Origin of the sequence: Rhizobium sp. 42MFCr.1 (assembly GCF_000377185.1) — a bacterium.
Taxonomy (GTDB): Bacteria; Pseudomonadota; Alphaproteobacteria; order Rhizobiales; family Rhizobiaceae; genus Rhizobium; species Rhizobium altiplani.
On record NZ_KB897827.1, the window covers coordinates 55,378 to 111,608 of the forward strand.

General features: G+C 60.2%; 55 protein-coding genes and 1 pseudogene (2 of these 56 only partly in view). 18 read left to right on the top strand and 38 right to left on the bottom strand.

Annotated elements, in window-relative coordinates; all coding sequences use genetic code 11:
* The 3 genes in view from C934_RS0112230 to gatB are tightly spaced (at most 14 nt apart) and all read right to left on the bottom strand, a layout consistent with a single transcriptional unit that may run on beyond the window.
* Window positions 1-302, bottom strand: the 5' portion of a protein-coding gene (locus tag C934_RS0112230; RefSeq protein WP_018857006.1) for a GNAT family N-acetyltransferase. Its footprint begins 160 nt before the window's first position; the window shows 302 of its 462 coding nt (coding positions 1-302); the start codon lies at window positions 300-302; its stop codon lies off the left edge, out of view.
* A 14-nt stretch (window positions 303-316) separates the two neighbouring features.
* Complete coding sequence (locus C934_RS0112235) at window positions 317-820, bottom strand: GNAT family N-acetyltransferase (RefSeq protein ID WP_018857007.1); 504 nt, start codon at window positions 818-820, stop codon at window positions 317-319.
* A gap of 4 nt (window positions 821-824) precedes the next feature.
* Entirely contained in the window at window positions 825-2,327 is a 1,503-nt protein-coding gene (gatB, locus tag C934_RS0112240) for an Asp-tRNA(Asn)/Glu-tRNA(Gln) amidotransferase subunit GatB (protein WP_018857008.1), read from the bottom strand.
* Window positions 2,328-2,466: 139 nt separating this feature from the next.
* Between gatB and C934_RS0112245 the strand changes: the two genes are divergently transcribed.
* On the top strand, window positions 2,467-2,781 hold the full coding sequence (locus C934_RS0112245; protein ID WP_018857009.1) for a DUF1294 domain-containing protein: 315 nt from the start codon (window positions 2,467-2,469) through the stop codon (window positions 2,779-2,781).
* On the opposite strand, the gene C934_RS0112250 is transcribed toward C934_RS0112245, so the two are convergent.
* Window positions 2,773-3,279, bottom strand: a complete 507-nt coding sequence (locus tag C934_RS0112250; protein WP_026371764.1) for a GNAT family N-acetyltransferase — start codon at window positions 3,277-3,279, stop codon at window positions 2,773-2,775. The two genes, C934_RS0112245 and C934_RS0112250, sit on opposite strands and share 9 nt — an antisense overlap.
* A gap of 293 nt (window positions 3,280-3,572) precedes the next feature.
* On the opposite strand from C934_RS0112250, the gene C934_RS0112255 reads away from it, so the two are divergent.
* Window positions 3,573-3,830 carry a YjhX family toxin gene (locus C934_RS0112255; protein WP_007792755.1) on the top strand — a complete coding sequence of 86 codons (258 nt, stop codon included), beginning with the start codon at window positions 3,573-3,575 and terminating at the stop codon, window positions 3,828-3,830.
* A 37-nt stretch (window positions 3,831-3,867) separates the two neighbouring features.
* Here C934_RS0112255 and C934_RS0112260 read toward each other — a convergent pair whose 3' ends face one another.
* From C934_RS0112260 to C934_RS0112275, 4 genes are all read right to left on the bottom strand, one after another.
* Window positions 3,868-4,143: a hypothetical protein gene (locus tag C934_RS0112260; RefSeq protein ID WP_018857011.1), complete on the bottom strand. Its 276-nt coding sequence runs from the start codon at window positions 4,141-4,143 to the stop codon at window positions 3,868-3,870.
* 123 nt (window positions 4,144-4,266) lie between these two features.
* Window positions 4,267-5,748: an Asp-tRNA(Asn)/Glu-tRNA(Gln) amidotransferase subunit GatA gene (gene gatA / locus C934_RS0112265; protein ID WP_018857012.1), complete on the bottom strand. Its 1,482-nt coding sequence runs from the start codon at window positions 5,746-5,748 to the stop codon at window positions 4,267-4,269.
* Window positions 5,749-5,802: 54 nt separating this feature from the next.
* Window positions 5,803-6,090 carry an Asp-tRNA(Asn)/Glu-tRNA(Gln) amidotransferase subunit GatC gene (gene gatC / locus C934_RS0112270; RefSeq protein ID WP_018857013.1) on the bottom strand — a complete coding sequence of 96 codons (288 nt, stop codon included), beginning with the start codon at window positions 6,088-6,090 and terminating at the stop codon, window positions 5,803-5,805.
* Between the two features lie 124 nt (window positions 6,091-6,214).
* A complete protein-coding gene (locus C934_RS0112275; RefSeq protein ID WP_018857014.1) occupies window positions 6,215-6,919 on the bottom strand; it encodes a metal-dependent hydrolase in 705 nt (234 codons plus the stop codon).
* A 115-nt stretch (window positions 6,920-7,034) separates the two neighbouring features.
* Between C934_RS0112275 and ruvX the strand changes: the two genes are divergently transcribed.
* Window positions 7,035-7,529: a Holliday junction resolvase RuvX gene (gene ruvX / locus C934_RS0112280; protein WP_018857015.1), complete on the top strand. Its 495-nt coding sequence runs from the start codon at window positions 7,035-7,037 to the stop codon at window positions 7,527-7,529.
* Here the strand turns inward: ruvX and C934_RS0112285 are convergent.
* From C934_RS0112285 to C934_RS0112305, 5 genes are all read right to left on the bottom strand, one after another.
* Complete coding sequence (locus C934_RS0112285) at window positions 7,466-7,798, bottom strand: DUF6105 family protein (RefSeq protein WP_018857016.1); 333 nt, start codon at window positions 7,796-7,798, stop codon at window positions 7,466-7,468. The genes ruvX and C934_RS0112285 overlap by 64 nt on opposite strands.
* Complete coding sequence (locus C934_RS35135) at window positions 7,795-7,968, bottom strand: hypothetical protein (RefSeq protein WP_018857017.1); 174 nt, start codon at window positions 7,966-7,968, stop codon at window positions 7,795-7,797. The genes C934_RS0112285 and C934_RS35135 overlap by 4 nt, the downstream gene beginning before the upstream one ends.
* A 122-nt stretch (window positions 7,969-8,090) precedes the next feature.
* Window positions 8,091-8,753, bottom strand: a complete 663-nt coding sequence (locus C934_RS0112295; protein WP_018857018.1) for a TetR/AcrR family transcriptional regulator — start codon at window positions 8,751-8,753, stop codon at window positions 8,091-8,093.
* A 150-nt stretch (window positions 8,754-8,903) separates the two neighbouring features.
* Complete coding sequence (locus C934_RS0112300; RefSeq protein WP_018857019.1) at window positions 8,904-9,521, bottom strand: GNAT family N-acetyltransferase; 618 nt, start codon at window positions 9,519-9,521, stop codon at window positions 8,904-8,906.
* Window positions 9,521-11,170, bottom strand: coding sequence for an acyl-CoA dehydrogenase family protein (locus tag C934_RS0112305; protein ID WP_018857020.1), 1,650 nt, complete (start codon window positions 11,168-11,170; stop codon window positions 9,521-9,523). The genes C934_RS0112300 and C934_RS0112305 overlap by 1 nt, the downstream gene beginning before the upstream one ends.
* 180 nt (window positions 11,171-11,350) lie before the next feature.
* On the opposite strand from C934_RS0112305, the gene C934_RS0112310 reads away from it, so the two are divergent.
* The 4 genes and pseudogenes from C934_RS0112310 (at window position 11,351) to dprA (ending at window position 15,344) form a co-directional block, all read left to right on the top strand.
* Window positions 11,351-12,307, top strand: coding sequence for an aspartate carbamoyltransferase catalytic subunit (locus tag C934_RS0112310; RefSeq protein ID WP_018857021.1), 957 nt, complete (start codon window positions 11,351-11,353; stop codon window positions 12,305-12,307).
* Window positions 12,304-13,593 (top strand): dihydroorotase, encoded by a 1,290-nt coding sequence (locus C934_RS0112315; protein WP_018857022.1) that lies wholly within the window; start codon window positions 12,304-12,306, stop codon window positions 13,591-13,593. Before C934_RS0112310 ends, C934_RS0112315 begins: the two co-directional genes overlap by 4 nt.
* Before the next feature lie 20 nt (window positions 13,594-13,613).
* On the top strand, window positions 13,614-14,234 hold the full coding sequence (gene plsY / locus C934_RS0112320) for a glycerol-3-phosphate 1-O-acyltransferase PlsY (protein ID WP_018857023.1): 621 nt from the start codon (window positions 13,614-13,616) through the stop codon (window positions 14,232-14,234).
* A 1-nt stretch (window position 14,235) separates the two neighbouring features.
* Window positions 14,236-15,344 (top strand): annotated as a pseudogene (gene dprA / locus C934_RS31920) (DNA-processing protein DprA).
* Window positions 15,345-15,349: 5 nt separating this feature from the next.
* On the opposite strand, the gene C934_RS0112330 reads toward dprA, so the two are convergent.
* Window positions 15,350-15,529 (bottom strand): hypothetical protein, encoded by a 180-nt coding sequence (locus C934_RS0112330; protein ID WP_018857024.1) that lies wholly within the window; start codon window positions 15,527-15,529, stop codon window positions 15,350-15,352.
* Between the two features lie 258 nt (window positions 15,530-15,787).
* Here C934_RS0112330 and topA point away from each other — a divergent pair, with 258 nt between their 5' ends.
* The 5 genes from topA (at window position 15,788) to rpmG (ending at window position 23,000) form a co-directional block, all read left to right on the top strand.
* The gene (gene topA, locus C934_RS0112335) at window positions 15,788-18,439 is read left to right on the top strand and encodes a type I DNA topoisomerase (RefSeq protein WP_018857025.1); all 2,652 of its coding nucleotides are present in this window, start codon (window positions 15,788-15,790) and stop codon (window positions 18,437-18,439) included.
* Window positions 18,436-20,808 carry a ribonuclease R gene (gene rnr, locus C934_RS0112340; RefSeq protein WP_026371765.1) on the top strand — a complete coding sequence of 791 codons (2,373 nt, stop codon included), beginning with the start codon at window positions 18,436-18,438 and terminating at the stop codon, window positions 20,806-20,808. Before topA ends, rnr begins: the two co-directional genes overlap by 4 nt.
* A gap of 31 nt (window positions 20,809-20,839) precedes the next feature.
* Window positions 20,840-21,295, top strand: coding sequence for a DUF983 domain-containing protein (locus C934_RS0112345; RefSeq protein WP_018857027.1), 456 nt, complete (start codon window positions 20,840-20,842; stop codon window positions 21,293-21,295).
* A 256-nt stretch (window positions 21,296-21,551) separates the two neighbouring features.
* On the top strand, window positions 21,552-22,739 hold the full coding sequence (locus tag C934_RS0112350) for an MFS transporter (protein ID WP_018857028.1): 1,188 nt from the start codon (window positions 21,552-21,554) through the stop codon (window positions 22,737-22,739).
* 93 nt (window positions 22,740-22,832) lie between these two features.
* On the top strand, window positions 22,833-23,000 hold the full coding sequence (gene rpmG / locus C934_RS0112355; RefSeq protein ID WP_003587245.1) for a 50S ribosomal protein L33: 168 nt from the start codon (window positions 22,833-22,835) through the stop codon (window positions 22,998-23,000).
* A gap of 706 nt (window positions 23,001-23,706) precedes the next feature.
* Here the strand turns inward: rpmG and C934_RS0112360 are convergent.
* Complete coding sequence (locus tag C934_RS0112360) at window positions 23,707-25,077, bottom strand: PleD family two-component system response regulator (RefSeq protein ID WP_018857029.1); 1,371 nt, start codon at window positions 25,075-25,077, stop codon at window positions 23,707-23,709.
* Between the two features lie 18 nt (window positions 25,078-25,095).
* Complete coding sequence (locus C934_RS0112365; protein WP_007531841.1) at window positions 25,096-25,467, bottom strand: response regulator; 372 nt, start codon at window positions 25,465-25,467, stop codon at window positions 25,096-25,098.
* Between the two features lie 132 nt (window positions 25,468-25,599).
* Here C934_RS0112365 and C934_RS0112370 point away from each other — a divergent pair, with 132 nt between their 5' ends.
* On the top strand, window positions 25,600-25,908 hold the full coding sequence (locus C934_RS0112370) for a DUF3572 domain-containing protein (RefSeq protein WP_018857030.1): 309 nt from the start codon (window positions 25,600-25,602) through the stop codon (window positions 25,906-25,908).
* A 2-nt stretch (window positions 25,909-25,910) separates the two neighbouring features.
* Window positions 25,911-26,582, top strand: coding sequence for a hypothetical protein (locus C934_RS0112375; protein WP_018857031.1), 672 nt, complete (start codon window positions 25,911-25,913; stop codon window positions 26,580-26,582).
* Here C934_RS0112375 and C934_RS0112380 read toward each other — a convergent pair.
* Window positions 26,557-27,144, bottom strand: a complete 588-nt coding sequence (locus C934_RS0112380) for a GNAT family N-acetyltransferase (RefSeq protein ID WP_018857032.1) — start codon at window positions 27,142-27,144, stop codon at window positions 26,557-26,559. The genes C934_RS0112375 and C934_RS0112380 overlap by 26 nt on opposite strands.
* Before the next feature lie 75 nt (window positions 27,145-27,219).
* Here C934_RS0112380 and C934_RS0112385 point away from each other — a divergent pair, with 75 nt between their 5' ends.
* Together C934_RS0112385 and C934_RS0112390 are read left to right on the top strand one after the other, a co-directional pair.
* Window positions 27,220-28,509: a DNA polymerase IV gene (locus tag C934_RS0112385; RefSeq protein WP_026371766.1), complete on the top strand. Its 1,290-nt coding sequence runs from the start codon at window positions 27,220-27,222 to the stop codon at window positions 28,507-28,509.
* A 94-nt stretch (window positions 28,510-28,603) separates the two neighbouring features.
* Window positions 28,604-29,839 (top strand): L,D-transpeptidase family protein, encoded by a 1,236-nt coding sequence (locus C934_RS0112390; protein WP_018857034.1) that lies wholly within the window; start codon window positions 28,604-28,606, stop codon window positions 29,837-29,839.
* A 2-nt stretch (window positions 29,840-29,841) separates the two neighbouring features.
* On the opposite strand, the gene dnaE is transcribed toward C934_RS0112390, so the two are convergent.
* A complete protein-coding gene (gene dnaE / locus C934_RS0112395) occupies window positions 29,842-33,342 on the bottom strand; it encodes a DNA polymerase III subunit alpha (RefSeq protein ID WP_018857035.1) in 3,501 nt (1,166 codons plus the stop codon).
* Window positions 33,343-33,645: 303 nt separating this feature from the next.
* On the opposite strand from dnaE, the gene C934_RS0112405 reads away from it, so the two are divergent.
* Both C934_RS0112405 and C934_RS0112410 read left to right on the top strand, forming a co-directional pair.
* Complete coding sequence (locus tag C934_RS0112405; RefSeq protein ID WP_018857037.1) at window positions 33,646-34,230, top strand: hypothetical protein; 585 nt, start codon at window positions 33,646-33,648, stop codon at window positions 34,228-34,230.
* Window positions 34,231-34,298: 68 nt separating this feature from the next.
* Entirely contained in the window at window positions 34,299-34,763 is a 465-nt protein-coding gene (locus tag C934_RS0112410; protein ID WP_018857038.1) for a DUF5680 domain-containing protein, read from the top strand.
* Here C934_RS0112410 and C934_RS0112415 read toward each other — a convergent pair whose 3' ends face one another.
* The 20 genes from C934_RS0112415 to C934_RS0112510 all read right to left on the bottom strand — a co-directional run.
* On the bottom strand, window positions 34,764-35,447 hold the full coding sequence (locus tag C934_RS0112415; RefSeq protein ID WP_018857039.1) for an ABC transporter ATP-binding protein: 684 nt from the start codon (window positions 35,445-35,447) through the stop codon (window positions 34,764-34,766). It lies immediately after the preceding gene.
* A gap of 14 nt (window positions 35,448-35,461) precedes the next feature.
* The gene (locus C934_RS0112420) at window positions 35,462-36,769 is read right to left on the bottom strand and encodes a lipoprotein-releasing ABC transporter permease subunit (RefSeq protein ID WP_018857040.1); all 1,308 of its coding nucleotides are present in this window, start codon (window positions 36,767-36,769) and stop codon (window positions 35,462-35,464) included.
* 16 nt (window positions 36,770-36,785) lie between these two features.
* Window positions 36,786-38,108 (bottom strand): proline--tRNA ligase, encoded by a 1,323-nt coding sequence (gene proS / locus C934_RS0112425; protein WP_018857041.1) that lies wholly within the window; start codon window positions 38,106-38,108, stop codon window positions 36,786-36,788.
* A gap of 575 nt (window positions 38,109-38,683) precedes the next feature.
* Window positions 38,684-38,965: a DUF1467 family protein gene (locus tag C934_RS0112430; RefSeq protein ID WP_018857042.1), complete on the bottom strand. Its 282-nt coding sequence runs from the start codon at window positions 38,963-38,965 to the stop codon at window positions 38,684-38,686.
* 124 nt (window positions 38,966-39,089) lie between these two features.
* The gene (gene mce / locus C934_RS0112435; RefSeq protein ID WP_018857043.1) at window positions 39,090-39,494 is read right to left on the bottom strand and encodes a methylmalonyl-CoA epimerase; all 405 of its coding nucleotides are present in this window, start codon (window positions 39,492-39,494) and stop codon (window positions 39,090-39,092) included.
* A 3-nt stretch (window positions 39,495-39,497) separates the two neighbouring features.
* The gene (locus C934_RS0112440; RefSeq protein WP_018857044.1) at window positions 39,498-41,168 is read right to left on the bottom strand and encodes a ribonuclease J; all 1,671 of its coding nucleotides are present in this window, start codon (window positions 41,166-41,168) and stop codon (window positions 39,498-39,500) included.
* 17 nt (window positions 41,169-41,185) lie between these two features.
* Window positions 41,186-41,950 carry a biotin--[acetyl-CoA-carboxylase] ligase gene (locus C934_RS0112445; protein ID WP_018857045.1) on the bottom strand — a complete coding sequence of 255 codons (765 nt, stop codon included), beginning with the start codon at window positions 41,948-41,950 and terminating at the stop codon, window positions 41,186-41,188.
* Window positions 41,950-43,395 carry an NADH-quinone oxidoreductase subunit NuoN gene (nuoN, locus tag C934_RS0112450; RefSeq protein ID WP_018857046.1) on the bottom strand — a complete coding sequence of 482 codons (1,446 nt, stop codon included), beginning with the start codon at window positions 43,393-43,395 and terminating at the stop codon, window positions 41,950-41,952. The genes C934_RS0112445 and nuoN overlap by 1 nt, the downstream gene beginning before the upstream one ends.
* 18 nt (window positions 43,396-43,413) lie before the next feature.
* Window positions 43,414-44,925 (bottom strand): NADH-quinone oxidoreductase subunit M, encoded by a 1,512-nt coding sequence (locus C934_RS0112455; protein WP_018857047.1) that lies wholly within the window; start codon window positions 44,923-44,925, stop codon window positions 43,414-43,416.
* The gene (gene nuoL / locus C934_RS0112460) at window positions 44,925-46,925 is read right to left on the bottom strand and encodes an NADH-quinone oxidoreductase subunit L (protein WP_018857048.1); all 2,001 of its coding nucleotides are present in this window, start codon (window positions 46,923-46,925) and stop codon (window positions 44,925-44,927) included. The genes C934_RS0112455 and nuoL overlap by 1 nt, the downstream gene beginning before the upstream one ends.
* Before the next feature lie 7 nt (window positions 46,926-46,932).
* Window positions 46,933-47,241, bottom strand: coding sequence for an NADH-quinone oxidoreductase subunit NuoK (gene nuoK, locus C934_RS0112465; RefSeq protein ID WP_007531803.1), 309 nt, complete (start codon window positions 47,239-47,241; stop codon window positions 46,933-46,935).
* Between the two features lie 29 nt (window positions 47,242-47,270).
* The gene (locus C934_RS0112470) at window positions 47,271-47,885 is read right to left on the bottom strand and encodes an NADH-quinone oxidoreductase subunit J (protein WP_018857049.1); all 615 of its coding nucleotides are present in this window, start codon (window positions 47,883-47,885) and stop codon (window positions 47,271-47,273) included.
* Window positions 47,886-48,026: 141 nt separating this feature from the next.
* Window positions 48,027-48,518, bottom strand: coding sequence for an NADH-quinone oxidoreductase subunit NuoI (gene nuoI / locus C934_RS0112475; RefSeq protein WP_007789671.1), 492 nt, complete (start codon window positions 48,516-48,518; stop codon window positions 48,027-48,029).
* 40 nt (window positions 48,519-48,558) lie between these two features.
* Entirely contained in the window at window positions 48,559-49,602 is a 1,044-nt protein-coding gene (gene nuoH, locus C934_RS0112480) for an NADH-quinone oxidoreductase subunit NuoH (protein ID WP_018857050.1), read from the bottom strand.
* A gap of 12 nt (window positions 49,603-49,614) precedes the next feature.
* On the bottom strand, window positions 49,615-51,696 hold the full coding sequence (gene nuoG / locus C934_RS0112485; RefSeq protein ID WP_018857051.1) for an NADH-quinone oxidoreductase subunit NuoG: 2,082 nt from the start codon (window positions 51,694-51,696) through the stop codon (window positions 49,615-49,617).
* A gap of 219 nt (window positions 51,697-51,915) precedes the next feature.
* Window positions 51,916-52,539, bottom strand: coding sequence for a 5' DNA nuclease (locus C934_RS0112490; protein WP_018857052.1), 624 nt, complete (start codon window positions 52,537-52,539; stop codon window positions 51,916-51,918).
* 4 nt (window positions 52,540-52,543) lie between these two features.
* Window positions 52,544-53,848 carry an NADH-quinone oxidoreductase subunit NuoF gene (gene nuoF / locus C934_RS0112495; protein ID WP_018857053.1) on the bottom strand — a complete coding sequence of 435 codons (1,305 nt, stop codon included), beginning with the start codon at window positions 53,846-53,848 and terminating at the stop codon, window positions 52,544-52,546.
* Between the two features lie 10 nt (window positions 53,849-53,858).
* A complete protein-coding gene (locus C934_RS0112500; RefSeq protein ID WP_018857054.1) occupies window positions 53,859-54,995 on the bottom strand; it encodes an NADH-quinone oxidoreductase subunit E in 1,137 nt (378 codons plus the stop codon).
* Window positions 54,996-55,011: 16 nt separating this feature from the next.
* Window positions 55,012-55,284: a hypothetical protein gene (locus C934_RS0112505; protein ID WP_018857055.1), complete on the bottom strand. Its 273-nt coding sequence runs from the start codon at window positions 55,282-55,284 to the stop codon at window positions 55,012-55,014.
* A protein-coding gene (locus C934_RS0112510) for an NADH-quinone oxidoreductase subunit D (RefSeq protein ID WP_025659947.1) crosses the window boundary here: on the bottom strand, window positions 55,284-56,231 show its 3' portion. 243 nt of this gene lie beyond the right edge of the window; 948 of the gene's 1,191 nt are visible here — the last part of the coding sequence; the start codon falls outside the window, past its right edge; the stop codon is at window positions 55,284-55,286. Before C934_RS0112510 ends, C934_RS0112505 begins: the two co-directional genes overlap by 1 nt.

The following is a 56,231-nucleotide window of genomic DNA, read 5'->3' on the forward strand; positions in this document are numbered from 1 at the left end:
ATGCCCTGGCCACGCATGTCACCCCGCGTCTGCACCGCCTCAATGATCATCGACGAGGAGCCACGACCGATCAGCGACGTCACGACCATGGTCTGAAATGTGCCTACGACCTGCCCGTCACGCTCCGCGACGTAAAGCGTTTGGTCGGGCGATGAAGCAATCCGCTCGAAAGCCCGAAGATACTTGCCGAATATCTCGGGCGCGGTCGTGTCGCCGTGACCGCCGAGTTCATCAGCGGCAAAGATGGCAACCAGCGCGGCGACGTCGGAGCTGCGTGCCTCGCGAATCGTGGTTTGGCTCATGATCGTATTGCGGCCTAGCGCTGTTCGAGAAATTTTTCGAGGATCAGCGTCGGTATGCCGGATTGGCCCGGCCCGTCGTTTTCATTGCGGCCGACATCCTCGAAGCCGTGAGCATGGTAGAAAGCGATCGCCGTCTTGTTCCGCGGCTCGACCTCGAGGCGCATGATTTCGGCATCGGGAAAGCAGGTTTCCAACTCGGCAAAGATCTCCCGACCGATGCCCTGGCGATGCAGCGGCGGACGGACATAGAGCAGGTGCAGCATGACGGTTTTTGTCATCTCGTCGGACATGGCGGCATAACCGATGCCGCCGATGTCCTTGCCGTTGTCGGCAACGAGGAACTCCGCATTCTTCTTCGCCAGCCGCGCCTGAAGCGCAGCTGGCGAAAAAAGGTGAGCAATGATCTCATTCACCTTTGCTTCGCCGTAGAGGCCCGCGTAGGTTGCGCGAAAACCCTCATCTAGCAAAGTGCGCATCTTGCTGAGATCACCCTCGCTGGCAGTGCGCACGAAATACACGGTCTTACTCCTCGATGCCGAGCTTCGCTTTCACGAGAGCCTGGACGGCCTGCGGGTTGGCCTTGCCGCCGGTGGCCTTCATGACCTGACCAACGAACCATCCCGCAAGCGTTGGCTTGGCCTGGACCTTTGCGACCTGATCGGGGTTGGCGGCGATGATCTCGTCCACGGCCCGTTCGATCGCGCCGGTATCGGTCACCTGCTTCATGCCTCTGGTTTCGACGATCTCGGCCGGATCGCCACCCTCGTTCAGCACGATTTCGAACAGGTCCTTCGCGATCTTTCCGGAAATAGTCTCCGCTTTGATGAGGTCAATGATCGCACCAAGCTGAGCCGGCGAAACGGATGTTTCCTCGATGCTCTTGCCCGTGCGGTTCAGGGCGCCGAGCAGATCGTTGATGACCCAGTTGGCAGCCGTCTTGCCGTCGCGGCCTTCCGCCACGGCTTCGAAATAGTCGGCGATCGCCTTTTCCGAGACCAGGACGGAAGCATCGTAGATCGAAAGACCGAGTTCGCGCACGAAGCGCTCCTTCTTGTCATCAGGCAATTCCGGCAGGTCGGCTTCGAGCGCCTTGACGAAGGCATCGTCGAACTCCAGCGGCAGCAGGTCCGGATCCGGGAAGTAGCGGTAGTCGTGCGCATCTTCCTTGGAACGCATCGAACGCGTCTCGCCCTTGTTCGGGTCGAAGAGACGGGTCTCCTGCTCGATCTGCCCCCCGTCCTCAAGAACGCCGATCTGGCGCCGGGCTTCATATTCGATTGCCTGGCCAATGAAGCGGATGGAGTTGACGTTCTTGATCTCGCAACGCGTGCCGAAGCCTTCGCCCGGACGACGGACGGAGACGTTGACGTCAGCGCGCATCGAGCCTTCGTCCATGTTACCGTCGCAGGTGCCGAGATAGCGGACGATCGAGCGCAGCTTCGTCATGTAAGCCTTGGCTTCATCCGACGAGCGCATATCCGGCTTGGAGACGATCTCCATCAGCGCGACGCCCGAGCGGTTCAAGTCGACGTAGGACATGGTGGCATGCTGGTCGTGCAACGACTTGCCGGCGTCCTGCTCCAGATGCAGACGCTCGATGCCGATCTCGATATCCTCGAACTGACCCTGGCGATCGGGGCCGAGCGAGATGATGATCTTGCCCTCGCCGACGATCGGATCCTTGTACTGCGAGATCTGATAGCCCTGCGGCAGGTCGGGATAGAAGTAGTTCTTGCGATCAAACAGCGAGCGCTTGTTGATCTGCGCCTTCAGGCCCAGGCCAGTCCGGACGGCCTGCCTGACACATTCCTCGTTGATAACGGGCAACATGCCGGGCATGGCCGCATCGACGAGCGACACGTTGGAATTCTGCGGCTTGCCGAATTCCGTTGCTGCACCCGAGAACAGCTTCGAATTCGACAGCACCTGCGCATGGACTTCCATGCCGATGATGACTTCCCAATCGCCAGTGGCGCCGGGAATGAAGCGTTTCGGATCGGGCGTGCGAACGTCGACAATGGTCATTGAGATGCTCTTTTCAGGCTGTTCTGTTCAACTGGTGAGGTAACGGAAATGGCTTGCCGGTGCAAGGCTTTCGGCTATTCCGCGGCGGGGAGCCAACCGGTTTGGGGCGTGTTAACTCAATGTCGCTAGCGTGACCCGCATGATGGCAACCGATATCCTCAAGTTCATCGCGCTTTTCCTGGCACTGAATGCCTTCGTGTTCTCGATCTATTTCCTCGACAAGCAAGCCTCTCGCCACCATGGCACGCGGATCAGCGAGAGGACCTTGCTGACGCTTGCATTCGTCGGCGGCAGCCTCGGCGCTGTTTGCGCGCAACGGCTCCTGCGCCACAAGACCCGGAAGGAACCCTTCCGATCGAACCTCAGAGCGATCGTCGTCTTTCATGTGGTGGCCACGCTTCTGCTATCGGGCGCTCTCGGCTACTTCACGCTGGAAGGTCAGTTGCTAGACTAGCCCGTAAGTGCCATCGTCCGCAGATTCCAATGACTTTGACAGGCCGACGGACGGCACATCACGATCGAGCTTGGGATTGTAGGCAATTGATAGCCAATGAATTGCGTATCCATGCTTCTGGAAAAAGCTGATCGCTTCGGAGTTCCCTGAGTGCGTCTGCATCATCGCCGTATCGAACCCCTGCGCTGCGATGTCTTCTTCGATATTCTGCAAGAGTGCCGTTCCGAGACCATGACCGACAAAGGCAGGATCAATCCAGAAATCCGAAATCTTCTCGTCGAGGCTCTCGCGTGCTGCCCATCCTGCCGGATGTCCGTTCCATTCGATGACAGTGGCGGTGATCCAGCTACTTGCGACGAAATTGAAAAACGCACTTCGGGCGGCATCGACCATGGCATCCCCTTCGCCGATGGCCGCCATGGCCTTCTGCCAGGCTCTTACTCCGATCTCGCTCAAGAGCTCCGCTTCGTCTTCGCGGGCATTGCGAATATGGATCAACACTACCTCCGCGTTTCCACGAAAGTAAATCACCGAATCACCCCGTTCTCCAAGCCTTGCGTTTCGTGCGCGAGGCGCGGCAGAAAGATCCTCTATCGGTTGCAAATCTTGACGCGATGTCGCCCAGCCAGTATCAAGGCCGCATGTTGAATTCGTCTTCTCAGACCCGGTAGAGGCCCTGCCCGCAGGTTTTCCTTGCGCGCACGGGCCCGAAAAAAGCGAAGCCCTGACGCCTCTTCGGGCGCCAGATCGTTTTTGCGCGCCTTCATGGTGCAAGACCGGATCAACATTCCATGGATATTTCACGCACGGAGCAGCGCATCCTGCACCTATTGGCCCAAGGTGGCCGCATTGAAATCGAACGCGACGACAACCGGAAAATCGAGGCCGTAAAATGCTTCACTCGCGACGGCTGGGTCTATCCCGGCTTCGGCCTCGAGCTGTTTCGGAAACTGAAGCAGAAGCGGGCCATCAAATCGTCGGGCGGCAAGCCTTACCGGATCACCGAACGAGGACTGGTTCTCGTAAGAGCAGAACAGGACAACAGATAGCTGTCCAAGCCGCGCGTCGCATGGCGCGCGGCTCCCTTCAAAGGTGTTTGGAAAGCGCCGCCTTCATCACCGACCATTCTTCGGCAACCGTACCGCTTCCGCGGCGTTTGCCTGCGCGGCGATACCAATAATCGGCATTCCAGTCGTCGCCCTCGATGCGGTGGCAAATGGCATGCCCCCAGTCGAAAGGTGCCTCGCCCTCATGCGCCTGGCAGACTTCATGCACGGCTTGCCATTCAGGACCCACGGTGAAACCTGCCGCCGATAGGCGGTCGAATGCTTCGATCATCAGCGTGATATCTGACGCCGACATGAGCCTCCTCCTGGGTGTCACCAGCGATGGACAAACGCGAAATCCGCGACCCCTGAGGTAGCGGACTCAATCACCCGACAACGAAGCGGCCGCCTCTTGGGCGGCTGATACCGATGCGACTCGTTACCACCACTTGGCGGGCGTGAACTTGCCTGCGGCCTGTTCGATCACATGCGCCGTCTTGAAGAGCGTTTCTTCATCGAACGGCTTGCCGATCAGCTGCAGACCGAGCGGCAGGCCGCCATGGTCCAGGCCAGCAGGAACGGCGATACCCGGCAGGCCGGCCATGTTCACCGTCACCGTGAAGATGTCGTTCAGGTACATCTTGACCGGATCGGAGGCGAGATTCTCATCGGCGACGCCGAAGGCGGACGAGGGGGTTGCGGGCGTCAGGATCGCGTCGACGCCGGCGTTGAACGCCAGTTCGAAGTCGCGCTTGATCAGCGTGCGGACCTTCTGGGCCTTGATGTAATAGGCGTCATAGTAGCCGGCCGAGAGGACGTAGGTACCGATCATGATGCGACGCTTGACTTCCTTGCCGAAGCCCGCTGCGCGCGTCTTTTCGTACATGTCGACGATGTCCTTGCCATCGACGCGCAGGCCGTAGCGGACGCCGTCATAGCGGGCGAGGTTCGACGAGGCTTCGGCCGGGGCGACGATGTAGTAGGCCGGCAGGGCATATTTGGTGTGCGGCAGCGAGATGTTGACGATCTCGGCGCCGGCGTCTTTCAGCCAGGCAATTCCCTGCTGCCAGAGCGTTTCGATTTCCTCCGGCATGCCATCGACACGGTACTCGTTCGGAATGCCGATCTTCATGCCCTTCAGCGACTGGCCGAGGGCTGCCTCATAGTCCGGAACCGGCAGATCGACGGAGGTCGTATCCTTGGGATCGACTGAGGCCATCGACTTCAGGAGGATTGCGGCGTCGCGCACATCGCGCGCGATCGGGCCAGCCTGATCGAGCGACGACGCGAAGGCCACCGTGCCCCAGCGCGAGCAGCGGCCGTAGGTCGGCTTGATGCCGACCGTGCCGGTGAAGGCTGCGGGCTGGCGGATCGACCCGCCGGTATCGGTTGCCGTGGCGCCGGCGCAGAGGTGAGCTGCAACGGCTGCTGCCGAGCCGCCGGAGGATCCGCCGGGCACCAGCTGCTGGTTGGAGCCGGCCGAACGCCAGGGGTTGATCACTGCGCCGTAGTAGGAGGTCTCGTTGGAGGAGCCCATCGCGAACTCGTCCATGTTGAGTTTGCCGAGCATCACGGCACCGTCGTCCCACAGGTTCTGGGTGACGGTCGACTCGTAATGCGGCTTGAAACCGTCGAGGATGTGGCTGCAGGCCTGCGTATGAATACCTTCGGTGGCGAACAGGTCCTTGATACCGAGCGGGATGCCTTCAAGCGCACCGCCCTTGCCGCTGGCAAGCCGCCCATCGGAGGCTTCGGCCATCTGCAGCGCCTTCTCCGGCGTAACCTTGACGTAGGCGTTGAGCTTGTCGTTGGCGGCCTCGATCGCCGAGATGTAGGCCTCGGTCAGTTCGGTCGCTTTGATCTCCTTGGCGCGCAGCTTCGTACGGGCTTCGGCAATGGTCAGGCTGGTAAGTTCGCTCATGGTAATTCGCTTCAAATCTGGAATGGCAACGGGTTCGGAAAGCGGCGAAAAGCCTTATTCGACGACCTTGGGTACCAGGAAGAAATTCTGATCGGTAACGGGCGCATTCGAGACGATGTCGGCGGCCTTGTTGCCTTCGGTAACTTCGTCCGTGCGCTTCTTCATCTTCATCGGCGTGACCGATGTCATTGCCTCGACGCCTTCGACATCGACTTCGGAGAGCTGCTCGACAAAACCGAGGATACCATTCAACTCGCCAACCATGCGGTTTGCCTCTTCCTCCGAAACGGCAATACGGGCAAGGCGCGCTACGCGCTTAACGGTGGCAAAGTCGACGGACATGACATTCTCCGGATAGGATTTTTCCTACCCGCTATAAAGGCCATGCCCGCCACGTGCAACGGGCATGGCCTTTGGATTGTGTAGAATTCCGCGACCGAAGTCGACGCGGTTCAGCGGACCTCGACTAGAGAGAAAGGCTTTCGCCCGGCGTCGGCGTTTTCACCGCCGTCTTCGATCCATCCATGCCGGAGACAAACTTCTCGGGCGTCTGGTCGATGATCGGGAACGTGCCGTAGTGGCAGGGTATGGCGGTCTTGAAGTTGAAGTAACGCTGGCAGGCGAGAGCGGCAACCGCGCCGCCCATGGTGAATCGGTCGCCAACCGGCACGAATCCGATATCCGGCTGGTGCAGTTCGTTGATCAGCGCCATGTCGGAGAAGATGTCGGTATCGCCCATGGCAAGAATAGAAGCCTCCTCGTCGAAATGCAGCATCAGGCCGTTGGCATTGCCGAGCGCATGAGAGACGCCGTCCTCGGTGATCTGCGCGGACGAATGCAGCGCATTGGTGAAAGTCGCCGAAAAACCGTCGAACGAGATCGTGCCGCCGGTGTTGCCCGCTTCGATCTTCGTCAGGCCCTTCGAACCTAGCCAGGCGGCGAGATCGGCATTGGCGAGAACGACCGCACCGGTTTCCTTGGCAAGCGCAACCGAGTCGCCGACATGGTCGCCGTGACCGTGCGTCAGAAGAATATGCGTGACGCCGCGGGCAACATCCTTTGCAGCCTGCCCCGCAAAGGACGGATTGTGCGTGAGGAACGGATCCAGCAGGATTTTTGCCCTTCCGATCTCGATGCGGAAAGCAGAGTGACCAAGCCAAGTGATCTTCATGAAATTCTCCTTTATTGCCGATGCAAAAGCCTGCTTTGCTCGTTATGGACATATCCGATGCCGCTACAAAGAAAAGCGGCACTGCTTCAAATTCTTTTGACGGGATGGAACGACGATGACGGTGCTGACGATCGAAGAACTGGCAACTGCGCTGCAGCCGGGACAGGCGATCGCGGGTCTCGATCTCGGCACGAAAACGATCGGGCTTTCGATGTCCGATCTCGGCCGGCGCTTTTCGACGCCGCGCCCTGTCATCAAGCGCGAGAAATTCACGATCGATGCGGCAACGTTGCTGGAATTTGCCGAGAAGGAGAAGGCCGCGGCCTTCGTCATCGGCCTGCCTATCAACATGGACGGATCGGCCGGGCCGCGCGTGCAGGCAACACGCGCCTTCGTGCGCAACATGGAGCAGAAGACCGCCTTGCCCTTCGTCTACTGGGACGAGCGTCTGTCGACGGTCGCTGCCGAGCGCGCGCTACTGGAAATGGACGTATCGCGCAGGCAGCGTGCCGAGCGCATCGACTCGGCGGCGGCAAGCTTCATTCTTCAAGGAGCGCTCGACAGGCTTTCCTTGCTCGGCAGAGCGGCATGGGACGATTTCGATGCGTGACGGGCACGCCACCATGCGGTGATCGCCTTACGCCGGCGGAACCCAATAATTGCGAAAACGACAAGACTGTCGACGACGATCGCACGGGCGACCAGCGGCGGAATGGTTTCCGGAGGAATGCCGAGCACCTTCCCATAAATTTCGAAGGTCAGGTCATGGACTTGCCTGCTGAGCATGAAGATACCGAAATTCATGTCGTAGTAAGAGAGCCAGTACCATCCCGCTAGGAAGACAATGGGACCGGCCCAGAAGATCAGGAACCACTTCATGCGGTCGTCTCTCGTTCTTTTCGAATGGATAGTCCCTCGTAAGACACCGCCCATATCGACAACGCCATCGAACCCAGAACCAGCGCCGGTACGGCAATATCCAGCGCAAGCACAGCGAAAAACATCATCGCGGCAACAAGAAACGTGGCTCTCGCGATTTTGGTTCCCATGGTCCCAGACACCCAACATTTTGGACTGCCCAGCAACGTGACTTGTTAACCGCGAGAGCGCAACGTAAACCATTTGTTAAGGTTAACGCGTAACGGGACGCCTGTGGATGGCCGAACTCGCCTCAGCCGTAGACTCCGCGAACGATGCGCTTCAGGGCGGTCGCCGCCTTCTCCCAATCCCTCGGCGTTTTCAATGCGAGGCCCGCGCATTGATCGCTCGAGGACGCGGAAAGCACGAGATGCTGGATAGCTGCGATCAGAATCGCATTGACGGCCAGGACGTCGACACCCTTCGGCGGCGTCAGCGATCCGCGCATGCGATCGAGCCAGTTTGCCAAGGCCTTCGACCGCGCCTCCGAAAGCCGCCTCACCTGCTCGGTGTTTTCGGAAACTTCCCAGGCGACGATGCGGCGAACAAGCGGATCGTCTCGCAAGGCCTCGAGGAACAGCAGCGATAGCCGCTCCATCAGATCGCCGTAAGTCAGGAGAAACATGCCGCCGGTATCTTCGGGAATGCGATCCTTGACCCAGGTACCAAGATCCGCGCCGATCGCCTCCACCAGCCCGTTGAGGCCGCCATAGTAGCGGTAGATCAGCTGCTTGTCGCACCCCGCGCGGCGGGCAACGGCGTTGATGCCGAAATTCTGGAACCCCTCCTCCGCCAGCAGCGACTTGGCTGCCCAGAGGATCGCTTTCTCCGTCGCGCTTCGGTCGCGGATACGCTTTTCGGGTTCGACGACGACGCTGCCGACTACGGGCGCCAACACCATGGGATCATTGAGCATCAGGGATTCGGTCCGAATTGTCACTTTGCGGTGAGTAGCAACGCCGCTCGGACCCGGCAACGGACAGGCCGCTCAAAGATTGTGGACAGTTTGCTATGGGTGCAAACAGGTGAGCAGGTGTCACCGCTCAGCGACACAAGTGCTGTGCCCCTAGAGTTTCTGCCCAAACCAGACGGTCCGGTCGGAAGGCTCCACCAGCGGTGGAGCGAGGCGGGCGAAACCGCGAGAGCCCCAGAATCGTACCGCACCATGATTGCTCGCGCTGGCTCCGAGGTGGACACCCTCCACGCCTGCCTCCAGCGCATCGGCAAACCATCGATCGAGCAGCTTGGTGCCCATCCCCTGTCCCTGTAATCGCGGCAGGAGGTTCATGTGGATGTGGGCCGGAAAGGATTCGACCAGCGCTGCAGGCGCATGCGCCGGGTGATGGATTGTGGCAATGCGCTTCTGATCCGCGTCCCAGCCGGCAGAATCGCCCTGCGGGTCGGCGTAAACCTTGCGAAGCGCCGGCCACCACTCGCGCTCCAGCCGCTCCTCGAAGGAACGCGTGTCGTGAACGCCGACGATATACCCGGCCACGCCCTCAGAATCTTCCGCCACTAAAGCGGTTTCCGGACTGAGCAAGACGTAAGGCGCAGCATAGATGTGTCCGATCAGCTTGCCGTCGCGATGCAATCTGGTCGCATCGCCGCCAGCATCGCCCGTCACCAGCGATATCAGATAGATCTGCTCGAGATCATCGGTGCGGATGGGACGCAGCGCTGTCATCAGCTTGCCGGCGGATAAAGAAGATCGACGATGTAGCTGGCGTCGAAACGTGAATCCAGCATGCCATAGGTCGAGCGCCAGCCGCCCGCGAGGCGGGTCTCGATGAAGGCATCGGCGATCCGCCCCGCCCCAAGGCGATAAAGCTCGGCGGCGCCGGCGGCGAGCGCCAACTGCTCGACCAGGAGGCGCGCAGCGCCCTCGTCCCGCTCGCAGAGCGCCATGGCGGCGCGCAGCACATCAATCGTCTTCTTCCCGGCCGGGCCGAGATCGCGCGCGAGCCCGGCAAACACCGTCTCGAAGAGATCCTTGCCGCGGTTCAGAATGCGCAGCACGTCGAGCGCCATGACGTTGCCCGAGCCCTCCCAGATCGCATTGACCGGCGCTTCGCGATAATGACGAGCGATCGGGCGCTCCTCAATGTAGCCGCTGCCGCCGATGCACTCCATCGCCTCGTAGATCAATGGCGGCGCGATCTTGCAGCACCAGTATTTCGCAACCGGCGTCATGACACGCGCGTAGGCTGCTTCTTCAGCGCTGCCGCGCGCCTTGTCGAACGCATCGGCAAGGCGGAAGGACAGCGCTGTCGCCGCCGCCACATCGAGCGCCATATCGGCCAAGACGCGCGTCATGATCGGCTGGCTGACCAGCATCTTGCCGAAGACGCTGCGCCCACGGGTGTGGTGCACGGCTTCAGCCAGCGAGGCGCGCATAATGCCCGAGGAGGCCAGCGCGCAGTCGAGCCGCGTCAGTGTCACCATGTCGAGAATAGTGCGGATACCGCCATCCGGCGTACCGAGCAGAAATCCGAACGTATCGCTGAATTCAACTTCTGACGAAGCATTGGAGCGGTTGCCGACCTTGTCCTTCAGACGCTGGAAGTGCAGGCCGTTTGCCGAGCCATCTTCCAGCAGACGTGGAACGAGGAAGCATCCCATTCCATCCTTCGTCTGCGCCAGCATCACGAAGGCGTCGCTCATCGGCGCCGACATGAACCACTTGTGACCGGACAGACGGTAAATGCCTTCGCTGACCTTTTCCGCCGTCGTCGTGTTGGCGCGGACGTCAGTGCCGCCCTGCTTCTCGGTCATGCCCATGCCGATGGTCACGGCGGACTTCTGCATGGCCGGCTTGTTGGTGGAATCATATTTGCGCGACAGGATCTTCGGCGCCCAGTCCTTCTGCACGGCCGGCGAAGCCGACAGCGCCGCGACGGACGCACTCGTCATCGTCAGCGGGCACAGGTGACCGGATTCCAGCTGTGCGGTCAGGTAGAAGCGCGCTGCCCTGACCTTGTGCGCCTGGTTCTTCGCCTCGGTGTCCGCCTGCGGATCCCAGACCGACGAGTGGAGTCCCGATGCCATCGAACGGCGCATCAGCGCGTGCCACGCCGGGTGGAATTCGACGACATCGAGCCGCTCGCCGCGCGGACCGTGCGTGCGCAGCTGCGGCGTGCCCTGATTCGCCATGCGCGCCAGCTCCTGCGCTTCCGGCGAGGTCACGTACCGCCCCATATTGTCGAGGTCGTCGCGGATCCCACGCGGCAACGTGCCGGTCAGATCGACGATCAGCGGATCGGACCTGTAGGCATTGATGCCGGACCAAAGGCTCGGCTGGTTGAGTTCGGCAAGTTTCTCTTCGGCAGGCGTCATGAATCGCTTCTAGTGTAAGAGGCAGGCAAAGGGAAACCGGAAGTTATAATTTCCCTACCTCTGCAATAGTTGAATTCGGGTAAAATTGCAGGGGGAGACGGGCCTTTGCCCACAGCGCAAGCTTGCCGCCGCCCGGCTCACTCTTTATAGACCCCGCAGACGACAGCAAGAGGCAGGTTCATGGTCTTCTTTCCCCACCGCCACCTCATCGGTATCAAAGGGCTCACCGAGCAGGATATCACCTTTCTCCTCGACAAGGCCGACGAGGCCGTCAAGATCAGTCGGCAGAGAGAGAAGAAAACCTCGACGCTGCGAGGCCTGACACAGATCAACCTGTTCTTCGAAGCTTCGACGCGCACCCAATCTTCCTTCGAGCTCGCCGGAAAGCGCCTCGGCGCCGACGTGATGAATATGTCCGTCGGCAATTCTTCGGTGAAGAAGGGCGAGACGCTGATCGATACGGCGATGACGCTGAACGCGATGCGGCCCGATGTGCTTGTCATCCGCCATTCGAGCGCTGGTGCCGCCGCCTTGCTCGCGCAGAAGGTTTCCTGCTCGGTGGTCAACGCCGGCGACGGCCAGCACGAGCATCCGACCCAGGCGCTTCTCGACGCGCTGACAATCCGCCGCGCCAAAGGCAAGCTGTCGCGCATCATCGTCGCGATCTGCGGCGACGTCCTGCATTCGCGCGTGGCGCGCTCGAACATCCTTTTGCTGAATGCCATGGGCGCACGCGTGCGAGTTGTCGCGCCGGCAACGCTACTGCCGGCTGGCATCGCCGACATGGGCGTCGAGGTCTTCCATTCCATGAAGGAGGGCCTGAAGGACGCTGACGTGGTGATGATGCTGCGCCTGCAACGCGAGCGCATGTCCGGGGCCTTCGTGCCGTCGGTTCGCGAGTACTATCACTTCTATGGGCTCGACGCGGAGACCCTCAAGGCGGCGAAGGAAGATGCCCTCGTCATGCATCCCGGCCCGATGAACCGTGGCGTCGAGATCTCCTCCGAGGTTGCGGATGGACCGCAGAGCGTGATTGCAGAACAGGTGGAAATGGGGGTCGCGGTGCGCATGGCCGTGATGGAGACGCTGCTGGTCTCGCAAAATCAGGGTCCGCGTACCGAAGGAGCCGGCGCATGAAGAACTCGATCGTCCTCAAGAACGTTCGTATCATCGACCCCTCGCGCAATCTCGATGAAGTCGGCACGATCATTGTCAAGGATGGCATGATCGTGGCAGCCGGCGCGGATGCGCAGAACCAAGGAGCGCCCGCTGGCGCCGACGTGCGCGATTGCACCGGTCTCGTCGCCACCCCAGGCTTGGTGGATGCCCGCGTCCATATCGGTGAACCCGGAGCCGAACATCGCGAGACAATGGCATCGGCGAGCCGTGCGGCGGCAGCCGGCGGCATCACTTCGATCATCATGATGCCGGATACCGATCCTGTCATCGACGACATCGCGCTGGTCGAGTTCGTCAAGAAGACGGCGAAGGACAAGGCGCTGGTCCACGTCTATCCGGCTGCGGCGATCACCAAGCATCTTGCCGGCGAGGAAATGACCGAGATCGGCCTGCTGATGGAAGCGGGCGCAGTCGCGTTCACCGACGGCCGCTCGAGTGTCCACGACACGCAGGTCCTGCGCCGGGTGATGACCTATGCGCGCGAATTCGGCGCGGTGATATCCTGCGAGACCCGCGACAAATATCTCGGCGCCACCGGTGTCATGCATGAGGGACTGTTTGCCAGTTGGCTCGGTCTCGGCGGCATCCCGAAGGAAGCGGAACTGATCCCGCTCGAGCGCGACCTGCGCATCGCCAAGCTGACGCGCGGCAACTACCACGCCGCGATGATCTCCGTGCCGGAATCGGTCGAGGCGATTGAGCTTGCCCGGAGCCGCGGTGCGACCGTGACCTGCGGCATCTCGATCAACAATCTCTCCCTCAATGAGAACGACATCGGCGAGTACCGCACCTTCTTCAAGCTCTACCCGCCGCTGCGATCCGAAGACGATCGCGTCGCGATGGTGGATGCGCTGGCGCGCGGCGCGATCGATATCATCGTCTCCTCGCATGATCCGCAGGATGTCGACACAAAACGCCTACCGTTCGGCGAAGCGGCTGATGGCGCCATCGGCCTTGAAACGATGCTTGCTGCGGCACTCCGCCTGCATCACAGCGGCCAGGTCAGCCTGATGCGCCTCATCGATGCCATGTCGACGCGGCCGGCGCAGATCTTCGGCCTCGAGGCGGGCACGCTGAAGCCGGGCGCGAAGGCAGATATTACGCTGATCGACCTCGATGACCCTTGGCTGGTTTCGAAGGACATGCTTCTTTCCCGCTCGAAGAATACGCCGTTCGAAGACGCGCGCTTCAGCGGACGCGCTGTAGCGACCTATGTCGCCGGACAGTGCGTGCATAGCATATAAAAAGACCACCGGAGGGGAACATGGTCTCGGATCTTATGACCTGGCAGATCACGCTGCCTATCGCGCTCGTGGCTGCCGCCATCGGCTACTTGCTCGGCTCCATTCCTTTCGGCCTGATCCTGACGAAGGCAGCCGGGCTCGGTGACGTCCGCAGCATCGGATCCGGCAATATCGGCGCGACCAATGTGCTCAGAACCGGCAACAAGAAGCTTGCAGCCGCAACGCTTCTTCTCGATGCTCTGAAGGCGTCTGCAGCAGCCTCGATCGTCGGCTATTTTTTGGGCAGCGAGGCGGCGCTGATCGCCGGCTTCTTTGCCTTTATCGGTCACCTCTTCCCGGTCTGGATCGGCTTCAAGGGTGGCAAGGGTGTTGCCACCTATATCGGAACACTGCTCGGCATTGCGCCGATCATGGTTCTCGTCTTCGCCGCGGTCTGGCTGGCCGTCGCCTTCACGACCCGGTACTCATCGCTTTCAGCACTGGTTGCAATGCTTGTAATTCCGGTTGCATTGTGGATACTGGGCGCCGAGAAGGTTGCAGCTGTTATGGCCATCATGACTATTATCTCCTACTGGAAGCACAAGGCCAATATCTCCCGCCTGATGAGCGGGACGGAAACCAAGATCGGGGCGAAGGGATAGGATGGACGCTCTCAGCGCCGCGTGGCTGCGTCTCATTCGCTCGGACAATGTCGGGCCTGCGACCTTTCGCGATCTCGTCAATCACTTCGGATCCGCCGAGACGGCGCTGGCCGCCCTGCCCGAGCTTTCTGCGCGCGGCGGCGCCACGCTCTCCATCCGGATAGCGACGGAGAGCGAAGCGCATAAGGAGTTGGAGGCCGCGCGCCGCTTCGGCGCCCGCTTTGTTGGCATCGGCGAGCCGGAATACACACAGGCGTTGAAGCAAGTCGACGTGCGCCGCCGCTGCTTGCCGTCAAAGGCAATCTCGCCGTCTCTTCGCAGCCTGGCGTCGGTATCGTCGGCTCCCGCAATGCCTCCATCAGCGGCGCCAAGTTCGCCGCCACGATTGCGCGCCAGTGCGGCCGAGCCGGCTATGTCGCGGTCTCCGGCCTTGCGCGCGGCATAGATACCGCAGCGCATCGTGCAAGCCTCGATACCGGAACGGTGGTCGCCATGGCCGGAGGTCTGGATCAGCCCTACCCGCCGGAGAATGCCGATCTGCTTGACGATATCTGGAATGGCAACGGGCTCGCCGTCAGTGAGATGTCGTTCGGCTGGGAACCGCGGGCACGCGACTTTCCGCGCCGAAATCGGCTCATCGCCGGCGTTTCGCTGGGGGTCGTTGTCGTCGAAGCAGCGATGCGCTCGGGCTCGCTGATCACCGCAAGACTGGCCGGCGAGTTTGGCAGGCTGGTATTTGCGGTGCCGGGTTCACCGCTCGATCCGCGCTGCCATGGCACGAATGGATTGTTGAAAGACGGTGCCATGATTGTCACGACGCCAGATGACGTCACCGAAGCTCTGGCGCCCCTCTCGCAGATCGAACGGTACTCAACGCCGGTCGCCGAGGAGCCGGAGCGCGAGGGTGGCCGTTCGATGCTTCCGCCCGACGAATCCGATCGCTCGCTTTTCGTCGATGCGCTCTGCCCGACGCCCGTCGAGATCGATGATATCATCCGTCACACCGGTTTGCCGGCGGCTTCGGTTTATCTTGTCCTGCTGGAGCTTGATATTGCCGGACGGCTTCATCGCCATCCCGGCGGCTTCGTCTCTCTTGCGATTGGCGACTGAGATCCCTACATCCGGGCCTGCAGATCGCCGGCCTCCACATAGGCCATCACGATCAGATAGCAGAGCATATCGGCGTTCTCTTTTTCCGCCACTCGCCGCAACTCAGCCAGCATCTGCCTGATGAACGCGATGTTCTCTTGCGAGCCGGATCGTCCGGTATCTTTCTTTGCGAACTTGGCCGCCATGGGATAGTCTCTGAGGAAAGAGAAACGCCGCCTTTCGGCTAGCCCGAACCACACTCCAAAAACGATACCTAAATTATCCTAACTTGCAATACGTTCGCTATCTCGCATTGGTTGCATCGCGTTGTAATACGCAAAAATGAGGTCAGACCACTTGACCGAAACGATTTCCCTGTCCATGTCGAAGAGCCGGTTATCCTGGCACGGCAGGGATTCCATCTGCTTATGCACCGGCTTGGCACGTTTTTTTAGAGAATCATGATGAATGTTGTAGTGGTAGAATCGCCCGCCAAGGCAAAGACGATCAACAAGTATCTGGGCTCCGGATACAAGGTGCTCGCCTCCTTCGGCCATGTCCGCGATCTGCCTGCCAAGGACGGATCGGTCCTTCCCGACCAGGATTTCGAGATGCTGTGGGAGGTCGACGGCGCGTCTGCCAAGCGACTGAAGGACATCGCCGACGCTGTGAAGTCATCCGACAGCCTATTCCTCGCAACCGACCCGGATCGCGAGGGTGAAGCGATTTCCTGGCACGTCCTCGACATGCTGAACAAGAAGCGCGTCCTGAACGGCAAGACCGTGAAGCGGGTCGTTTTCAATGCGATCACGAAGAAGGCCGTGCTCGACGCCATGGCCGACCCGCGCGACATCGATGTTCCGCTGGTTGATGCGTATCTCGCTCGCCGTGCCCTCGACTATCTCGTCGGTTTCAATCTGTCGCCGGTTCTCTGGCGCAAGCTCCCCGGCGCGCGTTCGGCCGGCCGCGTACAGTCAGTGGCGCTGCGCCTGGTCTGCGATCGCGAATCCGAAATCGAACGCTTCATCTCTGAAGAGTACTGGAACCTTTCGGCTCTCCTGAAAACGCCGCGAGGCGACGAGTTTGAAGCGAAACTGGTTGCGGCTGATGGCAAGCGGTTGCAGCCTCGCGCGATCGGAAACGGCGAAGAAGCCGGCAAGCTCAAGGCACTTCTGGAAGGCGCGACCTATGTCGTCGACACGGTCGAGGCGAAGCCGGTCAAGCGCAACCCGGGACCACCCTTCACAACCTCCACGCTTCAGCAGGCAGCGTCCTCGAAACTTGGCTTTTCGGCGTCGCGGACGATGCAGATCGCCCAGAAGCTCTACGAGGGTGTTGATATTGGTGGCGAAACAGTTGGTCTGATCACCTACATGCGTACGGACGGCGTCCAGATGGCGCCCGAAGCCATCGACGCGGCACGCAAGGCCATCGTCGATCAATTCGGCCAGCGCTACATGCCCGAGAAGGCGCGCTTCTATTCGACCAAGGCAAAGAACGCACAGGAAGCGCACGAAGCGATCCGCCCGACTGATTTCAATCGGTCGCCCGACCGCGTGCGGCAGTACCTGGATGCCGACCAGTTGAGGCTTTACGACCTCGTCTGGAAGCGGGGCATTGCGAGCCAGATGGCATCGGCTGAGATCGAACGCACGACGGCTGAAATCACCGCCGACAACAAAGGTGAGAAAGCTGGGCTGCGCGCTGTCGGCTCGGTGATCCGTTTCGACGGCTTCATCGCCGCCTATACCGACCAGAAGGAAGATGGCGAACAGAGCGACGACGGTGACGAGGATGGTCGCCTGCCCGAGATCAACGCTCGTGAGAACCTTGCGAAGCAGAAGATCAATTCGACTCAGCACTTCACTGAGCCGCCACCGCGCTACTCCGAGGCAACGCTGATCAAGAAGATGGAAGAGCTCGGCATCGGGCGTCCGTCGACTTACGCGGCGACGCTGGCGACCTTGCGTGACCGCGAATACGTCACCATCGACAAGCGCAAACTGATCCCGCAGGCCAAGGGCCGGCTGGTGACGGCCTTCCTCGAAAGCTTCTTCACCAAGTACGTCGAATACGATTTTACGGCAGATCTTGAAGAGAAGCTCGACCGGATCTCTGCCGGGGAGCTGAACTGGAAGCAGGTGCTGCGCGATTTCTGGAAGGACTTCTTCTCCCAGATCGAGGATACGAAGGAACTTCGTGTCACCAACGTCCTCGATTCGCTTAACGAGGCACTGGCGCCACTTGTATTCCCGAAACGAGAAGACGGCGGTGATCCGCGCATCTGTCAAGTTTGCGGCACCGGCAATCTTTCGCTTAAGCTTGGAAAATACGGCGCCTTCGTTGGCTGCTCGAACTATCCCGAATGCAACTATACCCGCCAGCTTTCGTCAGAAGGCGGTTCGGAGGCCGAAGGCGTTGCGCTGAACGAGCCTAAGAATCTCGGTTCCGATCCGGTGACTGGCGAAGAACTGACCCTGCGTTCAGGACGCTTCGGCCCCTACATCCAGCGTGGCGAAGGCAAGGAAGCCAAGCGTTCTTCCCTGCCGAAGGGCTGGAAGCCTGAGGACATCGATTACGAAAAGGCGATGGCGCTGATTTCGTTGCCACGCGACATCGGCAAGCACCCGGAAACCGGCAAGATGATTTCTTCCGGCATCGGCCGTTATGGGCCGTTCCTGCTGCATGATGGAGGCTACGCCAACCTTGAAAGCGTCGAAGACGTCTTCTCGATCGGCCTCAACCGCGCTGTCACCGTGATCGCCGAGAAGGCGAGCAAGGCGCCGGGTGGGAGGACGGCGGCGGCAGCTCTGAAAGAGCTCGGCGACCATCCCGACGGCGGCGCAATCACGGTTCGCGACGGCAAGTACGGCCCCTATGTGAACTGGGGCAAGGTCAATGCGACGCTGCCGAAGGGCACCGATCCGCAGGCCCTGACCGTCGAGGAAGCGCTGGCGCTGATCGCCGCCAAGGCCGGCAAGGCACCGGCTTCGAAGAGTAAGGCAAAACCGAAGGCGAAGGCCGCTGCGGCTGAAACCAAGACGACCAAGACCGCGGCCAAGCCGAAGACGGCGAAGGCCAAGGCGCCGGCAAAGACGAAAAAGAGCAAAGAGTGAGCAAAATCCCGCGGGAAAGAATGAAGGGCATGGGCAAGCGTCCCGGCAAGATTGGACGCGCCAGCCAACAACCCGCAGCCGAACCGCTGAACATCGCTCACGGAGCCCTGCCTTCCCGCGACGTGATCCTGCGCTTCATCGCCGATCATCCGCAGAAGGCCTCGAAGCGCGAACTCGCAAAGGCCTTCGGGCTGAAAGGCGACAGCCGGGTCGAGCTGAAACACCTCCTGCGCGAACTGGAGCAGGAAGGCATGCTGCAGAAGACGAGCAAGTCGCTGATCCGGCCGGGCGCACTGCCGCCTGTCACCGTGCTCGACATCACGACGCGCGACAAGGATGGCGAACTGATCGGCCGCCCGGCGGAGTGGCCTGACGATCAGGGCGTTGCGCCTGCTGTCGCTATTCGCCAGTCGACCTCGCCTGCCGGGCGCAACGGCAAGGGCAAGGCGCTGGTTGCCGGCATGGGCGATCGCATCCTGGCGAAGATCTTTCCGGCCGCCGACCGTGGTGGGCCGGCCTACACGGCGCGCATCATCAAGATTTTGGACAAGCGCCGCGGTGCGCTGCTCGGGGTCTTCAAGGATGCGCCGGGAGGAGCCGGCCGTCTGCTTCCGATCGACCGACGCGGCGAGGAAATGGTGATCGACCCTGACTACAAGGGCGAGGCCAAGGACGGCGATCTGGTTGAAGTCGAAGTCGCTCGCCTTGGGCGCTTCGGCCTGGCACGCGCCAAGGTCCTGTCGATTGTCGGTTCGGTCGCATCCGAGAAGGCGATCTCGATGATCGCCATCCATGCTCACGGAATCCCTTATATATTTCCGCCTGCTGTGGTCGCCGAAGCCGACGATGCCAAACCTGCGACGATGTCGCATCGCGAAGATTGGCGAGATGTCCCGCTGATCACCATCGACCCGGCGGATGCGAAAGACCATGACGACGCCGTCTATGCGGAGACTGACCCTTCTCCCGACAATCCGGACGGCGTTATCGTTACGGTCGCCATCGCCGACGTCTCCTATTACGTCCGCCCGAGCTCGCCACTCGACCGCGAAGCTCTGAAGCGCGGCAACTCGGTCTACTTCCCCGACCGGGTCGTGCCGATGCTGCCGGAGCGCATCTCGAACGATCTCTGCTCGCTGAGAGAAGGTCAGGACCGGCCGGCGCTTGCCGTTCGCATGGTGTTTTCGAAGGAAGGCCGCAAAATCGGCCACACCTTCCACCGTGTCATGATGAAGAGCGCTGCAAAGCTCTCCTATCAGCAGGCGCAGGCGGCCATCGATGGCAAGCCGGATGACAAGACGGGACCGCTTCTGGAACCAATCTTGAAGCCGTTGTGGAATGCCTACAGGATCATGACGCGCGGCCGCGAGCGCCGGCAGCCGCTTGAACTCGACATGCCGGAACGCAAGATCCTGCTAAAGCCTGACGGCACCGTGGAGCGCGTCTTCGTGCCGCCGCGCCTCGATGCACACAAGCTGATCGAGGAAATGATGATCCAGGCCAACGTCTCGGCCGCCGAGACGCTGGAGAAGAAGCGGCAAGTCCTGATCTACCGTATCCATGACGGGCCGACGCTCGCCAAGCAGGAAGTGCTGCGCGAGTTCCTGGCAACGCTTGGCATATCGCTTGCCAAGGGCGGCAACATGCGCGCCAACAATTTCAACATGATCCTCGCCAAGGCAGACGACACGCCGCACCAGACGATGGTCAACGAGATGGTGCTGCGTTCTCAGAGCCAGGCGATCTACAGCCCCGAGAATATCGGGCATTTCGGCCTGAACCTCATGAAATACGCGCACTTCACCTCGCCCATCCGGCGCTATGCGGACCTGATCGTGCATCGGGCGCTGGTCGGTTCGCTCGGCTTCGGTGAAGGCGGGATCACGCCCGACGAAGAGGCCGCGCTCGACGACATCGCCGCCGAGATCTCAACCTTCGAGCGCCGCGCGATGGCGGCCGAGCGCGAAACGGTGGATCGCCTGATTGCGCATCATCTTGCCGGCCGCGTCGGCGAGGAATTCGAAGGTCGCGTATCAGGTGTGACGAAATCGGGACTATTTGTCACTCTCCCGGACTATGGAGCAGACGGCTTCGTTCCTATATCTACGCTCGGAACGGACTACTTCATCTATGATGAGGCGCACCAGGCGCTGTCTGGCGAAAAGACCGGGCTCGGATATCGCCTCGGCGACAGTGTCACGGTCAAGCTTGCAGAAGCCATTCCGCTTGCCGGTGCGCTACGCTTCGAGATGATCAGCGAAGGGCGAAAAATGCCCACAGCTGTACGTTCGTTCCACAAGGCGGGCCGGCGGGACGCAAGCCGGGCACGCAAGAAGGCCGGGACAAGGCCGCCAAGAGGGCGGCGATAGGCGTGTAGGGCGCCGCGAAAGGAAACGAACGATGACGACCACCTCGAGCGACCAGACGATCCGTTACGGAAGCAATCAGGAGGCGGAACGTCCGCTCGGCCGCTCTGTCAAGCGCGGCATGATGAACACCTGCCCCGCATGCGGCAGCGGCAAACTCTTCAAAAGCTTCCTGAAGCCGGTGGACAATTGTGCCGCCTGTGGCGAGGCCATGTACCATCATCGCTCGGACGACCTACCGCCTTACCTTGCAATCGTGGTGATCGGCCATGTCATCATCGGCGGCTACATGGCAACGGATCTCGTTTGGCCAATGCCCCTCTGGCTGACCTTCGCGATCTGGACACCCATCACATTGATTGCCACGCTTTTGATCATCCAGCCGATCAAGGGCGGTGTCATCGGTCTGCAATGGGCGTTGAAGATGCACGGCTTCGGTGGACAAACCGACGATCATGACGCCTACGAGATACCGGGCCGCAAGCGCTAGGACATTACTGCCTTCACCTTGACGACACAATTGACGTGTAGTGGCAGCCCCAACGGCGCTGCGGTTCCGCGGGGCGAAATCTCATGTGTATTCGGTAAGCTTCTTTGACTATACGACTTCAAGATCATCCAGGTTATTGCCGCCAGCGCATTTCATCTTGTAAAGCACAGCCGTCACTTGGATTTGGCACGCCTGTGCCTTTCTATGGTGCGTCGCGGTGAGCGACTCTGTGCAGCAGGTCTCTAAGGATGCGTATATGTCTCAGCCGCGGAACGGCACAACACCAGGCGATGTCGAAGAAATTCACTGGCCTTCACTGGTGGCAGCCATTTCGTCCATCTCCGCTGTCGGCATAGCAATCGGCCTGGGACTCCCGCTTCTCAGCATCATTCTCGAAAAGCGCGGCATTCCATCGACACTGATCGGACTGAATACGGCGATGGCCGGGGTTGCCGCCATGGCGGCTGCGCCGATCACCACGAAACTGGCGCACAAATACGGCGTCGCCCCGACGATGATCTGGGCCGTCGTGATTTCAGCGATCAGCGCACTCGGCTTCTACTATGCCCAGGACTTCTGGATGTGGTTTCCGCTGCGGTTCGCTTTTCACGGCGCGACGACGACGCTGTTCATCCTATCGGAATTCTGGATCAATGCCGCCTCGCCGCCCTCCAAGCGCGGCTTCGTGCTCGGCATCTATGCAACCGTCCTTTCGCTCGGTTTTGCAGGCGGGCCGCTGCTCTTTTCGATTCTCGGCAGCGAGGGCGTGCTTCCATTCGCGGTCGGCGCTGGTGCCGTCTTGTTGGCCGCCATTCCCATCTACATCGCACGCTACGAAAGCCCGGTTCTCGAGGAGAAGCCTGAACTTCATTTCATGCGCTACGTCTTCCTTGTGCCCACCGCAACGGCCGCCGTCTTCATTTTCGGGGCCGTCGAAGCCGGCGGTTTGGCACTGTTCCCGATCTATGCGGTGCGCGCCTCCTTTACGGAATCTCAGGCCGCGCTGCTGCTGACGGTGATGGGAATCGGCAACGTGATCTTCCAGATCCCGGTTGGGCTGCTCTCGGACCGCATGAAGGACAAGCGCCCGCTGCTGGCCGCGATGGCCTTCATGGGCCTGATAGGTTCCCTGATGCTGCCGGTTCTCGTGCACAGCTGGATTCTGATGGCGACCGTACTTCTGTTCTGGGGCGGCTGTGTCGCGGGCCTTTATACGGTGGGACTCAGTCACCTCGGCTCTCGCCTGACCGGCTCGGACCTCGCAGCAGCCAACGCGGCCTTTGTATTCTGTTACGCGGTTGGCACTGTGGCCGGGCCGCAGGTTATCGGCGCCGCCATCGACGTTGCCGGCAACAACGGTTTTGCCTGGGCGATCGCCGGATTCTTCGGGCTTTATGCCCTGCTTTCCTCGATCAGGCTGCTTTTCCTCCGAAAGCGGGCTTGACTTTTCGGGCGGGATTCGTAGTTTCGCGCCAGAATTTGCCGTGGAGCCTATCCGGCCTGCCACGGCTTTCATTTTATTAAAGGCAGGACGACCATGGCCAAGGCTACCACAATCAAGATCAAGCTGCTGTCGACGGCCGACACCGGTTTCTTCTACGTCACGACGAAGAACAGCCGTACGATGACCGACAAGATGACGAAGACCAAGTACGACCCGATTGCTAAGAAGCACGTCGAGTTCAAGGAAACCAAGATCAAGTAATCGCTTGATCTGACGTTTTTCGAAGAGGCGCGCGCCCATCGGCTGCGCGCCTTTTTGTTTGCCGGCTTTGCCGTCTGGTCTCGAGGCCTGAAAACAGAAACGCCGTCCTTCCTAAAATGCGGAAAGGACGGCGTTTTCCTGAAAGGGGGTCGACCAGCAAGCAACGCGGCACGAGGAACCGCTTATTGTTGCAAACCAGCCGACCGACCCCACGACCCAGGAGATGCGGCGGACCTGAGCATCATGGGGTACCTCGGACTCCTCACGGGAGTACTTATCTCTTATGGCCGATAATTTGCTCGAAAATGAAAGAAAATCAACAAATTCTTAATGGTTAGATTTCTGGGCTTGATTTCATGGTTAAAAGTACGGCTTTGGGACAGTTTTTAAAGCTTGGAATCGCGTACTTTTGCAAGAATAGCGCCTAATGGGCAAAGAAGGCCGAAACTATAGCCCAATAGTATTAGCTTCCGCCGATGCGGGCCAAAGCTTGTCCATTCGCGGCTACTTGCGAAATGCCGGCTACATCCGATTGATCCTCACATTTGTCCCAGCAACCGCGCGGCATCTGCCTAGCATGATATCAAGAGCGAGCAAACCTTCGGAGGGAAATGCCGGCTTTGCAACTGCAATTACTTCGTTGCCGTGCCGTCCGCCCTTAATTAGCAAGTTGTGGATGACCTGAAATGCCTCATAGAAGCATTGCTCAAGCGGCGGCGACCACGCGATTACGGCCACCCGTTTTTGCCTCGTAAAGCGCAAGGTCCGCCTGCTTCATCAACTGCCCTGGAGTGAGGATGGAGGAGATCCGCGACGAAATGCCGAAGGACGCCGTGACGTCCAGTTCCTGCCCCGTTGACTTCAGCAGGAACGGTACCGTCTCGACCACCGAGCGCAGTCGCTCCGCGACGGCTGCCGCCACTTCGGGCGAGGTATCCGGCATAACCACTACGAATTCCTCGCCGCCGTATCGGCAGGCCAGATCGGCACCACGGACGGTGGAGCGGATGCGCCTTGCAAACTCCCGCAGCACATCATCCCCCGCATCATGGCCATAGGTGTCGTTGACTTGCTTGAAGCGATCGATATCGGTGATCAGCACCGATAGCGGACGACCTCGCGCCATCGAGCGATTGAAGAGCGTGCTGAGGTGATTATCCAGGTAGCGGCGGTTGCTGAGCCCGGTCAGCGGATCGGTCACGGCAAGCTCGATCGTTTGCTTCACGCTCGCGCGCAGGCGATCATTATAACGCTTGCGGCGCATCTGCGTCAGGCTGCGCGCCACCAGCTCATTGGGATCGACCGGCCGGACGATATAGTCGTTGACGCCGAGTTCCAGGGCCCGGATCACCATGTCGTCGTCGCCCTGCTCGGTGATGATCAGGATCGGTAGAAAGCGCGTGCGCTCGAGCGAACGAAGCTGCGAGCACAGGCGCAGCGGATCATAGTTGTCGAAATTGGCGTTGACGATAACCAGTTCAAAGGGGGTTTCCGACGCTTCGAAGAGTGCCGCCTGCGGATCCGAGATTGCCGAGACATCGGCGATGGGCTTCAGCGCCTTGATGATGCGTTCCTGCGAATTGGCGCGTCCGTCGACCAGCAGCACCTGGCCCGATTCGTCGCCCCGCCCCTCGCCGGTTCGCAGCAGTTCATCGATCCCCATGGTCTGCGCTGTTTCGGCGCGAATGCGCAATTCGTCGCTGAGCGTCTTCAGCCGCAACAGGCTCTTCACCCGGGAAATCAGCTGAAGGTCATTGACCGGTTTGGTGAGAAAATCGTCTGCGCCGGCTTTCAGACCACGCACGCGATCGGCCGACTGATCCAAGGCCGTCACCATGACGACAGGTATGTGCGAGGTCTTGGGATTGGCCTTCAGGCGCTCGCAGACCTCGAAGCCGTCCATCCCCGGCATCATGATATCAAGAAGGACAAGATCGACCTGGTTGCGCTCGCATATTGCGAGGGCCTGATAGCCGTCGCCGGCGGTCAAGACATCGAAATACTCCGCGACTAGCCGCGCCTCGAGCAACTTGACGTTGGCCGGAATGTCATCAACCACGAGAATGCGCGCAGTCATAGGCTTCTTTCCGATGCGTCAGGCATCGCCCAAATAGGTCTTGATCGTCTCAATGAATTTAGGAACGGAAATGGGTTTGGAGACATAGGCCTCGCAGCCGCCCTGGCGTATGCGTTCCTCGTCACCTTTCATGGCAAATGCTGTAACGGCGATAACAGGAATGACGTGCAGGTCATCGTCTTCCTTCAGCCATTTGGTAACCTCGAGACCAGAAACCTCGGGGAGTTGGATATCCATCAAAATCAGATCGGGCCGGTATTTGCGCGCGAGGTCGAGCGCTTCCATGCCGTTTCGGGTCTGAATCGTCGTGTAACCGGACGCCTCGATGAGGTCGCGAAAGAGCTTCATGTTGAGCTCGTTATCTTCTACAATCATCACCTGCTTGGGCATGACACGCGTCCTACGTCCGTTCCGGTACCGCTTCCCCGCATGAAGAAGACTTCTGCGATGGCATGGTTCCATAGAACCGATCGCGGCACACTATCGCTATTTGGTTGAAAAATAGGTAATTTACCCAGAAAAATGCAAAGCAACTTCAAGACTTCGAAACAACTCGCGGCCGATCCGCAGCAGACTGCGATCTCCGTTCTTGCCTGGCTTGCCAACGATCCGGATCTGTTCGGTCGTTTTCTCGCATTGACCGGTGTTGAACCGGCCCAGGTGCGCCGCGTGGTCAGCGATCCCGGCTTCCTTTCCGGCATGATGGATTTCGTCATGCAGCACGAGCCGACGGCGATGGCCTTCTGCCAAGCGACCGGCACCGCGCCCGACGCATTGAATGCGGCATGGCTGCACTTTTCGCCGCCGGGACTTGGCTCTGGAGAATTTTGAGCATGGATATTGCTACCAACGTCAGCCAGGTGCGCCTCGGCGACCGGCCTTTGGTTGTGTGCGACATCGACGAAGTGGTTCTCGAGTTCCTCACTCCCTTCACCGCTTTCCTGCGCTCGCACAGCTACGACCTCCTGCCGCGGTCGTTCCGCCTCTACGGTAATATCGTCTCTCTGCTTGACGGCAGCGAGCTGGATAGGGACGCCGTCGATTCGTTCGAGGAAGTGTTCTTCGCGAACCAGCACCTCTGGCAGAAACCGGCGGAAAAAGCCGTTGAAACACTGCAGTCGCTTTCGGCCGACGCCGACATCGTCTTCTTGACCGCGATGCCACCTCGGCACCACGGTATCCGGCGCGAATTTCTCAATCAGCTCGACCTCTCGTTCGACCTGATCGCCACGGAAGAGCCCAAGGGGCCCGTCGTCGCAAGGCTGCATGATGGCCGAAGCCTGCCAGTCGCCTTCATCGATGATATGCAACGCAATCTCCTTTCCGTTGCCCATCATGTGCCTAAGTGCTTGCTCCTGACCATGATGGCCAACGCGGATTTCAAGCCGTTCGCGCCACCGCCAGTTGGAAACATCGTCGCCGCCGCCGGCTGGGACCATGCCGCAGAGTTGCTGAGGGCGCATTTCTCGGCGGATGTCCTCAAGGGCGCAAGTCCAGCCGCATGAGCGGTCGGCCATCCTTTCGTCTGGCCACGGTTTCAAATCCAGCCGCATCGAAGATCGCGGTTGATCCAATACAGAGCGTCACCGACTTCGATTGCTTGACGTGGTCAATCGGACAGCCCTCGAGGTAGCGGGCACCGTGGCGCCACGCATGGTCGATCGCACCGGCAAGCAGTTGATGGCTGAGCCCCTGCCCACGCAAATGCGATGTCAGGAAGAAACAACTCACCGCCCAGAATGACGGATCGTGTGCATCACCCTCTTCCATCGGTCGGGACACTGTCCGCGACGAGTTGAATTGCGGTACGTCGTGCCTTGGCCCGACCTGAACCCAGGCGACCGGTTCCTCATCGGCATAGGCCAGAATACCTGGCGGCGGCCCGACAGCGATCCTGCCAAGCATGTGCGACTTTCGCTCGTCCGGCCTCATCTTCGTCCGCACGGCATGAGGCAAGCGAAGCGCGACACACCAGCAATCATAAAACGCTCCGCGGGGACCGAAGAGCCGTTCGAAGTCACTCCACCGGTCTGCTGTCACCGGCTCGAAACGGAGATCGATATCCAATGCAAACCTCCCAGCCTCTCTTGAGACTCGAAAGTTTAGAGGCTAATGTTGCGATGTTCAATCTTTGTTCTCATCATGACACTTGCCTACGCCAAGACACCCGGCTTCTGTCGCGACTGCCTTGCCGAGCAGAAGGCCGAAACGTGCCGTTGTGTGGCGTGCGGCAGCCCCCGGCTTGTGCGACACAAGGAGCTGTACGAACTGACGCTGGCGCATATCGATTGCGACGCCTTCTATGCAGCGATCGAGAAGCGTGACAATCCAGAACTCGCCGATAAGCCCGTCATCATCGGCGGCGGCAAACGCGGGGTGGTCTCGACCGCATGTTACATTGCGCGTATCCACGGCGTTCGTTCTGCAATGCCGATGTTCAAGGCTCTTGAGGCCTGCCCCCAGGCAGTCGTCATCCGACCCGACATGGAAAAGTACGTGAAGGTCGGACGCGAAGTCCGCACCTTGATGCAGGAACTGACCCCGCTCGTTCAGCCGCTTTCGATCGACGAGGCGTTTCTGGAACTCGGCGGCACCGAGCGGCTGCATCACGATCCGCCGGCGCGCACGCTTGCCAAGTTCGTCCAGCGCATCGAGAAGGAGATCGGCATAACCATCTCCGTTGGGCTCTCCTACTGCAAGTTTCTCGCGAAGGTCGCGTCCGACCTTCAGAAACCTCGCGGCTTCTCGGTCATTGGCCGCGAGGAAGCAGTTTTTTTCCTGGCACCGCGGCCGGTGACGACGATCTGGGGCGTCGGCAAGGCGTTTGCAGCCACGCTGGAGGCCGACGGCATCCGGACGATTGGCCAGTTGCAGACGATGGAGGAAAACGACCTGATGCGCCGATATGGCAGCATGGGGCAGCGGCTGGCGCGTCTTTCCCGCGGCATCGACGACCGCGAAGTGCATCTGAACGACGCGGCGAAGAGCGTCTCGTCCGAAACGACTTTCTTCGACGATATATCCCGCCATGACGAGCTTGTTCCGATCCTCCGCAGTCTTTCCGAAAAGGTCTCCTGGCGGCTGAAGAAAGATGATATCGCCGGCCAGACCGTGGTTCTCAAAATGAAGACGGCGGACTTCAAGCTGCGCACCCGCAATCGCAAACTTGAAGACCCGACCCGGCTTGCCGACCGGATATTCCGTACCGGGCTGGACCTGCTGGAGAAGGAAACGGACGGCACGAAGTTTCGCCTCATCGGGATCGGCGTCACCGACCTTTGCGACCCCGCGCGCGCAGATCCGCCCGACCTTATCGATGAGCAATCGGGTCGTAGGGCCGCAGCCGAAGCGGCAATGGACAAGTTGCGCGACAAGTTCGGCAAAGGCACCGTCCAGACCGGATATACGTTTGGCGGCAAGCGCGATCACTAATACGTGAGGCTGCCTCAGGGTTCCTTATATCAAGTTTTCCTTAAGCTTCACCGACTAGGCTTCGGCTTCAAGTATTGCGTATCGGTTGAGTCATATGTTGTCGCGTCTCGTTTTTGGCCTCGGCTTGCTGTCGGCCACCGCGCTCGTGCATCCCGCTCTCGCGGCGGATGCACGCACGCTGCAGATCTTCGTATCGAAGGATGCGCAGTCGCTTACGCTCTACGACGGCACAGAGGTCGTGGCGACCTCGAAGGTTTCGACGGGGAAGCCGGGCCATACGACGCCGAGCGGCATCTTTTCCGTCATCGAGAAGCAGAGATATCACGAATCCAATATCTATTCGGCTGCGCCGATGCCGTTCATGCAGCGGCTGACCTGGTCTGGCATCGCGCTTCACGAGTCGCATTCCGTGCCGCGCTACCCAGCATCGCATGGCTGCGTCCGAATGCCGGCAGCCTTCGCCAAGCAGCTCTACAAGATGACGGCAATGGGCGTTCCGGTTGTCATTACCGACGCGGAAGTAACGCCGGAACCGATCGATCACCCGACGCTCTTCCGGCCGGATATGCCGGAGCCGCCAGCACTGCTTTCCGACGCTTCGCTGAGGCCGACGATCGGGCAGGCTCCCGTTCAGGTCGCCATGAACGACGTCGCGCCACCGCCTGCACAAATGCCGGCAGCGAGCGCTCCCGCAAACGACACACCGATCCGTATTCTCATTACGCGCCGCAGTCTGCGCGAGGAGATCATCGACCTTCAGACATATCTCAACGAGCTCGGATTTGCCGCGGGTGAACCGGATGGCCTCCTCGGGTCGGCAACGCTTCAGGCAATCAGTGATTTCAAGTTGCAGCATCCAGTCGAGCCGACCAACGACAAGTCACCGGCAAGTGACGCGCTCATTAAGGCGGTCTATGCCGCGGCGGGCAAGGGAGCGCCGCCGAACGGCGTCATCATGGTTCGCCAAGGCTTCCAGCCGGTTCTTGAAGCGCCGATCTCGATCGAGAACCCGGGCCTTGCCCTCGGTACGCATTTCTTCTCTGTCCACAACGTCGATTTCGAAACCGGCTCGGCGGACTGGATGGGAGCGACGCTTCCCAACACACTCGCCCGCGCGATCATGAACCGGCTCGGCATTAGTAGCCTGGAAAGCTCGATCATATCAGGCACGCCGATCGCCAATGCGCTGAGCCGTATCGATATTCCTGAGGAGGCGCGGCGGAAGATCGACGCCATGCTGACCACCGGCTCGACGTTGACAATCTCAGACACCGGCCTCGGACCGGAGACCGGCGAAGGAACCGACTTCATCACCCTTACAAGAGGTTGACGTCAGACCAGCTCGACGTCGATGACGCCGGGCGCTGCGCGCAGTGCGGCAGCAATCTCCGGCGTGATACGATATTTCTGCGGAAGCTCGACTTCCACCTCGCGCTTGCCTTCCTCCTTGATCACGATGAAGGAGACAAGGCCATCGCCCTTGGCATTGAGGTGTGCCGCGACGGCACGAAGCGGCCCGGAATCGCGCACGTAGACGCGCAGGGCCTTCTGCATCTGCAGCGATTTCTCTTCCAGCGACTGAATGGTCTGCAGGCGAAGGCCGATGCCTTCCGGCCGCTCTTCCCCTGTCGCCGTGATAACGAAGGACTTTCCGGACTCCAGCACGTCGCGATACTGGTTCAACATCTCGGAGAACAGAACGGCTTCGAACTGACCCGAGGAGTCGGAGAACACGATGATACCCATCTTGTTGCCGGTCCTGGTCTTGCGCTCCTGCTTGGAAATGACGGTGCCCGCAAGGCGGCCGTTGCTCGCGCCCTGCTTCACGGCCGCCGAAAACTCGGCGAAGGTCTGCACGCGCATCTTCTGCAGAATGCTCTGGTAGCTATCGAGCGGATGCGCGGTCAGGTAGAAGCCCAGGACCTGGAATTCCTTGAGCAGCTTTTCCGAGGCCAGCCACGGCGAAAACGGCGGCAGCGAGATTCTCTCTGGGCCGGATGAAAGAGCGCTGCCGAAGATATCCGACTGGCCGCTCAGCTTGTTTTCCTGCGCACGCTGGGCGTAGCCCATGATGCGGTCGAGCCCGCCCGCCAGTTGCGCGCGGTCGAGCCCGAAACAATCGAAAGCACCGGCGAAGATCAGGCTTTCCAGCACGCGGCGGTTCACCTGTCGCGGATCAATGCGCAGGCAGAAATCCTCAAGGCTCGCGAATGGAGTGCCACCGCGGACCTCCACGATATGATCGACAGCCGATTCGCCGACCCCCTTCAGCGCCGCCAGCGCGTAGTAGATCCTGTTGTCGCCGGTCTCGAAATGGCGGAACGAGGTCTGTACCGAAGGAGGGATTACCTCGATGTCGAGACGCTTGGCGTCCTGCCGGAAGTCGTTGACCTTTTCGGTGTTCGACATATCGAGCGTCATCGACGCGGCGAGGAACTCGACCGGATAATGCGCCTTCATATAGGCGGTCTGGTAGGAAACGATCGCGTAAGCGGCGGCGTGAGACTTGTTGAAACCGTAGTTGGCGAACTTGGCGAGCAGGTCGAAGATCACATCGGCTTGCGGCTTCTTCACGCCGTTCTTGACGGCGCCATCGACGAAGCGCTCGCGCTGCTGGTCCATCTCCGCCTTGATCTTCTTACCCATGGCGCGACGCAGAAGGTCGGCTTCACCGAGCGAGTAGCCCGACAGGACCTGGGCGATCTGCATCACCTGCTCCTGGTAGACGATAACCCCCTGCGTTTCCTTCAGCAGGTAGTCGATCGTCGGATGGATCGACTCGATCTCTTCCTCGCCGTGCTTGCGGGCATTGTAGACCGGGATGTTTTCCATCGGGCCTGGGCGATAAAGCGCCACGAGTGCGATGATGTCCTCGATGCAGTCCGGCTTCATGCCGATCAGCGCCTTGCGCATGCCCGCACTTTCAACCTGGAACACGCCAACCGTTTCGCCGCGCGAGAGCATCTCGTAGGTCAGCTTATCGTCCAGCGGGATCGAGGCAAGATCGACCTTGATGCCACGCTTGGCGACGAAATCGACGGCGACCTTCAACGTGGTCAGCGTCTTCAGCCCGAGGAAGTCGAACTTGACGAGGCCGGCCTGCTCGACCCACTTCATGTTGAACTGGGTGACAGGCATGTCGGAACGCGGATCGCGGTACATCGGCACCAGCTTCGACAGCGGGCGGTCGCCGATGACGATACCGGCAGCGTGGGTCGATGCGTGGCGGTAGAGACCTTCAATCTTCTGGGCGATATCGAGCAGGCGGGCGACGACCGGCTCCTTGTCGGCCTCCTCCTGCAGCTTCGGCTCTTCCTCGATCGCCTTCGACAGCGGCGTCGGGTTGGCCGGATTGTTCGGCACCAGCTTACAGATCTTGTCGACCTGACCGTAGGGCATCTCCAGCACACGGCCGACGTCGCGCAGCGCCGCGCGGGCCTGCAGCGAACCGAAGGTGATGATCTGCGCGACCTGTTCGCGGCCGTACTTGCGCTGCACATAACGGATCACCTCTTCGCGGCGGTCCTGGCAGAAGTCGATATCGAAGTCGGGCATCGAGACGCGTTCCGGGTTGAGGAAGCGTTCGAAGAGCAGCGAGAAGCGCAAGGGATCAACGTCAGTGATCGTCAGCGCGTAGGCAACGAGAGAGCCTGCACCGGAGCCGCGGCCCGGGCCGACGGGGATGTCATGCTGTTTTGCCCATTTGATAAAGTCCGAAACGATGAGGAAGTAACCCGGGAATTTCATGCGCTCGATGACGCTCAGCTCGAATTCCAGGCGCTCGCGGTAATCCTTCTCCTCATAGCCGGGCGACATGCCGAGAGTGGCAAGGCGCTTATCCAGCCCCTCCTCCGCCTGCCGGCGCAGTTCGAGTGCCTCTTCGCGTTCCGCCTCCTCGGGATCGGCGGTGGCGCCGGTGAAACGCGGCAGGATCGGCTTGCGCGTCTTCAGGATGAACGAGCAGCGCCGCGCGATCTCGATGGTGTTTTCCAGCGCCTCCGGCAGATCCGCAAACAGCTTCGCCATTTCGGCGCGGCTTTTCAGGTAGTGATCAGGCGTCAGGCGAAACCGGGTATCATCCGAAACGATGGCGTTGTGGGCGACGGCCATCAGGGCGTCATGCGCATCATAGTCGTCACGGGTCGGGAAAAAGGCTTCGTTGGTGGCGACCAACGGCAGGTCGTGCTCATAGGCAAGGCCGACGAGCTTCTGCTCATGGCGCTTGTCGTAAGTGCCGTGCCGCTGCAACTCAACATAGAGCCGGTCACCGAAATGGCGCTTCAGCAGCAGGAGGCGTGCTTCCGCCTGGGCGGCATGCCCATCCTTCAGCGCCACGTCGACCGGCCCCGTCAGGGCGCCGGTCAAAGCGATCAGGCCGTCGGTGCCGATCTCGTCGAGCCAGGAGGCACGAATGTGGATCGATTGACCGTTGCCCTCGCCGCCGAGATAGGCGCGGCTGACAAGGTCCACCAGCCGCTCGTAGCCGGCGTCGGTGGCCGCAAGGAGCACCAGCGACGGCAGCTTGGCGAGCGCCTGCTGGCCGCCGCGCCGTTCCGTCTCCAGTCCATCCTCCATGTCGATCGAGACCTGGCAGCCGATGATCGGCTGAAGGCCCTCGTCCATCGCCTTCTGTGAGAATTCGAGGGCGACGAACAGGTTGTTGGTGTCGGTGATCGCTATGGCCGGCTGGCTGTCGCCCGACGCCTTGTAGAGGATCTTCTTAAGCGGCAGCGCACCTTCAAGGAGCGAATAGGCCGAGTGGACCCGAAGGTGAACGAAGCCCGGCGTACCACCGATGAAACCGCCTTCCGCGTCTTTCTCCGCACCCGCCATGACATGCCTTCCGATCACCTGAATCAATCAGGTCTATTCTCAGCATTGAGGGGTTGATGTCCAGACAAGGGCTGCGCTCGGACCGCATGGCAGCCATGCGGTCCCCGGAATTCTTACATTGCCATGCAGATAAGCGAGAAGCTGGCAACGAACATTGCGATGGAGGTGAATGCTGCGATATCACGGATCAAGTCAGTCATTTGGCTCTCCTGTTCTCTTATGTTTTCAATTTGTTCCGCTATTGTTCTATTGTCAACAGGATTCTTTTCCGTTTTGCTGACCGCATGGCGATGGGAGAAAAGCATGTTTAAGTTTGTATTAATTGCTGGATTGGCTCTATCGGCGGCGTTTACCGCTCGAGCCGAGCAAATCGATCCCACGCGGATCGTCGACGCGGCGACGGGGGATTGGGATGGCGATGGGCGTGCGGACCTCGCGCTGCTGGTTGCTCCCGAGGAGGGCGCCAACTATGATCAAATCGGCATCTACCTCTATCTTCGTGACAGCGACCACGAACTTCTGCGGCTTTCGCTGGCCGCACCAAACAAGATCTGGGGCAGCACCAATGCGGACGGCGTCTTCGGACAGGAACCGTCGTTGAAGGCCGTCGGCAAATCCTCCATCGCCGTACACTCACAGAACAGCGCGATCGGGCGCGATCGCTGGGACCAGACGCTGACGATGGCCTATCGGAACAAGCAGTTCATCGTTGCCGGCTATACCTACAACCACTACGACACGCTCGACCCCAATGCCGCCGGCTCCTGCGACTACAATGCACTGACCGGCAAGCTGCAGAAGGATGGCAAGGATGTCAAAGCCGAGCCACGTGTCCTCCCGATCGCTGAGTGGAACGACGACACTGGACAAACGATCTGCGGACCGTGAGGCTTGTTCTTATTTTGTTCTTTACATTTAATAGCGTTGTTGAGACGCTGTCGAGCGGAGGGAACGCCATGGATATTGTCGCATTGAACAGTTTCATCGTCGAGGCGAAGGCGAATACCTATGTCGGTGGCGGAAGCCCTGTGCCCGCCTGCCGGACAGGATCGCGCGACATCGGATATCAGCGCGGCGCCTGGCGCTATCTCGACAGCTATTTCGGCGGCGCAGATTTCGCCGGGCAAGAAGTGGTCTGGCTGGAGAGCGAACCGGTCTGGGCGATGAACTACTTCGGACGCATCGTCGAGCATTCGCTGATCGACGGAGAACGGGCGGGAACGGTGATCAAGGCTGCACTGTCAAAAATGTATGCCGAATATCGGCGCTTCCTCGGCGGCATGGAGTTCGAGCACGCCTTCGGTTACTATGCCGATCAAAGCATAGGGGACTGCAGCCATTTCAGCGGTCGCGAAGTGATCGTCGTGAACGAGCGCAGAGCCTACGAATTGGACTACCGTGGCGGTCTCATCCACCCCTAATCAGAAATCCACGACCTTGCCGTCGGCGATAGTCACGCGGCGGTCCATGCGCCCGGCGAGTTCGTGATTGTGGGTCGCGATCAGCGCCGCCAGGCCTGATTGACGCACCAGCGCTTCAAGCGCGTCAAAGACATAGCTTGCCGTTTCAGGATCAAGGTTGCCAGTCGGCTCGTCCGCCAGCAGCAGGCTTGGCGCATTCGCGACGGCACGCGCAATCGCCACACGCTGCTGCTCGCCACCGGAAAGCTCTCCGGGGCGATGCGCGCCGCGATGGCCTATGCGCATATAATCGAGCAGCTGGCCGGCTCGCTCCTTCGCTTCCTTACGCGGCAGCCCTGCGATCATCTGCGGCATCATGATATTCTCGATCGCGGAAAATTCCGGCAGCAGATGGTGGAATTGATAGACGAAGCCGATTTCGCTGCGGCGAATCGCGGTGCGCTTATCGTCCGGCAAACCATCGCAGGCCTTTCCGTTGATGATCACCTCGCCGCCATCGGGGTGCTCAAGCAGGCCGGCAATATGTAGAAGCGTCGACTTGCCTGTGCCTGACGGCGCGACAAGGGCGACGATTTCGCCGCTGTTCAGCGTGAAGTCCGCACCCTTGAGGATCGAGAGCAGCGTCTCGCCCTGACCATAGTGGCGCTCGACACCGGAAAGCTTGAGAACGGTATTCCGCTTCATGAAGAGAGCATTCCTTATTCGTAGCGCAGGGCCTGCACGGGATCGAGCTTGGAGGCTCGCCATGCCGGGAAGATGGTGGCGAGGAAGGACAGGGTCAGCGCCATGATCACAACTGAAAGCGTCTCTCTCATACTCATTTCCGCAGGCAGCTGGCTGAGGAAGTAGAGTTGCGGGTCGAACAGCACCGTGCCGGAAACCCAAGAAAAGAACTCGCGGATTTTCTCGATATTGATACAGACAACGACACCAAGCAGGACACCGGCTATCGTTCCGACGACACCGATCGCCGCACCGGTCATGAAGAAGATGCGCATGATCGCGCCAGAGCTCGCGCCCATCGTGCGCAGGATCGCGATATCGCTGCCCTTGTCCTTCACCAGCATGATGAGGCCGGAAATGATGTTCAGCGCCGCAACGAGGACGATGAGCGTCAGGATCATGAACATCACGTTCCGTTCAACCTCGAGCGCCGAGAAGAAGGTCTGGTTGCGTTGGCGCCAGTCGGTAATCGCAATTTGCCGACCGGCTGCGGCCTCGACCTTCGGCCGCATATTGTCAATGTCGTCGGGATTGTCGACGAAAAGCTCGATGGATTGAACCAGGCCCTCGGCATTGAAATAGAGCTGCGCTTCCTCAAGCGGCATGTAGATGATCGTCGCGTCGTATTCCGACATGCCGATCTCGAAAATGCCGGAGACCTTGTAGGACTTCACCCGCGGATTGACGCCCATCGGTGTGACGTCACCTTCCGGTGATATCAGCGTAATGTTGTCGCCTGCCTGGAGGCCGAGTTGGGCAGCCATGCCCGAACCGATCAACACGCCCTGCCCGGCGGCAAAACCGACCAGATCACCGGACTTGATATTACCGGAGACGGTCTTCACCTTTTCCAGGTCTTCAGGTCGGATGCCGCGTACCAGCGCGCCCGTGCCCGCACCGCCCTGACCTGAGGCCAATGTCTGGCCCTCGACCAGCGGCAGCGCAAGCTTAATGCCCGGCACGCCGGCAAGCTTGTCGGTCAACGCCGGATAGTCCGTGAACGGAGTATCGACGGGCTGAACGATCATGTGACCGTTGATGCCCAGAATGCGGGAGATCAGCTCCGTACGGAAGCCGTTCATGACAGCCATGACGATGATCAGCGTCGCAACGCCGAGCATGATGCCGATGAAGGAGAAACCGGCGATCACCGAAATGAACGCCTCCTTGCGGCGGGCGCGCAGATAGCGCCACGCCACAAGCCGTTCGAAGGCGGAAAATGGCCGGCTGGCCGGCGCCGAGCCGGATTTAGAACCCTGCTGGCTCACCGCTACATCTGCCATCCTGCCTCCCGCCTTCTTAGCCCAAGAGCTTGTTGATCGCCGCGTCGATGGTCATCGTTTCGCGGGCGCCCGTTTTGCGGTCCTTCACTTCGACTTCGCCGCTCGCGACCGCACGCGGGCCGGCGATGATCTGCAGCGGAACACCGATCAGGTCGGCGGTCGCAAATTTCGTTCCGGCGCGATCGTCCGTATCATCGTAGAGGACGTCCTTGCCGGCATTCGAGAGCGCCGCATAGATCTTCTCGCAGGCTGCATCGCACGCCGCATCACCGGCCTTCATGTTGATCACGACCGCATCGAACGGCGCTACCGACGCCGGCCAGATGATTCCGTTCTCATCATGCGATGCTTCGATGATGGCGGGAACAAGGCGGGTCGGGCCAATCCCGTAGGAACCCATGTGGACCGTATGTTCCTTGCCATCAGGACCTTGCACTTTCGCGCCCATCGGCTCGGAATACTTCGTGCCGAAGTAGAAGATATGACCCACTTCAATGCCGCGCGCAGAGAGACGCTCGCCTTCCGGAACGGCGTTGAACGCCGCTTCGTCGTGCATCTCCGATGTGGCGGCATAAAGCGACGTCCACTTGTCGAAAACAGCCTTCAGGCCCTCGACGCTGTCGAAGTCGGTGCCTTCAGCCGGGATATCGAAGTTCACGAAGTCCTTGTGGCAGAACACTTCGGATTCGCCGGTGTCGGCCAGGATGATGAATTCGTGGCTGAGATTGCCACCGATCGGACCAGTGTCTGCACGCATCGGGATCGCACGCAGGCCGAGGCGATCGAACGTCCGCAGATAGGCGGTGAACATCTTGTTGTAGGAATGCTCCGCACCTTCGCGAGTCAGATCGAAGGAATAGGCGTCCTTCATCATGAATTCACGCGAGCGCATGGTACCGAAGCGCGGGCGGATCTCGTCGCGGAACTTCAGCTGGATGTGATACAGGTTGAGCGGCAGGCTCTTGTAGGACTTCACGTAGGACCGGAAGATATCCGTGACCATTTCCTCGTTCGTCGGGCCGTACAGCATCGGGCGATCCTGGCGGTCCGTGATGCGCAGCATCTCCTTGCCATAGGCGTCGTAGCGACCGCTTTCCTGCCAGAGCTCGGCGGACTGCAGCGTCGGCATCGACAGTTCGATCGCGCCGGCGCGATTCTGCTCCTCGCGGATGATGTTGTTGACCTTGTCGAGAACGCGCTTGCCGAGGGGCAGCCAGGAATAGATGCCCTGCGACTGCTGCCGGATCATGCCGGCGCGCAGCATCAGCCGATGAGAGACGATTTCCGCCTCCTTGGGATTTTCCTTAAGGATGGGCATGAAATAGCGAGACAGGCGCATGGCGAATTCCAGAACTGTTGAGACACCGCATGTCGCGGAATCGAAGGCGGATCACAAATATTGGCAGCGTTCATAGCTGCTTCGCGAAAGGAAAGAAACCCGCCGCGGGCTGAAGCGGTCTGCCGTTAAAGCAAGTTCGCACCCGCAAAGCAGACAAAGTAAGAAAAAGGCGAAATTATAATGGTTTGTACGATATTCTTATGAACAGAAAAAATTTGCTGGAGTGTAGCAAAAATGCAAAAAAACCTGATGACAAAGCCCATTCTTTGAGCTAGCTTTAGCCCACAAAACAGGCAGGGAGCTAAATTCCTGCCGATTTCGCGGTCAAGTCTTGGGAGGATCAGATCTTAGGCGCGCTCGTCGCAGCCCCGGCAACGGATAAGGATCACGCGATACTTAAAACAAGGCTTTCAGCCTTGTTTTTTTTTGGCTTTTCTCAACCACGTTCTGCCATCCGAGCCCCTCGCTGCCGTTGCGTGAGGCCTCGCCTGCCGTTACGGCAACTGCATGCCGCAACTTCATGACATGTGTGTGACAGCGAATATCTGTATCCGCCCAAAAACTGGGCAAACGCCCTAAACGTTTGAGAACGATGGGCCAATCTGCGGCAGGGCGTCGAAACCCCAACCGAAGTAATTCGAAGCGATATACCAGAGCCCGTAGATGACAGCCGAGATGATCGTCGTCATCGAAAAGACGAATACCGGCCGAAACCGGCTCGGGGCGCTGTGTACGGTCCCCAACACGATATCGTTATCTTCCGCTTGCGTGCGCAGGCCAATCGGCAGGACGGCAAAGAGCGTGATCCACCAGACGATAAAGTAGACGGCAAAGCCCTGTAGAAATATCTGCAGCATCGAATTGTCCCGCTAGGCTCTCTGCGACTGCGGTGCTTATAAGCCGAAATGTCCGTTAACTCAAAGCCGGTTCGGACCCCAATGACGGTTTTTGCCGCGTCTCGGTCACTCTGCCGCAGCCCGCTCAGACCTGCTCCAGCTCGATCAGGGTGCCGAAAAAATCCTTCGGATGCAGAAAGAGCACCGGCTTTCCATGGGCGCCGATCTTCGGCTCACCATTGCCGAGCACTCTTGCACCACCTTGCACCAGTTGGTCGCGAGCGGCGAGGATGTCGGCAACTTCGTAGCAGATATGGTGCATTCCTCCAGATGGGTTCTTCTCCAGGAAAGCAGCGATCGGCGAGTCCGCTCCCAGCGGCTCCAGCAGTTCGACCTTGGTATTCGGCAGCTCCACGAAGACGACTGTGACGCCGTGCTCCGGCAGAGCCTGCGGGGCAGAGACAGTTGCGCCGAGCGTGCCCCGGTAGGCGGCCGTTGCGGCCGCAAGGTCCGGAACGGCGATGGCGACATGGTTGACCCGGCCGAGCATGGGTCAGACCTTCGTAACAAAGACCGTGACCACAGGCTTTTTGCCCCAGGTCTGGTTTGCGGTTGCGCGGATCGCACGGCGGACCGACTCCTGCAGCAGGTCGAGATCCTTCCGGCGTGCCCGCGGTATGCTCTCGATGGCGCCGACAGCAGCGTCGTAAAGCGTATCTTCCATATCGTCGCCCTCGTCGTCGTAGACAGGCAGACCGATCGCAACGAGGTCCGGATCGCCGACGATATCGTAGCGGCTGTCGATCACGACGTTGACGGCAACGTGGCCGACATAGGAGAGCTTCTTGCGCTCGCCAATGCCCATCTCGTCGAAATCCCCGATGAGCGAGCCGTCCTTATAGATACGGCCGTGCGGCGCCTCGTCGATAACCTCGACTGGTCCTGGTGCCAGACGAAGAATGTCGCCGTTGCGCACGCGCGGCACGATCGGGATGCCGGATTGCTCCGCCAGTTCCTTGTGCGCCGTCAGGTGCGTCGCCTCGCCGTGCACCGGCACGACGATCTTCGGCCGCGTCAGCTCATACATCTTCTGCAGCTCGTTGCGGCGCGGATGTCCGGAAACGTGAACAAGGGCTTCGTTGTCGGTGATGACATGGACACCCTGCTCGATGAGGCCGTTCTTGATGTCCTGGATCGCCTTCTCGTTGCCCGGGATGGCGCGGGAGGAAAATACGACGATATCGCCTGCTGCAAGCGCCACGTTGCGCATCTCGTCACGCGACAGCTTCGCAAGGGCCGCGCGTGGCTCACCCTGGCTACCGGTCAGAATGACGACAACCTTGTCGCGTGGGACGTAACCGTATTCCTCCTCGGAAATGAACGGCTTGATGCCCTCCATCAGGCCGATATCGCGGGAAACGTCGACCACGCGCTTGAGCGAACTGCCAAGCAGTAGTACCTCGCGGCCCTCAGCCTCGGCCGCCTCGGCTACCGTTCGGATACGGCCGACGTTCGATGAGAACGTCGTCACCGCAACGCGGCCCTCGGCGTTCTCGATGATCTTGCGCAGGCTCTCGGAGACGTCCTTCTCGGATGGCGATACACCATCCCGCAGGGCATTCGTGGAATCGCACATCAACGCCAGAACGCCTTCATCGCCAAGCTGGCGAAAACGGGTCTCGTCCGTCAGCGGACCGAGCGACGGCTCATGGTCGATCTTCCAGTCGCCGGTATGGATCACATTGCCGAGTGGCGTGCGGATCACCAGCGACATCGGCTCGGGAATGGAGTGGTTGACCGCCACGCCTTCGACGCTGAAGGGGCCGGCATTGACGGTGTCGCCCGCCGTAAACAATGTCACCGGGATCTCCCCGATGGCCGACTTTTCAAAGTTGCGCTTCGCCTCGAGCAGGCCAGCCGTAAAGCTAGAGGCATAGACCGGCACATTGAGACCGGGCCATAGATCGGCGAGCGCGCCGTAGTGGTCCTCGTGCGCATGCGTGATGAAGATCGCCTTCAGGCTCTTGCGCTCGGTGGCGAGATAACGAATGTCCGGCAGCACAAGATCGACACCTGGCAGATCAAGCCCCGGGAAGGTAACGCCGCAGTCAACCATGATCCACTGGCGGTGGGTCGGTGGGCCGTAGCCGTAGAGGGCGAGATTCATTCCAATCTCGCCAACGCCACCCAACGGCAGAAATACCAATTCGTCCTGCTTCGCCATATTATTCTTTTTTCCAATCAACCAAAGAAGACGTCGCCGGCGGCAATCGTCATCATCCTGCCTGCGCCAATATCGAGCATCAACAGGCCATTATCATCAATTCCGGCGAAGTGGCCGGAAATCGACCGGTCCGGCAGGTTCACCGTTATCTTTTCGCCAATGCCGCAGGCGACCTGGCGCCAGCGTTCCGTGATTTCGCGCACGCCGCGGCCCCGATCCCATGCTTCCAGGACTTCGGCCATCGATGCAAAAAGATGGGCGAAAACCTCTTCGGGGGAAGCAGAGCTCCCTTGCTCACGCAGGCAGGTCACCGGATAGAGCGGGTTGTCAGGCATGAATGCGACGTTGATACCGATGCCTATGACGAGCGCATGGCGTCCCTCCGACAGGGCTTCGCCTTCCACGAGAATGCCACAAGTCTTCTTGCGTCCGATCAGGATATCGTTCGGCCACTTCACTTCCAGCGGCTCGGCCGTATGCGGGAGCACACGGCGAACGGCCTGATGCACGGCGACGGCAATTGCCAACGGCAGCGAGCCGAGGCGCTCCATGGGCGCCGGATCGATGAGAAGAAGCGAGGCGTAGAGATTGCCCCGCTCTGAAACCCAGGGGCGTCCCCGGCGGCCACGGCCGCCGGTCTGTTTTTCCGCCGTGATCCAGAGGTGACCGCGGTCCCCTGCCCGCGCACGGGCAAGGCATTCACTGTTCGTGGACGACGTCTCCGGCAGAGCCTCGTGCCTGAAATCGTCGAGCGATATCCGGCGCCGTGCCTCGGAGTTCATCAAAAGAGTGTCGCAGCTGCAAGCTCGGCCGCACCGCCAATCGGACCGCCGATGATGACATAGGCGAGAACGAAGAGGCCGGAGAGACCAAAGACAAGACGGAGCGAGCCCGAAACGCGAGCGAACTCGCCCGTGGCTTCATCGAACCACATCAGCTTGATGACGCGCAGGTAGTAGTAAGCGCCGACAACCGATGCAAGAACGCCGATGATCGCAAGAGCGTAGAGCTTCGCCTCGATCGCAGCGACAAACACGAAGTACTTCGCGAAGAAGCCTGCGAGCGGAGGAATGCCTGCCAGCGAGAACATCAGGATGGTCAGTACCGTCGCCATGAACGGATTGGTAGTCGACAGGCCAGCCAAGTCGTTGACTTCCTCGACAACCGTGCCGTCCTTGCGGCGCATCGACATGATGATCGCAAAGCTGCCGAGCGTCATGACCATGTAGATGACCATGTACAGCATGACGCCCGAGACGCCGGTCTGATTGCCTGCAGCAAGGCCAACCAATGCGTAACCCATGTGACCGATCGACGAATAGGCCATCAGTCGCTTGATGTTCCGCTGACCGATTGCGGCGAAGGAGCCGAGCAGCATGGAAGCGATCGAAATGAAGACCACGACCTGCTGCCAGTCAGCCACGACCGGCTGGAAGGCAGTGATTACAATGCGGGTCAACATCGCCATTGCCGCGACCTTGGGAGCGCTGGCAAGGAAAGCGGTGACCGGGGTCGGAGCGCCTTCGTAAACGTCCGGCGTCCACATATGGAATGGAACAGCGGAGATCTTGAAGGCGATACCGGCCAGGATGAACACGAGGCCGAAGACGAGGCCAAGCGAACGAGCACCTTCGACAGTCAGGGCCTGAGCGATTGCAGCGAATTGCGTGTGACCGGTGAAGCCGTAGACCAGCGACATGCCGTAGAGCAGCATGCCCGAGGACAGCGCGCCGAGCACGAAGTACTTCAGGCCGGCTTCAGTGGACTTGACGCTGTCGCGGTTGATCGCAGCGACGACATAGATTGCCAGCGACTGCAGTTCGAGGCCGAGATAAAGCGAGATGAGATCGTTGGCCGAAATCATCAGCAGAATGCCCAGTGTGCAGAGCACGAGCAGCACCGGAAACTCGAACTTGTCGAGCTGATTTTCCTTGGCAAGCCCCAGCGACATGAAGAGCGCCGTAATCGATCCGACCAGCGCGGTGATCTTCATGAAGCGGCCGAAGCCGTCCGACAGGAAGACGCCGCCATAGGCAACGCCTTCGCTCGGAAGGAAGATCAGCCAGAGCGCAGCAGCGGCCAGCACGATTATCGCGAGAACGCTGACCATACGGCCGGAGCGCTCTCCCGAGAAGACGCCGATCATCAACAACGCGAGGGCGCCGACCGCGAGGATCAGCTCCGGTATGGAAAGATGCAGGCTTGCGAGAATAGTTTCAGAGGTCATGTCCCAAAAGTCCCGTCATCATTTCATCGACAGCGCAACGTCCTGCGCTGCCTGGACTGCGGCTGTATAGCTATGGATCAGCTGGTCAACCGATGCAGCGGTCACATCGAAGACCGGAGCCGGATAGACGCCGAAGAAGATGGTCAGTGCGATCAGCGGATAGAGGATCAGCTGTTCACGCCGAGAGAGGTCGAGCAGCGCTTTGAGCTTTTCCTTCTCCAGCGCGCCGAAGATGACCCGGCGATAGAGCCAGAGCGCATAGGCGGCGGAGAGGATAACGCCCGTCGCGGCGAAGAGTGCGACCCAGGTGTTGACGCGGAAGACGCCGATCAGGGTCAGGAATTCGCCGACGAAGCCCGAGGTGCCCGGCAGGCCGACGTTCGCCATCGTGAAGACCATCATCGCAACAGCGTATTTCGGCATGTTGTTGACCAGGCCGCCATAGGCCGCAATCTCGCGGGTATGGGTTCGGTCGTAAATCACACCGACGCAAAGGAAGAGAGCGCCGGAGACGATGCCGTGCGACAGCATCTGGAAGATCGAGCCCTGCAAACCCTGCGCGTTGGCCGCAAAGATACCCATTGTCACGTAACCCATGTGGGCGACCGACGAATAGGCAATCAGCTTCTTCATGTCGTCCTGCATCAGCGCCACCAGCGAGGTGTAGATGATGGCAATGACCGACAAAGCGAAGACGAGCGGTGCGAAGAACTCGGAGGCAACCGGGAACATCCCGAGCGAGAAGCGGATCAGGCCGTAGCCACCGAGCTTCAGAAGCACGCCTGCCAGAATGACCGAGCCGGCCGTCGGCGCCTGAACGTGCGCGTCCGGAAGCCACGTGTGAACAGGCCACATCGGCATCTTCACCGCGAAAGACGCGAAGAAGGCAAGCCAGAGCCAAGTCTGCATCTGCGGCGGGAACTTATAGGCGAGCAGCGCCGGAATATCCGTCGTGCCGGCCTGCCAGTACATCGCCATGATGGCAAGCAGCATCAGAACGGAGCCGAGCAGCGTGTAGAGGAAGAACTTGTAGCTGGCGTAGACGCGATCCTTGCCGCCCCAAACGCCAATGATGAGGAACATCGGGATTAGGCCGGCTTCGAAGAACACGTAGAAGAGAACGATATCGAGCGAAACGAAGACGCCGACCATCATCACTTCCAGGATCAGGAAGGCGATCATGTAGTCCTTGAGGCGCTTCTCGATCGACAGCCAGCTCGCCAGCACGCAGAAAGGCATGAGGAAGGTCGTCAGGATCACGAAAAGCATCGAGATCCCGTCAACGCCGAGATGATAGCTGATGCCGGTGCCGAGCCAGTTGTGCTTCTCGACCATCTGGAAACCGGGGTTCGCATTGTCGAAGCCGATCCAGATGAGGAGCGAAAGGACAAAAGTCACGACCGTCGTGATCAGCGAAATGTTGAGCACGTTGCGGCGGCCACTCGGACCGTTTTCATTCATCAGCAGCAGGAGCACCACGCCGACGAGCGGCAGGAAGGTGACCGTTGAAAGAATAGGCCAATCGGTCATCAGAAGGAACTCCCGAGCATCATCCAGGTAACGAGCGCTGCGACACCGATCAGCATGGCGAACGCATAGTGATAGAGGTAGCCCGTCTGCAGACGGACGACGCGGTTGGTAACATCGACGACGCGCGCGGCGACGCCATCCGGGCCGTAGGCGTCGATGACGCCGACATCACCCTTCTTCCACAGGAAGCGGCCAAGGGCCTTGGCGCTGCGGACGAAGAGGAAGTCGTAGAGTTCGTCGAAGTACCACTTGTTCAAGAGGAACTGGTACAGGACGCGGTGCTGCTGAGCGAGAACGCGCGGCGTCGATGGCGACTTGATGTACATGTACCAGGCGGTGACGAAGCCAACGAGCATGGCGATGAACGGGCTGAGGCCAACCCAGGCCGGAACGTGATGGAATTCTTCCAGCAGTTCGTTGTGCTCGGAGGTGAAGAGCGCGCCCTTCCAGAACTCGGCATATTCCTCGCCGTAGAAGCGACCCTCGAAGAGAACGCCTGCGAGAACCGCGCCAGCGGCAAGAATATAGAGCGGCACGAGCATGACCTGGGGAGATTCATGCACGTGGTGCATTACTTCGTGCGAGGCGCGCGGCTGACCAAAGAAGGTCAGGAACGCCAGACGCCAGGAATAGAAGCTCGTGAACAGCGCAGCGATGACCAGAAGCGTGAAGGCGAAACCTGCGACCGGTGAATGCGACGCGTAAGCGGCTTCAATGATGACGTCCTTCGAGAAGAAGCCGGCAAAACCAAACGGCGTGAACGGAATGCCGACGCCGGTCAGTGCCAGCGTGCCGATCGTCATCATCCAGAAGGTCACCGGAATGTGCTTCCGCAGGCCACCCATGTAACGCATGTCCTGCTCGCCATCGACGGCGTGGATCACCGAGCCGGCGCCAAGGAACAGCAGAGCCTTGAAGAAGGCGTGCGTGAACAGGTGGAAGATGGCCGCGCCATAAGCACCGACGCCGAGAGCAACGAACATGTAGCCGAGCTGCGAGCAGGTCGAGTAAGCGATGACACGCTTGATGTCGTTCTGCACGAGGCCAACGGTTGCTGCGAAGAAGGCCGTGATCGCACCGATCGTCGTTACGAAGACGAGCGCATCCGGCGAAAGCTCAAACAGCGGCGACATGCGGGCGACGAGGAAGACGCCTGCGGTAACCATCGTTGCAGCATGGATGAGTGCCGACACCGGTGTCGGGCCTTCCATGGCATCCGGCAGCCAGGTGTGCAGCAGGAACTGTGCCGACTTACCCATCGCGCCCATGAAGAGCAGCAGGCAGGCGCCGGTCAGTGCGTGTGCCTTGTCGAGGTGCATGCCGAAGAGGTTGAGAACGACCTCTCCGCCCTCACCGCCGGCTTCGCCCGGGGCAAAGCTCGCAGCGTTCGCAAAGATGGTGTCGAGGTTGATCGCGCCGAAGAGCACGAACAGGCTCGCAATGCCGAGGATGAAGCCAAAGTCGCCGACGCGGTTGACCACGAACGCCTTGATCGCAGCGGCGTTTGCCGACGGCTTCTTGAACCAGAAGCCGATGAGCAGATAGGACGCCAGACCAACGCCTTCCCAGCCGAAGAACATCTGGGCCAGATTGTCGGCCGTCACCAGCATCAGCATGGCGAAGGTGAAGAGCGAGAGATAGGCGAAGAAACGCGGACGATGCGGATCATGATGCATGTATCCGATCGAATAGACGTGCACCAGGGTCGAGACCGTGTTGACGACGATCAGCATGACGGAGGTGAGCGTATCGACGCGTAGCGACCAGGATACGTCGATGCCGCCGGACTGGATCCAGCGCAGCACTTCGACCTTGATCGGGCCGCCTTCGTGGTGGCCCATGCCGATGGTCATGAAGACATACCACGACAGCACCGCAGCGATGATCATCAGGCCGCAGGTAACGTATTCCGATGCCTTGGCGCCGATCGCGCGGCCGAAGAGGCCTGCGATGATCGCGCCAATCAGGGGAAGAAAGACGATAGCCTTATATAAAAACATAGCCTTATCAGCCCTTCATCATATTGACGTCTTCAACGCCGATCGAGCCGCGGTTGCGGTAGAAGACGACGAGAATTGCAAGACCGATAGCCGCTTCAGCCGCAGCAACGGTCAGAATGAACAATGCGAAAACCTGGCCGACGATGTCGTTCAGGAACGACGAGAAGGCGACCATGTTGATGTTGACCGCAAGCAGAATGAGCTCGATCGACATCAGGATAACGATGATGTTCTTCCGGTTCAGGAAGATACCGAAGACGCCGAGCGTGAAGAGGATGGCGCTGACCGTCAGGTAATGGGAAAGTCCGATGACCATTGTATTTGTTCCTTAAGCTCGCGCCTGCTTCAAACGCCCTGTCCCGGCTTCACCTTGACCACCTCGACGGCGGTCTTAGGATTGCGGGCAACCTGATTGGCGATATTCTGTCGCTTGATGTTCTGGCGATGCTTGAGCGTCAGCACGATCGCACCGATCATTGCGACGAGCAGCACCAGACCAGCGATCTGGAAGAAGTAGACGTAATTCGTATAGAGCACGTCGCCGAGTGCGGCGGTGTTGGTGCGCTCTGTCAGCGCCGGGATCGGCATTGCCACCGACTTGGCGATTTCCGGCGAGATTACGCTACCACCCACAACGACGATCAGCTCAGCCGCGAGGATCAGGCCGATGATCGCACCGATCGGCGCATATTCGAGAACGCCGGCGCGCAACTCCGTGAAGTCGATGTCGAGCATCATGACCACGAAGAGGAAGAGAACGGCCACGGCGCCGACATAAACGACGAGCAGGATCATCGCCAGGAATTCGGCGCCCAGCAGCAGGAAGAGGCCGGCCGCATTGAAGAAAACCAGGATCAGGAAGAGAACCGAATGAACCGGATTCTTCGACCAGATGACCATGAACGCCGACGCTACCGCGACAAAGGCGAAAAGATAGAAAAATAGAGCCTGCAGACCCATGTTGGTGCCTTTTTCATCTTCCCCCGGGCAGCCGGGAGTTTCCCTGCCCGATGAAGCTTCGCGCGGAAAGATCCAGCAAAGCCTCGGTGCATGTTGACCGGAAGCCGCGCAAGGGGCGGCACTCCGGCATTTCAATTCCGATCAACGGTACGGCGCGTCCAGTGCGATGTTGCGCGCGATTTCGCGCTCCCACCGGTCGCCGTTCTCCAGAAGCCGCGCCTTGTCGAAGTAAAGTTCTTCGCGGGTTTCCGTTGCAAATTCGAAATTCGGACCTTCGACGATCGCATCGACAGGGCATGCCTCCTGGCAGAAGCCGCAGTAGATGCACTTCACCATGTCGATGTCGTAACGAACCGTGCGGCGCGTGCCATCGTTGCGGCGGGGGCCGGCTTCGATGGTAATCGCCTGGGCAGGACAGATCGCCTCGCAGAGCTTGCAGGCGATGCAGCGCTCTTCGCCGTTCGGATAACGACGCAGTGCGTGTTCGCCGCGGAAGCGCGGGCTGACCGGTCCCTTCTCGAAGGGGTAATTGATCGTTGCCTTCTGCTTAAAAATGTACCGGAAGGTCAGCCAGAACGCACTGACGAATTCCTTCAGGAACAGCGAGCTGACCGCGTTGGACAAGCCTGCCATCTTCAACCTCCAATATTGCTTGAAACGAGGGCCGGCACGATCATGCCCAACCCGTCAGCTTCAGCACGAATGCAACGATAACGACCATGGCAAGCGACAGCGGAAGGAAGACCTTCCAGCCGAGGCGCATCAGTTGGTCGTAGCGATAGCGCGGGACAAATGCCTTCACCATCGCAAACATGAAGAACACCAGGCACGACTTCAGCGTAAACCAGATGACACCAGGGACCCAGTTCAGGAACCATACGTCGACTGGCGGCAGCCAGCCCCCGAGGAACAGGATCGTCGTCAACGAGCACATCAGAACGATGGCCGCATATTCGCCGAGCATGAACATCATGTAGAGCGAGGAACCGTATTCGACCATGAAGCCGGCGACGAGTTCCGATTCCGCTTCCGGAAGATCGAAAGGTGGGCGGTTCGTTTCGGCAAGCGCGGAAATGAAGAAGACGATGAACATCGGGAACAGCGCCAGCCAATGCCAGTCGAGGAACGACGCCGGGAGACCCAGGCGCGTGCCGAGGCCGGTCTGCTGTGCATGGACGATATCCGTCAGGTTCAGCGAACCTACGCAGAGCAGAACGGTGACGATAACGAAGCCGATGGAGACTTCGTAGGAAACCATCTGTGCCGCGGAGCGGAGTGCGCCAAGGAACGGGTACTTCGAGTTGGAGGCCCAACCGCCCATGATGATGCCGTACACTTCAAGCGATGAAATCGCGAAGATGTAGAGGATACCGACGTTGATGTTGGCGATGACCCAGCCATCCGCCAGCGGCACGACGGCCCAGGTGGACAGAGCCAGCAGCACGGTCACGAGCGGCGCCAGCAGGAAGACTGCCTTGTTGGCGCCAGCCGGGATCACCGGCTCCTTGAAGACGAACTTCAAAAGATCCGCGAAGGACTGGAAAAGGCCCCACGGACCCACCACATTCGGACCACGACGGAGCTGTACTGCTGCCCAGACCTTGCGGTCGGCCAACAGGATGTAGGCGATGAAGACGAGCAGGCAGACGAGGAGAAGAAGCGACTGACCGACCATGAGAAGGCCGGGCAAGACATAAGTTGAAACAAACGAATCCATAGTCCCCTGCCCTTACTCTGCCGCGACTTTGAAGTTGTTGCGGGCCAATGCCGAGCACTCGGCCATCACTGCCGAAGCGCGCGCGATCGGGTTCGTCAAATAGAAGTCTTTGACCGGCGACGCAAACCCGGATTTGTTCATCTTGCCGGCTTTTTTCGCTACTGCGGCAATTTTGGCGCTGTCGCTTTCGGCGATCTCGTCAAGCGCTGCGAAATGCGGGAAGGCCGCATAGAGCCTTGCGCGCAGTTCGCTAAGCGAATCAAACGGAAGCTTCTTGCCGAGCACGTCGGAAAGCGCACGCAGGATCGCCCAGTCTTCGCGGGCGTCGCCCGGTGCGAAGCCAGCGCGATTGCCCATCTGGACGCGACCCTCGGTGTTGACCCAAATGCCGGACTTTTCGGTGTAGGCAGCGGCTGGCAGGATGACGTCGGCATTGTGGGCGCCGTTGTCGCCGTGCGAGCCGATGTAAACAGTCAGCTTTGCCTTCTTGGCCGTGAAATCAAGCTCATCGGCGCCAAGCAGGAAGAGAACGTCCATCGACGACAGCATTTCTGCAGCGTTGACGCCCTTTGCGCCCGGAACGAAGCCGAGATCGAGGCCGCCGACGCGCGATGCCGCGGTGTGGAGCACGGCAAAGCCGTTCCAGCCTTCGACGACCGCGCCCACCGTGCCGGCAAGCTTTGCGGCAGTTGCGAGAACGCCAGCACCATCGGTGCGCGACAGTGCGCCCTGGCCGGTGAGGATCATCGGCTTCTTGGCATCCGTCAGAACCTTCGCGAAAGCGTGGTTGCCGTCGGCGAGGTCCTTCAGCGTATCCGGGCCAGCGCCGAGATATTCATAGTCGTAGCGTAGTTCGCCAGCTTCACCGATCACGCCGATCGGGAAGTTGCCGCGACGCCAGCGCTTGCGAATGCGAGCGTTGAGAACGGCGGCTTCGAAGCGCGGGTTCGCGCCGATGATCAGCAGCGCGTCGGCCTGTTCGATGCCTTCGATCGTCGGATTGAAGATGTAGCTTGCGCGGCCGAGCGACGGATCAAGTGCCGTCCCATCCTGGCGACAGTCGAGGTTCTCGGAACCGAGCGACTTCACGAGTTCCGACAGAGCGTACATTTCTTCGACGGATGCGAGGTCGCCGGCAATCGCGCCGACCTTCTCACCGCTGGTTGCGGCAACGGCGGCCTTGATCGCGCCAAAGGCTTCGCCCCAAGTCGCAGGCTGCAGGCGGCCATCCTTGCGAACGTATGGGCGGTCGATACGCTGCGTCTTCAGGCCGTCCCAGATGTAGCGGCTCTTGTCGGAGATCCACTCTTCATTGATCTGGTCGTTGACGCGCGGCAGCACGCGCATGACTTCACGGCCACGCGTATCGACGCGGATCGCAGAACCGAGGGCGTCCATGACGTCGATCGATTCGGTCTTGTTCAGCTCCCACGGACGGGCCGTGAAGGCGAAGGGCTTGGAGGTCAGCGCACCGACCGGGCAGAGGTCAACGACGTTGCCCTGCAGCTCGGAGGTCATCGCCTGCTCGAGATAGGTGGTGATTTCGGCGTCCTCGCCGCGACCGATCAGGCCGAGTTCGGAGATGCCGGCAACTTCGGTCGTGAAGCGAACGCAGCGCGTGCAGTGAATGCAGCGGTTCATGACCGTCTTGACGAGCGGTCCGATGTACTTGTCTTCGACGGCGCGCTTGTCTTCCTGATAGCGCGAGCTGTCGATACCGAAGGCCATTGCCTGGTCCTGCAGGTCGCATTCGCCGCCCTGGTCGCAGATCGGGCAATCGAGCGGATGGTTGATCAGCAGGAACTCCATCACGCCTTCGCGGGCCTTTTTGACCATCGGCGTGTTGGTGAAGACCTCAGGAAGTTCGCCATTCGGGCCGCCGCGGATATCGCGCACGCCCATGGCGCAAGATGCCTGCGGCTTCGGCGGACCACCCTTTACCTCAACGAGGCACATGCGGCAGTTGCCGGCAACCGAAAGGCGCTCATGGAAGCAGAAGCGCGGAACTTCAGCACCGGCTTCCTCACACGCCTGAATGAGGGTGTAATGATCCGGAACCTCGATCTCGTTGCCGTCAATCTTCAGTTTTGCCATCGTCACTCAGTCCTGTTTTCCGTTTGCCGGATGGCGGCAAACAAACCCACTTTGCAACAGTTTCGCTGCCAGGCCGGATTCTTATCCCGTTGGCATCGGTGTCGCTCAAATTCTCCGCCAATCCCGAGACCCGGGATCAGCCTCGGGCCTCAATAGTGTCGGGCCCCTGCCCTTTCACTCTTCAGCCTTGACCTTGCTCCGGCCTATTCGGCCGAAAATTCACTTCCGCTTTCGCCCCTTGGCGACCAGGGCCTTGGCTTGGCCCACCCAACCATCACGAGCGATCCGCCCATCAAACCCAAGCTCTGCGTCGATCCTCGCCGCGTCCTCGTCCGACCAGCCGGCGATGACGGCAAAGGAGCGAATACCCTTGCTATTCAACACCTGCTCGATCTTCGGACCGATGCCGGAAATCTGCTTCAGATCGTCAGCCCTGCGAGCGCGCGAAGCGGGCTTCGCCGCGGGCTTTGCGACCGGCTCTGCTGGAACGACAGACAGCTTGACCTTCTCTGCAGCTTTCCTGGCAGGCGCCGGACGAACGTTCTCCGGCCGGATCTCGACGTGCGGCTTACCTTCGTCGGGCGGCGTTTCGTCGAGAACTGCTGCAAGCTTGCTCGTTGCATCGAGCGCGCCCTGCAGCGCGCCGAAAAAAGCGCCCGCCATCTGCGTCGAAAAGCCGAAGCCGATCGCCGTGGCCGCCGCCATTGCCGCAGCCGGGTTGACCATCACAGGCGGCACCGGAAGCGCGCGGGCGTTCTCCAGCATCTCGGCAGCAAGACGGCCGAAGTCGGCCGAGAAATCAGCCGCTCCTTCCTTGCCTATGCTGTCGGACGCCTTCGTCATCAGCTTACTCTGCCGCCTCGAGAACCGCACCGTGATCCAGTGCGCTTGCGGTATACTGGTCGATGCGCGCTTCGATCTCATGACGGAAGTTGCGGATCAGACCCTGCACCGGCCATGCGGCCGCATCGCCGAGCGCACAGATGGTATGGCCCTCGATCTGCTTGGTGACCTGGAACAGCATGTCGATTTCGCGCTTCTGGGCATTGCCCTTGGCCATGCGCTCCATCACGCGCCACATCCAGCCGGTGCCTTCGCGGCACGGCGTGCACTGGCCGCAGCTCTCGTGCTTGAAGAAGGCCGAGATGCGGGCGATAGCCTTGATGACGTCGGTGGACTTGTCCATGACGATCGCAGCCGCGGTACCGAAGGACGAGCCGACAGCGCGCAGGCCGTCGAAATCCATCGGGCAGTCGATGATGTCCTTGGCCGGAACGATCGGGCACGATGCGCCGCCCGGAATAACCGCGAGCAGGTTATCCCAACCGCCGCGGATGCCGCCGGCATGGCGATCGACCAGCTCACGGAACGTGATGCCCATTTCTTCTTCGACCGTGCACGGCTTGTTGACGTGGCCGGAAAGCATGAACAGCTTGGTGCCGACGTTGTTCGGGCGACCGATCGACGAAAACCAGCCAGCGCCACGACGCAGGATGGTCGGAGCAACGGCGATCGACTCGACGTTGTTGACCGTCGTCGGGCAACCGTAGAGACCCATGTTTGCCGGGAACGGCGGCTTCAGGCGCGGCTGACCCTTCTTGCCTTCCAGGCTTTCGAGCAGCGCGGTTTCTTCGCCGCAGATGTAGGCGCCAGCACCGTGATGGACGAAGATGTCCATGTCCCAGCCCAGCTTGTTGTTCTTGCCGAGCAGGCCGTAGTCATAGCACTCGTCGATTGCCGCCTGCAGCGCTTCACGCTCGCGGATGTATTCGCCGCGAACGTAGATGTAGGCAGCGTTCGCACCCATAGCGAAACTCGCGATAACGCAGCCTTCGATCAGCGTATGCGGATCGTGGCGCATGATGTCGCGGTCTTTGCAGGTTCCGGGCTCGGACTCGTCGGCATTGACGACGAGGTAGTGCGGACGACCATCGCTTTCCTTCGGCATGAAGGACCACTTGAGCCCGGTCGGGAAGCCTGCGCCGCCACGGCCGCGAAGACCCGAAGCCTTCATCTCGTTGATGATCCAATCGCGACCCTTTTCGAGGATCTGCTTGGTGCCGTCCCAGTGGCCGCGGCTCATCGCGCCCTTCAGAGACTTATCCTTGAGGCCGTAGATGTTGGTAAAGATGCGGTCTTTATCTTGTAACATGCTTCACCCCTTACCGCGGCTTCTTACCGAAGACTTTAATGTATTCGGCTTCGCCGCCCTTGGCGAGCGCCTTGGCCTGCTTGACCCAGTCGTCGCGCTCGATGCGGCCCTTGAAATTCAGGTATCCGTCGACCCATTCGCGCTCAGCCTTCTTCCAGCCCGCGACCTGCGCGAAGGTGAAGATGCCGATCTCATGCAGTGTCGCCTCGATCTTCGGGCCGACGCCGGAGATCATCTTCAGATCGTCAGGCGTCGCGGGCTTCTCGATGCCCGCCGGGCGGTTCTTGTCGCTGAGGGAGGGCTTGCCAGTAGCAGCGGCCTGTGCGGCCGTCGCCGGCGCCGGCTGCTCTTCGACAGCCTTGACGTTCTTCGCGGCCGCCTTCGGCGCGGTGGCCGGCGTCTTCAGCGCAGCATTGGTCTCGGCGTCGGTGCTCTTTGCACGTGCGGCCTCAGACGGGGGAACCGGGGCTGCGTCAACGGTTGCCGTCGCGGCGTCCTCGACAGCCTTCTTGGCGGAAACCCTCTTGGCCTTCGGCTCATCGGCTACGAGCGTCGTCGGACCACCCTCGGGGGAGGAGAAGTGACGATCAATCTGCGGGCCGGGCGTGATGCTGGCGCCATTGCCGGCTTCGAAGGTATCAATGATCTCTTCGAGACGTTCCGGCGTCAGGTCCTCGTAGGTATCCTTGCCGATCATCACCATGGGCGCGTTAACGCAGGCCCCGAGACATTCGACTTCTTCCCAAGAGAGCGTCCCTTCAGCGTTACGTTCGAAGGGGTGATGATGGATCTTGCTCTTGCAAACGGCCATCAGGCTTTCCGAACCGCGCAGCATGCAAGGCGTCGTGCCGCACACCTGGATGTGGGCGCGCGTGCCGACCGGGTTCAGCTGGAACTGCGTGTAGAAAGTCGCAACTTCGAGAACGCGGATATAGGCCATGTCGAGCATGTCGGCGACCTTTTCGATCGCGGCGCGGGTGACCCAACCATCCTGTTCCTGCGCCCGCATCAACAGCGGGATGACCGCGGATTGCTGACGGCCTGCGGGATATTTCTTGATCGTCTTTTCCGCCCAAACCGCGTTCTCGTCATTGAAGGCGAACGCGGCAGGCTGGAATTGATCTTCGGCTAATCGACGAACGGACATTCTTCCTCACGCCTTGTCAGTTTAGGGTCCCACACTGCGATGCCGTCAGAGACTTCATCTCGCAAGCGTAGGCCGACTGGTCTTTTTGCAAAAACACAACGAACTTGCCGCCATTCGGAACGGCAGCCTTGATTTCATAGCCCTTGGACAAAAGCTCGCCCATGGAGGCTTTTTCTGCCGGCGGCTGCACCTCGCTCTGGCCCAGCTTTGGACCCATTCCCCCAACCTCCTGGGCGAAAGCTCCGGAGGCAGTGAAAAGAGCGATGGTGGCAAGCGGCAGCAGCTTCATCAGCGGTCCACCTCGCCGAACACGATGTCGAGCGAGCCGAGCACGGCCGTCACGTCAGCGAGCATGTGACCCTTGCAGAGGAAGTCCATCGCCTGCAGGTGGGCGTAACCCGGTGCACGGATCTTGCAGCGGTACGGCTTGTTGCTGCCATCGGCGACAACGTACACGCCGAATTCGCCCTTCGGCGCTTCGACGGCCGCGTACACTTCGCCGGCCGGCACGTGATACCCTTCGGTGTAGAGCTTGAAGTGGTGGATGAGCGCTTCCATCGAACGCTTCATCTCGCCGCGCTTCGGCGGCACGACCTTACCGTCGATCGACGACACAGGGCCGGTCTTGGCGCTGCCCATCAGGCGCTCGACGCACTGCTTCATGATGCGAACCGACTGGCGCATCTCGATCATGCGGATCAGGTAGCGGTCGTAGCAGTCGCCGTTCTTCCCGATCGGAATGTCGAATTCGAGATCGGAATAGCATTCGTAAGGTTGCGAGCGGCGCAGGTCCCAAGCGGCGCCGGAACCGCGAACCATCACGCCCGAGAAGCCCCATGACCAGGCATCCGCCAGCGACACGACGCCAATATCGACGTTACGCTGCTTGAAGATGCGGTTGTCCGTGAGCAGGCCTTCGATATCGTCGAGGATCTTCAGGAACGGATCGCACCACTTGCCGATATCCTCGACCAGCTCCGGCGGGAGATCCTGATGGACGCCGCCCGGACGGAAATAGGCCGAGTGCATACGGGCGCCGCAGGCGCGCTCATAGAACACCATCAGCTTTTCGCGCTCTTCGAAGCCCCAGACCGGCGGCGTCATCGCGCCGACGTCCATGGCCTGGGTCGTCACGTTCATGATGTGAGACAAGATTCGGCCAATTTCGGAGTACAGAACTCGAATCAGCTGACCGCGAATCGGAATTTCGAGCTTCAGCATCTTTTCGACAGCGAG

What these genes read in the sequence shown, in the direction of transcription:
- gatB (WP_018857008.1), bottom strand. Translation starts at nt 2,327, where the DNA reads ATGACCATTGTCGACGTTCGCACGCCCGATCCGAAACGCTTCATTCCC.
- C934_RS0112245 (WP_018857009.1), top strand. Translation starts at nt 2,467, where the DNA reads ATGATGGCAACCGATATCCTCAAGTTCATCGCGCTTTTCCTGGCACTG.
- C934_RS0112255 (WP_007792755.1), top strand. Translation starts at nt 3,573, where the DNA reads ATGGATATTTCACGCACGGAGCAGCGCATCCTGCACCTATTGGCCCAA.
- C934_RS0112260 (WP_018857011.1), bottom strand. Translation starts at nt 4,143, where the DNA reads ATGTCGGCGTCAGATATCACGCTGATGATCGAAGCATTCGACCGCCTA.
- gatA (WP_018857012.1), bottom strand. Translation starts at nt 5,748, where the DNA reads ATGAGCGAACTTACCAGCCTGACCATTGCCGAAGCCCGTACGAAGCTG.
- gatC (WP_018857013.1), bottom strand. Translation starts at nt 6,090, where the DNA reads ATGTCCGTCGACTTTGCCACCGTTAAGCGCGTAGCGCGCCTTGCCCGT.
- C934_RS0112275 (WP_018857014.1), bottom strand. Translation starts at nt 6,919, where the DNA reads ATGAAGATCACTTGGCTTGGTCACTCTGCTTTCCGCATCGAGATCGGA.
- ruvX (WP_018857015.1), top strand. Translation starts at nt 7,035, where the DNA reads ATGACGGTGCTGACGATCGAAGAACTGGCAACTGCGCTGCAGCCGGGA.
- C934_RS0112285 (WP_018857016.1), bottom strand. Translation starts at nt 7,798, where the DNA reads ATGAAGTGGTTCCTGATCTTCTGGGCCGGTCCCATTGTCTTCCTAGCG.
- C934_RS35135 (WP_018857017.1), bottom strand. Translation starts at nt 7,968, where the DNA reads ATGGGAACCAAAATCGCGAGAGCCACGTTTCTTGTTGCCGCGATGATG.
- C934_RS0112295 (WP_018857018.1), bottom strand. Translation starts at nt 8,753, where the DNA reads ATGCTCAATGATCCCATGGTGTTGGCGCCCGTAGTCGGCAGCGTCGTC.
- C934_RS0112300 (WP_018857019.1), bottom strand. Translation starts at nt 9,521, where the DNA reads ATGACAGCGCTGCGTCCCATCCGCACCGATGATCTCGAGCAGATCTAT.
- C934_RS0112305 (WP_018857020.1), bottom strand. Translation starts at nt 11,170, where the DNA reads ATGACGCCTGCCGAAGAGAAACTTGCCGAACTCAACCAGCCGAGCCTT.
- C934_RS0112310 (WP_018857021.1), top strand. Translation starts at nt 11,351, where the DNA reads ATGGTCTTCTTTCCCCACCGCCACCTCATCGGTATCAAAGGGCTCACC.
- C934_RS0112315 (WP_018857022.1), top strand. Translation starts at nt 12,304, where the DNA reads ATGAAGAACTCGATCGTCCTCAAGAACGTTCGTATCATCGACCCCTCG.
- plsY (WP_018857023.1), top strand. Translation starts at nt 13,614, where the DNA reads ATGGTCTCGGATCTTATGACCTGGCAGATCACGCTGCCTATCGCGCTC.
- C934_RS0112330 (WP_018857024.1), bottom strand. Translation starts at nt 15,529, where the DNA reads ATGGCGGCCAAGTTCGCAAAGAAAGATACCGGACGATCCGGCTCGCAA.
- topA (WP_018857025.1), top strand. Translation starts at nt 15,788, where the DNA reads ATGAATGTTGTAGTGGTAGAATCGCCCGCCAAGGCAAAGACGATCAAC.
- C934_RS0112345 (WP_018857027.1), top strand. Translation starts at nt 20,840, where the DNA reads ATGACGACCACCTCGAGCGACCAGACGATCCGTTACGGAAGCAATCAG.
- C934_RS0112350 (WP_018857028.1), top strand. Translation starts at nt 21,552, where the DNA reads ATGTCTCAGCCGCGGAACGGCACAACACCAGGCGATGTCGAAGAAATT.
- rpmG (WP_003587245.1), top strand. Translation starts at nt 22,833, where the DNA reads ATGGCCAAGGCTACCACAATCAAGATCAAGCTGCTGTCGACGGCCGAC.
- C934_RS0112360 (WP_018857029.1), bottom strand. Translation starts at nt 25,077, where the DNA reads ATGACTGCGCGCATTCTCGTGGTTGATGACATTCCGGCCAACGTCAAG.
- C934_RS0112365 (WP_007531841.1), bottom strand. Translation starts at nt 25,467, where the DNA reads ATGCCCAAGCAGGTGATGATTGTAGAAGATAACGAGCTCAACATGAAG.
- C934_RS0112370 (WP_018857030.1), top strand. Translation starts at nt 25,600, where the DNA reads ATGCAAAGCAACTTCAAGACTTCGAAACAACTCGCGGCCGATCCGCAG.
- C934_RS0112375 (WP_018857031.1), top strand. Translation starts at nt 25,911, where the DNA reads ATGGATATTGCTACCAACGTCAGCCAGGTGCGCCTCGGCGACCGGCCT.
- C934_RS0112385 (WP_026371766.1), top strand. Translation starts at nt 27,220, where the DNA reads ATGACACTTGCCTACGCCAAGACACCCGGCTTCTGTCGCGACTGCCTT.
- C934_RS0112390 (WP_018857034.1), top strand. Translation starts at nt 28,604, where the DNA reads ATGTTGTCGCGTCTCGTTTTTGGCCTCGGCTTGCTGTCGGCCACCGCG.
- dnaE (WP_018857035.1), bottom strand. Translation starts at nt 33,342, where the DNA reads ATGGCGGGTGCGGAGAAAGACGCGGAAGGCGGTTTCATCGGTGGTACG.
- C934_RS0112405 (WP_018857037.1), top strand. Translation starts at nt 33,646, where the DNA reads ATGTTTAAGTTTGTATTAATTGCTGGATTGGCTCTATCGGCGGCGTTT.
- C934_RS0112410 (WP_018857038.1), top strand. Translation starts at nt 34,299, where the DNA reads ATGGATATTGTCGCATTGAACAGTTTCATCGTCGAGGCGAAGGCGAAT.
- C934_RS0112415 (WP_018857039.1), bottom strand. Translation starts at nt 35,447, where the DNA reads ATGAAGCGGAATACCGTTCTCAAGCTTTCCGGTGTCGAGCGCCACTAT.
- C934_RS0112420 (WP_018857040.1), bottom strand. Translation starts at nt 36,769, where the DNA reads ATGGCAGATGTAGCGGTGAGCCAGCAGGGTTCTAAATCCGGCTCGGCG.
- proS (WP_018857041.1), bottom strand. Translation starts at nt 38,108, where the DNA reads ATGCGCCTGTCTCGCTATTTCATGCCCATCCTTAAGGAAAATCCCAAG.
- C934_RS0112430 (WP_018857042.1), bottom strand. Translation starts at nt 38,965, where the DNA reads ATGCTGCAGATATTTCTACAGGGCTTTGCCGTCTACTTTATCGTCTGG.
- mce (WP_018857043.1), bottom strand. Translation starts at nt 39,494, where the DNA reads ATGCTCGGCCGGGTCAACCATGTCGCCATCGCCGTTCCGGACCTTGCG.
- C934_RS0112440 (WP_018857044.1), bottom strand. Translation starts at nt 41,168, where the DNA reads ATGGCGAAGCAGGACGAATTGGTATTTCTGCCGTTGGGTGGCGTTGGC.
- C934_RS0112445 (WP_018857045.1), bottom strand. Translation starts at nt 41,950, where the DNA reads ATGAACTCCGAGGCACGGCGCCGGATATCGCTCGACGATTTCAGGCAC.
- nuoN (WP_018857046.1), bottom strand. Translation starts at nt 43,395, where the DNA reads ATGACCTCTGAAACTATTCTCGCAAGCCTGCATCTTTCCATACCGGAG.
- C934_RS0112455 (WP_018857047.1), bottom strand. Translation starts at nt 44,925, where the DNA reads ATGACCGATTGGCCTATTCTTTCAACGGTCACCTTCCTGCCGCTCGTC.
- nuoL (WP_018857048.1), bottom strand. Translation starts at nt 46,925, where the DNA reads ATGTTTTTATATAAGGCTATCGTCTTTCTTCCCCTGATTGGCGCGATC.
- nuoK (WP_007531803.1), bottom strand. Translation starts at nt 47,241, where the DNA reads ATGGTCATCGGACTTTCCCATTACCTGACGGTCAGCGCCATCCTCTTC.
- C934_RS0112470 (WP_018857049.1), bottom strand. Translation starts at nt 47,885, where the DNA reads ATGGGTCTGCAGGCTCTATTTTTCTATCTTTTCGCCTTTGTCGCGGTA.
- nuoI (WP_007789671.1), bottom strand. Translation starts at nt 48,518, where the DNA reads ATGGCAGGCTTGTCCAACGCGGTCAGCTCGCTGTTCCTGAAGGAATTC.
- nuoH (WP_018857050.1), bottom strand. Translation starts at nt 49,602, where the DNA reads ATGGATTCGTTTGTTTCAACTTATGTCTTGCCCGGCCTTCTCATGGTC.
- nuoG (WP_018857051.1), bottom strand. Translation starts at nt 51,696, where the DNA reads ATGGCAAAACTGAAGATTGACGGCAACGAGATCGAGGTTCCGGATCAT.
- C934_RS0112490 (WP_018857052.1), bottom strand. Translation starts at nt 52,539, where the DNA reads ATGACGAAGGCGTCCGACAGCATAGGCAAGGAAGGAGCGGCTGATTTC.
- nuoF (WP_018857053.1), bottom strand. Translation starts at nt 53,848, where the DNA reads ATGTTACAAGATAAAGACCGCATCTTTACCAACATCTACGGCCTCAAG.
- C934_RS0112500 (WP_018857054.1), bottom strand. Translation starts at nt 54,995, where the DNA reads ATGTCCGTTCGTCGATTAGCCGAAGATCAATTCCAGCCTGCCGCGTTC.
- C934_RS0112505 (WP_018857055.1), bottom strand. Translation starts at nt 55,284, where the DNA reads ATGAAGCTGCTGCCGCTTGCCACCATCGCTCTTTTCACTGCCTCCGGA.